Below are 57671 nucleotides of genomic sequence, written 5' to 3' on the forward strand. Positions count from 1 at the left end.
CTGTGGCCCCACCTGATCCCATGCCGAACTCAGAAGTGAAACGCAGTCGCGCCGATGGTAGTGTGGGGTCTCCCCATGTGAGAGTAGGTCATCGCCAGGCGCCCAATTTATAGAGTTCGTTACGGCGAATTTTAAAACAGATCAATGTGCTGGTATGGCTCAGTTGGTAGAGCGCACCCTTGGTAAGGGTGAGGTCCCCAGTTCGAATCTGGGTACTAGCACCATTTTTTGTTCAGCGACAATAGCGCAATGGAACCACCTGATCCCATGTTGAACTCAGAAGTGAAACGTTGTAGCGCCGATGGTAGTGTGGGGTCTCCCCATGTGAGAGTAGGACATTGCTGAGCGCCAATTTAAAACCCAGCCAATGGCTGGGTTTTCTCGTTTCTGGCGTTTATAAATCATATTCTACTCCTCGTCTTGTGTTGTTTTTCCCTTGCTCAATTTTCTTTTGTACTTCTTTTTGCATTCTTCTACTTGCGCATTGTCACAATTTTCTATACTTTTATTTAGATATCTGGACGTCTAAACATCTTAAGGGTTAAGGAGTAAACCAAGATGCCAATTAAAATTCCCGATCGTTTGCCCGCTACGGATATTTTGCGTAGTGAGAATATATTTGTAATGACTGAAGCAAGGGCTGCTAGCCAGGGAATTCGTCCGCTAAAAGTATTACTGTTAAATTTGATGCCAAAGAAGATTGAGACAGAAACACAGTTTTTACGTTTATTGTCTAATACTCCTTTGCAAGTGGATGTTGAGTTATTACGTATTGATAACCGCCCGACTAAGAACACACCTACTGAGCATTTGGATACTTTTTACCGGCAATTTGAAATGGTGAAAGATCGTAATTTTGATGGATTAATCGTGACTGGGGCACCTCTGGGATTAGTGCAGTTTGAAGATGTGCTGTACTGGGAAGAGATCCGGCTCATTATGAACTGGGCCAAAGATCACGTAACCTCAACAATGTTTGTCTGTTGGGCTGCTCAAGCCGGATTAAAACTGCTTTATGATTTGCCTAAGCGGACCAGGAAGGAAAAGTTATCAGGCATATATCAGCATTTCATCCATGACTGTCATCATCCTATTTTACGCGGTTTTGATGAGACCTTTAAAGCTCCACATTCTCGCTATGCTGATTTTTCTCCGAACTACTTAGCTGAGCATACAGATTTAGATATATTGGCAACCTCAAAAGAGGCTGGCGTATATTTGGCGGCAACCAAAGACAAACGGAATGTTTTTGTCACCGGCCATCCTGAGTACGATGTTGCGACACTTCATGGTGAGTATATTCGAGATCTTGCTCAAGGAATGGAACCTAATATTCCGGTGAATTATTATCCTGATGACAATCCGGATAATCCCCCTGTGGCAAGCTGGCGTAGCCACGGTCATTTACTGTTTCTGAATTGGTTAAATTACTGTGTTTATCAGCAAACCCCCTATGATCTGGAACATTTCTCTGAAGATAATTTTACTAAAGATGACTAGTGGCTGATCGGTACTATTAGATATAAAGAAGACCGGCTGGGCCAGTCTTCTTTATATCGCTGTTTTGTTATTTATTCTGTGCTTCCCACGCTCTCGCTTTATGGATTAGCGGCGTAATTGTAGACCCTTGTATCAAAATGGAAAAAACAACAACGGCATAAGTCATCACAAGCATGATTTCACGCACATCGATGTTTTTTTCTGGAATAACGAGAATGCCAGCCGGAATTGCCATTGCCATGGCTAATGCAAGACCACCGCGTAAACCGCCCCAAGTTAGGATTTTTACTGAGAGTGGATTGTAGTCACGGTAACGCTCGAAGCCGAAATAAGACAGTCTAATACTCAGAAAACGACTGAGTAACACCAAAGGAACTGCAATCGCCATCATCAGCCAATCTTCCTGGTGGAAGCTGAATTGTAGCATCGCCATGCCAATCAGCAGGAACAACACACCATTGAGGAATTCATCAACTAATTCCCAGAAATGATCAAGATGGTCTTCACTCTCTTTCGAAAAGCCAATATAGCGTGTCCAGTTGCCGATCATGATGCCCGATACCACCATGGCAAGTGGTCCGGAGACATGGATAATATCGGCAAAGACATAACCTGCGGTTGGAATACCTAGAGTAAGCAGTAACTCCATCGAGTGATCATTGGTTGAGCTTATTAGGTAATGGAACAGAAGGCCAAGTGCAAATCCGTATGCAACGCCACCGATGGCTTCTTGCAGGAATAGCTGACCGACACCTAAGACGGTCGGTGTTTCGTTACCAAAAGCAATCGTGAAGAGGGTAACGAAGATGACCAGACCAAAACCGTCATTAAATAATGATTCGCCCTCAATCTGAGTTGAAATACGCCGCGGGGCATCCAGTTTTTTGACAATAGCCAAGACGGCGATGGGATCGGTTGGAGAGATCAATGAGCCAAAGATCAGGCAGTAGATTAAGTCAAATTGAATACCAGCGAGCTGGCAAATTCCCCATAAGCTGATACCGATAAAAAAGGTGGAAAAGAGGGTTGCTCCCAGAGCTAAGACTGTAATTTCCCATTTTTGATCTTCCATGTGAGGAAGTTTGATACCGAGACCGCCGGCAAAGAGTAAAAAACCTAAAATTCCTTTAAGCAGAAAGCTCTCAAAATTAATATGCGCTAATTGCTCGGCGGCAATGTCTTCTAAGTGGAACCAGCCATTTTGACCAGCAATGATGATGCCCAGCGATAGTATCAACGCACCTGCTGTGATAGCGATTGTTGTTTGCATTTTACCGATCTTACTGTTTATAAAAGCAATGATCATTGCAGCAGCTGCAAGAAAGCATAAGGTACTGTAGACCGACATGCGTCAACCTCTGATTGATAAAAAATAATGGCTGAAATTGTTACGAAATATAAATCCATCACGCAGTGATAGCTACCGAAAACTTTCCTGAATTCAGATTTTGTTTTGTCACTGAAAACAACTTTAGACGTCTAGATTTCCATCAAGGCTGTGGTAGGATGTTATTCAGCTGTAAAATTGGAAAAAGGAAGTAGTGTGGTGTTGAAGGGAAAAGAATTATTACAGAGTCGATTAAAACAGCAGATCCTGATCATTGATGGTGGCATGGGCACCATGATCCAGGGCTATAAGCTGGAAGAAGAAGACTATCGAGGTACACGCTTTGCTGATTGGCATAGTGACCTGAAAGGGAACAATGATCTGTTGGTGCTGACACAGCCCCAACTGATCAAAGATATTCATAGTGCCTATTTGGAAGCCGGCGCAGATATTCTCGAAACGAACACCTTTAATGCCACGACTATCGCGATGGCCGACTATGACATGGAAAGCCTGAGTGCTGAAATTAACTTTGAGGCCGCGAGACTGGCGCGTCACGCCGCCGATGAATGGTCAGCAAAAACGCCTGAGAAGCCTCGTTTTGTCGCAGGCGTGCTTGGTCCAACTAACCGGACTTGCTCAATCTCACCAGATGTGAACGATCCCGGTTTTCGTAATGTTACTTTTGATCAATTAGTTGAAGCCTATTCTGAATCTACTCGCGCCTTGATTAAAGGCGGGGCCGATTTAATTCTGATTGAAACAATCTTTGATACCTTAAATGCCAAAGCCTGTTCTTTTGCAGTTGAAACCGTATTTGAAGAAGATGGTATTGTTTTACCTGTCATGATCTCAGGGACGATCACTGATGCTTCTGGCCGGACTCTTTCTGGTCAGACGACCGAAGCATTCTATAACTCGATGCGTCATGTAAAGCCTATCGCTTTTGGCCTGAACTGTGCGTTGGGGCCTGATGAACTGCGTCAGTATGTTGAAGAGCTTTCTCGTATTTCAGAGTGTGCTGTTTCGGCTCACCCGAATGCGGGATTACCCAATGCCTTTGGTGAGTATGATCTTAGCCCTGACGACATGGCTGAGCATATTGCTGAATGGGCGCAGAGTGGCTTCCTTAATTTAGTCGGGGGGTGTTGTGGCACAACCCCCGAACATATTCGCAAGATGGCTGAGGTGACCCGTCAGGTAAAACCTCGCCAGCTACCGGATATCCCCGTTTCCTGTCGCTTATCAGGGTTAGAACCTTTGACTATTTCGGCTGAAACGCTCTTTATCAACGTGGGTGAACGTACCAATGTAACCGGTTCGGCTCGGTTTAAGCGTCTTATCAAAGAAGAATTATATGACGAAGCGCTAGAAGTTGCCCGCCAGCAAGTGGAAGTCGGTGCTCAGATCATTGATATCAATATGGATGAAGGCATGTTGGATGCGGAAGCGGCAATGGTACGTTTCCTTAATCTGTGTGCGACTGAGCCTGAGATCTCTAAAGTCCCGATTATGGTCGATTCCTCTAAATGGGAAGTGTTGGAGGCGGGTCTGAAATGTGTTCAGGGTAAATCGGTCGTCAACTCAATCTCTATGAAAGAAGGGAAAGAGAAATTTGTCGCGCAAGCTAAACTGATCCGGCGATATGGTGCGGCAGTGATCGTGATGGCGTTTGATGAGGAGGGACAGGCGGATACCCGAGAACGTAAAATCGAAATTTGTACCAATGCCTACCATATTTTGGTTAATGAAGTCGGTTTTCCGCCGGAAGACATTATCTTTGACCCGAATATTTTTGCCATAGCGACCGGTATTGAAGAACATAACAATTACGCTGTCGATTTTATTGAGGCTGTCGGGGATATTAAACGAACGCTGCCATATGCGATGGTTTCCGGTGGTGTCTCGAACGTTTCCTTCTCGTTCCGCGGCAATAACCCGGTAAGGGAAGCGATCCATGCCGTATTTCTCTACCACTGCTTTAAGAGCGGTATGGATATGGGGATCGTCAATGCCGGCCAGCTGGCGATTTATGACGATCTGCCTGATGAACTGCGTAATGCGGTAGAAGATGTGGTGCTTAACCGTCGTGATGACGGTACCGAGCGGTTGCTTGATATTGCAGGCAAGTACCGCGATAGCGGTGCAGTAGAGGAAGATCGTAGTGCCCAAGAGTGGCGTGGCTGGCCCGTTGACAAACGTTTGGCGCATGCGCTGGTTAAGGGCATTACAGAATTTATTGTCGAAGATACCGAAGAGGCCCGTGCTAATGCATCGAAGCCACTGGAAGTGATCGAAGGTCCTCTCATGGCCGGTATGAATGTGGTGGGCGACCTGTTTGGTGAAGGAAAGATGTTCTTGCCACAGGTGGTGAAATCAGCCCGGGTAATGAAACAGGCGGTCGCTTATCTGGAGCCATATATTGATGCCGAAAAGCAAGTCGGGCAAACAAACGGTAAGATCCTGCTGGCCACCGTCAAAGGTGATGTACATGACATCGGTAAGAACATTGTTGGTGTCGTTTTACAGTGCAATAACTACGAGATCATCGACCTTGGTGTGATGGTCTCTTGTGACAAAATACTGAAAGTCGCCAAAGAAAAAAATGTCGATATTATCGGCTTGAGCGGACTGATCACGCCATCACTGGATGAGATGGTGCATGTAGCCAAAGAAATGGAGCGTCAGGGCTTTGATCTGCCTCTTATGATTGGCGGAGCAACCACCTCAAAGGCGCATACCGCCGTAAAAATTGAGCAGAACTACCACGGACCTGTTGTGTATGTTTCCAATGCATCCCGGGCGGTAGGGGTGAGTTCGACGTTACTGTCTGATGAGCGCCGGCCGGCATTTGTTGAGAGTTTAAATAAAGAATATGAAATAGTGCGAGAGCAGTATGCTCGCAAGAAACCACGTACAGCACCAGTGACCCTAGAAGAAGCCCGGGCGAATAAGGTGGTGATTGATTGGGACCGCTATACCCCGCCAGTGCCGGTTAAACCGGGTGTGCATGTCTTTACGGATTTTCCTGTCTCTACCTTGCGCAAATATATCGACTGGACGCCATTTTTTATGACCTGGTCACTAAGTGGCAAGTACCCGACCATTCTTAAACATGAAGTGGTCGGGGAAGAGGCCCGGCGTTTGTTTGACGATGCTAACCGGCTGCTTGATGAGATTGAACGTAATGGCATGATGACAGCAAACGGAGTGTGCGGTCTGTTTCCTGCGAATGCGATTGGTGATGATATCGAGGTCTATACTGATGAAAGTCGCACTGAAGTGTTGACGGTACTTCATGGTTTACGCCAGCAAACGAAAAAGCCGAAAGGGCCAAATTATTGTTTGTCTGATTATATTGCGCCAAAAGAAAGCGGGAAGCCTGACTGGATCGGTACCTTTGCAGTAACCGGGGGAATAGGCGAACACGAGCTTGCAGCGCAGTTTAAAGCGAAAGGTGATGATTACCACGCCATTATGATTCAAGCTTTGGCTGATCGCCTGGCAGAGGCATTTGCAGAGTGCTTGCATGAGAAGGTCAGGAAAGAAATTTGGGGCTATGCGCCAGATGAAGCGTTGGCCAATGACGATTTGATCCGGGAAAAATATCAGGGAATCCGGCCGGCTCCTGGGTATCCGGCCTGCCCGGAGCATACTGAAAAAGGTGAGATCTGGAAATTGCTGGATCCAGAAGCGACGACTGGAATGGTCTTAACGGAAAGTTATGCCATGTGGCCGGGCGCTGCGGTTTCTGGCTGGTATTTCTCGCACCCTGATTCCCGTTATTTTGCGGTTGCGCAGATCCAGGAAGATCAGCGTGATAGTTATGCTGAGCGTAAAGGATGGGATTTAATTGAAGCCGAGAAGTGGCTAGGTCCTAACCTCTAAATACGATGATGATAGAAGCTAAAGGCGCTCTGGTGAGCGCCTTTTTTTTGATTATTATTCAAAAATCTCGCGATGCAGCTCTTTGACTACCGGTTTAGCATCGTGCTCTTTAACTAAGAAGCACAGGTTGTGAGGGCTGGCACCGTAGCAAATCATTCTCAGATTAAAGTCTTCCAGCGTATCGAAAACCTTGGAGACGGAACCTTTCGTATTGCTCATCTGATTGCCAATCAAGGCGACTAAGCAAAGATCCTGCTCGACCTCCACCCGGCATAACTTGGTGAGTTCTTCCAGTGCTTCCGGAGGAAGTTGTGGAGTGCCGCCGCCAGTATCTGTTTGATCCAGGGTTAAGGAGACGCTGACCTCGGAAGTGGTGATCAAATCAACAGAGACTTTATGCTCAGCCAGAATCCTGAACACTTCAGCCAGAAAGCCATAAGCGTGGAACATATTGAGGCTGGTCAGGGTCACCATGGTCTGATTACAGCGCAATGCTAAGGCGCGAAACAGAGGAGCGTCGCTGACACTTTCCCGAATCCAGGTGCCGCCTTGTTCAGGTGCTTTGGATGAGCCGACAAAGACAGGGATCTGTTGACGGATCGCTGGTCGTAAAGTCGACGGATGCAAGATCTTTGCGCCGAAGTTGGCCATCTCATAGGCTTCACTGAAGCTGATCTCTTTGATTGGCTTTGCTTTCGGCGCAATACGAGGATCGGTGGTATACATTCCCGGGATATCAGTCCAGATCTCCAGAGTTGCAGCATCAATTGCCTCTGCCATCAGGGCAGCACTGTAGTCGCTGCCTCCGCGACCCAAAGTGGTGGTTTTACCTTCGGCATCAGAACCAATGAAACCTTGTGAAACGACCACGTGATGGGTAAATAGTGGATTGAGCGCTTGCTGCGATAACTGACGGATCATCTCAGGTTGTGGAATCGCTCTGCCGAAATGGCTGTCTGTGCGCATGACATCGCGAATATCAAAGCGAACAGCATCGATCCCTTGCTCGATCATGATCTGGGTAAAGAGGTGGGTGGAAAGCAGTTCACCATTCGCGACTAACTGATCGGTTAATTGTGCCGAAGTGTGCAGTGCGGCCTGCTCCGCCAGAGTGGCAACCTGATCGAGTAAGTTGTTGACTGCTTCTAAAATCGGGCCTGGCTGCTGCAATTGTCTGATAACAGATTGATGAATGTCAGCCAGACGCGTCAGTAAGGCTAAACGGTGCTCAGGATCTGACACGCCGTTAGCCAGTTCAACCAGGATATTGGTTACCCCAGAGCAGGCGCTGATCAATACTAAACGGGTTTTCGGGGTCGTTTTGATGATCGCGGCGCTACGGCTCATCGCGGTAAAATCGGCAACGCTGGTACCACCGAATTTGGCCACCGTGAACGGTGGTGAAGTGGCTGAATTATGATTTACATGGCTCAAGGTAAGTCTCCCGGTAACAATAAAAATATAATGAGGAAAAGGGAATTTACACGGATAAATATTCCCAATATCTAATTGTCAGGAGAGCAGGCAGGCGAGACGTATGAATAGCGCTACAACCAGAAGCTCTCCACCTTTTACTGATCAAAAATAAAAGGTGACAGCCAGAAGGATTCAACCTTCGAAGCCGATATTACTGGTCCCCTGTCCAGCAATATCTCGGCGTTACTCCCCCTCTCTAAACCGCTTTGGGGTGGGGCCCCGCAGCCTAGATACCTGGATAACGCTCCTCTTCTGTCTTTACCTGATGGCATACTAGCCATCAGGACGAACAAAACTTGTCCTTCATTGAATAGGATCTGCTGTCAGGTTGTCAATCTTTCTCTGGTTATTTATGCAAAATAAATGCAATGAATTGATATTAGTGACCAACGAGACTTGCGACTTAGGCGAATTCCTTTAATACTCTGTAGCTGCATTAGCGTAATTATTCCCCCAACATATAATAAAACAGGGAATTGCTGACCTCTTACCTCAAGGAGAAACAATCATGACAATTGGGAGTTTTTATCCGCCGCAACGTACCCTTATGGGACCCGGTCCATCAGATATTTATCCTCAAGTTTTACAAGCATTGAGCCGTCCGACAGTGGGTCATCTTGATCCCCTGTTCATTGGCATGATGGATGAGTTGAAACAACTGCTGCAATATGCGTTTCAAACCGAGAACACCTTTACTATCGCCGTTTCCGCACCAGGTAGTGCCGGGATGGAAGCGTGCTTCGTCAATCTGGTTGAGCCGGGTGATAAAGTCATTGTTTGCCGTAACGGTGTTTTTGGCGATCGCATGCGTGAAAATGTCGAGCGCTGTGGTGGCCAGGCTGTGTTGGTGGATAATAACTGGGGTGAGCCCGTCGATCCGGTACTGGTCGAGCAGGCACTTGTTGCACATCCGGACGCAAAAATTGTCGCTTTTGTTCATGCAGAAACGTCAACCGGTGCGTTAAGTGATGCTGAGACGCTAGCGAAACTGGCACGTCAGCACGATTGTCTGACGATTGTTGATGCGGTCACTTCCTTGGGCGGGGTGCCTCTTCGGGTGGACGAATGGCAATTGGATGCGGTGTACTCGGGAAGCCAGAAGTGCCTGTCTTGTGTACCGGGCTTATCGCCACTGACATTTTCTCAGCGGGCCATAGAAAGAATACAGCGCCGCACCACCCCCGTACAGAGTTGGTTTCTGGATCAAAGCTTAGTGCTGGCTTACTGGAGCGGGGAAGGGAAGCGCAGCTATCACCATACTGCGCCGGTCAATAGTTTGTATGCCCTGCATGAAGCTTTGGTGCTGCTGAAAAATGAAGGGCTGGAAAATGCGTGGCAGCGGCATAAAGATCAGCATCTTGAATTACGTGAAGGGTTAGAAAAACTCGGGATTGAGTTTGTTGTCGATGAAGCCTCTCGTTTGCCACAACTTAACGCAGTCTATATTCCTGAAGGAGTGGATGATGCGCTAGTGCGTCAGACCTTGCTGGAACGCTATAACCTGGAAATCGGAGCGGGTTTAGGCGTGTTAGCGGGTAAAACCTGGCGGATAGGCCTGATGGGGTATGCGGCCAGAAACGAGAATGTAGCCCTATGCTTAAAAGCTCTGGAAACGACGCTGAAATAATACATACCCGCAGAGATATACGGTATTAAGAGAAACGGCTACCCTGGTAGCCGTTTTTGTTCTGATTGATTAACGAGCTTTACGGGGTCTGTGGCACAGGCTTATTTGGTATCGCCGGTAATACTGACGAAAGGGTAAAGTCATTGCCGGGGAACAAAAATTCAGCCTCTTGCTGGATCTGTCTGGCCTGCGCCTGTTGGTCCAGCAGTTGATACGCCGCGATCAAATTATGATACAGCGCCGGACGTGGCCAGTTGACCGCTTTCTGAGTTGCCCAGTGGATATATTCTTCAATTAAGGTTTCATTGTGATTCGCGGCACCTAACTGCAACTGAGTGAGATGCAAATCCCAGTCAAAACGATTCTGCCACGCCCATGGGTTGTTTACCTGTATCAGATAATCAACATTTACCGGCCGCGTAGTTTCGAATTTGGTCAGTAACCAACCAGAATATAACGTCGTCAGCATAAAACTGGTGACAAGAACAGGCATTAGCAGGGCACAGAATTTTACCGTCAGTACATAGCGCGCGTGGTACTTATGGTATTTCGCCGTCAGGTTATCGACCCAGTAAATCAATATGATAAAGGTTACCCAGTGCACCAGAGAATGGTAAAAGGGGTATTCCAACTGAGTATGTAAAGTAATGGGCAGAAACAGGGCGATTAACCCCAGTTGTGTTCCATTTCTGGCTTTGCGGATCGTGAAGGCGACGGCGGTGGCGGCGGCGAGTAAGGCCAGTAACGGCAATATCCCTCCTTCAGCAGCCCAGTAAAGCAGTTCATTATGCGGATGATCCAGCCCTGAAATACCGTAGTTCTTCTCAGGATCGGCCTGATGCCATTTTGCGGTCTGGATGATATAGGCCGGTTCAAACTTACCATACCCGTAACCCGCCAGTGGCTCTTTACTAAACATCTTATAAGCTTGAGGGATATGAATAGCCCGTGCGCTTTCCAGGCTTACTCGCTCTTCTGCGGGGGACCAGCCGATGGTGTTATTAATACTCCATGAAAAACTTAAGCCGAGCGCAACCATTAACAGCCACATTCGCCATTGTGCTTTGGCGGCAAACTTTCGCAAGTAGGGCAACATGAGTACTACGCCAACAACGGCACCAAGCCATCCGGTACGAGAGCTGAGTACCACGATAATCGGGATTGTAGTAACAGGGGTTAGCAATACAATAAGCTGCTGCCATGACCACTTACCGCGATACATCGGAATACGGGCCAGCAAATAAGCTGACAGCACCAGACCCGTCGCCAGAAAGCTGGCCATCACATTGGGCTGTTGAAATATCCCATAGGGACGATTTTGTTCCGTGTCATAGCCAATGGCATTACCGGGTTCCATCCAGAAAAACTGGTACCAGGCAAAGATCGCCTGGATCCATACCGCGGCTAAGATCAGCCATAACATGCGCTGGCGCTGTTTGTGGGTAAAGGCAAACTGCTGCAATCCGACAAAGAAGAGAAAGCCGGCCCATAATCCAATCAGCCGGTTAGCCACACCGAACCCGTCAGCATCAGGATAAAAAGCCGGGAGTGTCAGTAAGAGGCAACAGACAAACAGAACGACGGTCAGACGCGAATAACGCCAGGTTTTCTGGCGACTGATTTCCAGTAACCCTAAGGCTATGACAAAGCTGAAGGGGATCCAGCTGGCGGCATTAAATGGCAACTCAAGACCGGAGCCTCCGGGGTTGTGCTGGAAGTAATGCATCGCGAGCAAAAAGAGGATCCCCAGAGAGACGATAAAGTATCTCGTGAGGGGTTTGCTGATGCGCTGCTCTGCCAGTTTAGTTCCTTGTAAATGTAACACCGTCATTGTTTATCCGTGCTTGTAGACAGGCCGATGACACTCAGCCTGTCTGTGGCTTATTACCAATTTTATTAACGTGCGTTTGGCAGTAGCGGTTTCAGAAAGTGTGCAGTATGCGACCCAGCCACTTGCGCCACTTGTTCTGGCGTGCCGGTAGCAATAATTTCACCGCCACCACTGCCGCCCTCAGGCCCTAAATCAATGATCCAGTCTGCGGTTTTAATCACATCCAGGTTATGCTCAATCACGACAATAGTATTGCCATGATCGCGCAGGCGGTGCAGTACTGTGAGTAGCTGCTGAATATCATGAAAATGGAGCCCGGTTGTTGGTTCGTCCAGAATATACAGGGTTTTACCGGTATCACGCTTTGATAACTCTCGCGCCAGTTTTACTCGCTGTGCTTCACCGCCGGACAAGGTCGTCGCCGCCTGACCTAAGCGGATATAAGATAAGCCAACATCCATTAATGTTTGTAGTTTTCTCGCGATCGCTGGAACCGGATCAAAAAATTCGCGTGCATCTTCGACCGTTAAGTCCAAGACTTCGTGAATGGTTTTGCCTTTGTAGCGAACTTCCAGGGTCTCCCGATTATAGCGCTGGCTTTTGCACGAGTCGCAAGGAACATACACATCCGGTAAAAAGTGCATTTCCACTTTGATCATGCCATCTCCCTGACAGGCTTCACAGCGGCCACCTTTGACGTTAAAGCTGAATCGTCCGGGTTTATACCCCCGGGAGCGGGCTTCTTGGGTGCCTGAAAACAGCTCTCGAATCGGGGTAAAAATACCGGTATAGGTGGCAGGATTTGAGCGCGGAGTTCGGCCGATAGGGCTTTGGTCGATATCAATGACCTTATCGAAATGTTCAAGATTTCGAATTTCTCGATAAGGTGCCGCCTCACCCGTTGTCGCGCCGTTGAGCTGGTGGTGGGCGATACGGAAGAAAGTGTCGTTGATTAAGGTTGATTTACCCGAACCGGAAACACCGGTCACACAAGTAAACAGCCCGACAGGAATATCAATATCGACATTTTTCAGGTTATTGCCGCTGGCACCCAAGAGCTTCACGGTTTTATCCGGATCGATTGCCACCCGTTGTTCCGGAATCGCAATGGATTTACGGCCGCTGAGGTATTGTCCGGTCAGTGAGTCCGGAGCCTGGAGAATATCTTCGATGGTGCCTTCGGCAATGATATGGCCGCCATGGATACCAGCGCCGGGACCGATATCGATCACATGATCGGCCGCACGGATAGCATCTTCATCATGCTCGACCACAATCACGGTATTCCCCAGATCGCGCAGATGATTCAGTGTCTTGAGCAGGCGTTCGTTGTCTCGCTGGTGCAGCCCGATAGAAGGTTCGTCAAGAACATACATAACGCCAACCAGACCGGCACCGATTTGGCTGGCCAGACGGATACGCTGTGCTTCACCACCGGACAAGGTATCGGCACTGCGAGACAGGTTGAGGTAGTTGAGCCCGACATTGACGAGAAAGTTTAAGCGATCGCGGATCTCTTTCAGGATCTTGTCGGCAATTTGTGCCCGTTGGCCGACCAAGGCCAGATTGTTAAAAAAGTTGAGGGCCTCACTGATACTCATTTCACAGATCTGCGGCAGGTTGGTCTCAGTAATAAAGACATGACGCGCTTCCTGACGCAGCCGCGAACCGTGGCAGCTTGAGCAAGGCTTGGTGGAGACAAATTTGGCGAGTTCTTCGCGCACCGAATTGGATTCAGTTTCACGGTAGCGGCGCTCCATATTATTGAGGATCCCCTCAAACGGGTGGCGCCGGACGGTGATATCGCCGCGATCATTAATGTATTTAAACTCAATGTCGGTTTTGCCTGAACCACTGAGAATAACGGTCCGGATCTTTTTTGGCAGTTCATCGTACGGGGCTTCAACATCAAACCCATAATGCTCAGCCATCGATTTAAGCATCTGGAAGTAATAGAAGTTGCGCTTATCCCAGCCGCGAATGGCACCGCCGGATAAACTTAACTCACCATTTTGCACTACGCGATCAGGATCAAAGTACTGTTGTGCACCAAGTCCGTCACAGGTACCGCAAGCCCCTGCCGGGTTATTGAATGAGAACAGACGCGGCTCGAGTTCCTGCATGCTGTAGCCACAGTGGGGGCAGGCAAAGTTTGCGGAGAAAATGAGCTCATCGGGCTGGCTATCATCCATCGGACAGATCACAACATTGCCGCCGGAAAGTGCTAGTGCCGTTTCAAATGATTCGGCCAGCCGCAATTGAAGATCCTGACGGACTTTAAAGCGATCGACAACCACTTCAATAGTGTGTTTTTTATGTAGCTCTAAGGTCGGAGGATCAGAAAGGTCGCACACCTCATCGTCGATGCGGGCACGGATATAGCCCTGCGCAGCAAGGTTGGCGAGGGTTTTAACATGCTCCCCCTTACGCTCTTTGACGATCGGCGCCAGCAGCATCATTTTGCTGCCCTCAGGCAGTTCAAGTACCTTATCCACCATTTGGCTGACGGTTTGAGCGGCCAATGTCACATCGTGGGTTGGACAGCGGGGTTCGCCGACCCGGGCATAAAGCAAGCGCAGGTAATCGTAAACTTCAGTAATGGTTCCCACGGTAGAACGCGGATTATGTGAGGTTGATTTCTGCTCAATCGAAATAGCCGGTGACAGCCCTTCAATATGGTCGACATCCGGCTTTTCCATCAATGACAGGAACTGGCGAGCATAAGCAGATAACGACTCAACATAGCGGCGCTGACCTTCGGCGTATAAGGTATCGAAGGCGAGGGAAGATTTCCCTGAACCAGATAAGCCGGTGATAACAATCAATTTATCGCGAGGAATTGAGATATTGATATTTTTAAGGTTATGGGTGCGAGCGCCCCTGACGTCTATCTTATCCATGGTATGCGAGCTTTATGGCTGACTAATTGATTCGTCATTATTGCATAGCAAGGAAAAGCTTGAAAGGATGAGCTGTATAAAGATACAGTGTAAAGAGTGAAAATTAGCCAGGTAATTGTCGTTCATGTTTGGTTTTGATTTGCTCTGCCAACCCGGAGTTTCGAGATTGTTATGCAATAACAATGTGTTTTTTGATGATGGATTTAATCCTGATCGGTAATGAATAAAAATTGCGCAGATAACACCGTGTCGGCTCTATGCCTTACCGGTGTCTGCGTGATAAACTGCGCGATTAAGTATAAACTTTGACTAAGCGGCTATTGATAATCAGATAGTACGCGAACAGATTTGGAGTTAAGTATGGCCAGTCGTGGCGTAAATAAGGTTATCTTAGTCGGTAACTTAGGTAATGACCCAGAAATCCGTTATATGCCAAGTGGTGGTGCAGTAGCAAATATTACGATTGCTACCTCCGAATCATGGCGTGATAAGGCAACGGGCGAGCAGCGTGAAAAAACGGAATGGCACCGTGTCGCGCTATTCGGCAAGCTTGCTGAAGTTGCTGGTGAATACCTGCGTAAAGGTTCACAGGTCTATATCGAAGGCCAACTACAGACCCGTAAGTGGCAAGATCAAAGTGGCCAGGATCGCTTCACGACAGAAGTCGTGGTTCAGGGTTTTAACGGTGTCATGCAAATGCTGGGTGGCCGTCAGGGCGGCGGTCAAGGTGCCCCGATGGGCGGCCAACAACAGCAGCAAGGTAACTGGGGTCAACCTCAACAGCCAGCAGCAGCGCCTAAGCAGAACTTTGCGCCGCAACAGCAGCAACAATCTGCACCACAGCAGCAGGCACCTCAACAGCCTCAGCAGCAGTACAATGAGCCACCAATGGACTTCGATGACGATATTCCTTTCTGAGGGTGAGAACCGTGACGTCATAAAAAAAGCAGCGCTCGCGCTGCTTTTTGATATCTGTACTATCGCCCGTTTATGAAGGGTTAGCTTTGGATTTAATAAAATCGATAAAAAGCTTGGTCTTCACATGATTATAGTCAAGCTTCGGATAATAGGCATAGGCTGAACCGACAGGTTGCTTAAGCGCCGGTAATACCGGGACGAGCAGGCCCTTACTGAGCTCGCGCTTGACCATATTTTCACCGGTAAGAATAATCCCCATTCCGGCGACGGCAGCAGCCACTAAAGCTTCCGGGTTTTGAGTGGTAAAGTTACCGCGCAGGCGCAGGCGTAAATTATTTTCAAAAAGGTGCTCTTGCTCATGGCCGTGAGTACCAAACAGTAAGCAGTTATGCTGAGTGAGCTGCTCCGGGCTTTCGATAGGCGGCTTATTTTCCAGGTAATTGGGAGAGGCATAAAAGCCAGGCTGAAAATTTAACAGCCGGGTGGCGATATAGCTCGAAGAGTTAAAGTCGGTTAGTTCACGGCTGATGAATACATCAAGATTTAAATCCGGCAATTGGCCAGGGGTAATGGTATGTAATTCCACCTGAATGTTCGGGTAAATTTCTATAAACTCCGCCAGATAGTGGACTAATAAGCGACTGCCTGTCGCCAGCGGGGCCCCAATACGCAAGACGCCACTGACCTCACCATAGGTGGATGTTGTTTCAGCCAGCATCTGGTGCCAGTCATCAAGTAATCGGGCACTGCGCTGATAGAACAGCTTGCCGGCATCCGTCACGGTCAGGCTGCGGGTGGTGCGCTTAAGTAGCTGTACCCCCAACTGCTTCTCTAACCAAGACAGGCGTTTTGACAATGCTGAGCTTGACGTATTGAGCTTGGTGGCAGCCTGGGCTAAAGAGCCTTGATCGACAACAGTGACAAAGCTTTTGGTACAAGTAATCCAATCCATATCTTTCCAACGTTATCTTGCGATTGATCCCAACGTCATTAATGGCCTGGCGATCAGCCGATAATTAAGCGAATTGATATCACTATGTTTACAGACAGTGATTCACATTGATAGATGAACAAGTGATAATTATTAACAAATTCATTAAGTGTCGGGTTGAACACTGAAATTATTTATTAACTGTTTATATTTTATAAATATTCTGTGTGAATTTGGAGCGTTATGAGAAAAGCATCAGGGATGAAGTTAACCAATCGCTTAGTTGCTTTCGTCACGCTCATTGTGATTTGTGCCATTTTCGTCATTTTTATCGGTGGAGCTGTCAGTTTTCGAAAGTTAGGACAGGATTACCTGACCCATTATATTGATGGCGTGGTAACGGTAATTGACCAGGAACTGGCGGATCCGCAAGGCTCGCAGTCATTATCACGCTGGCTTCCCCAGTTGCTTAAAGCCAGCAATGTTGTCGAGCTGGAAGTCGCTAGCTCGGCAGGCATGGTGTATTCCTTTAAAGGGATCCAACCGATTGCCGATCCTAATATTTTACATATAAGTCGCTATGAGCTAGAACATAACCCGGGCTTTTATATTGATATTAAATCTCTGCCGCCTTATACCGAGTTTACTTATTCGCTAGGGGCGATGTCATCGATCACCCTGGCAATCATCATTATCATCATGGGCCTGGTCTGGGGGCTGAACTGGCTGCGTCAGCAGCTTCATGGCTCTGAATTACTCGAAGTCCGCGGTCGGATGATCCTTGCTGGGCGGGTTGATGAATATGCCGTCGGCGGTGAAGATGAGTGGCCGGCAACGGCAAGCATGGCACTTGATCAGCTGATAGCTGAGTTAAAAGATGCGCGCCAGGAGCGTAGCCGGTTTGATACCTTCATTCGTACCCATACTTTCCTTGATCAGTTAACTGGCGCGGCCAACCGGGTGTTGTTTGATAGTCGTCTGCAGTCGTTAGTTCAAGAGCAGGAGACCCAAGGCGCGGTCATTCTGATCCGCATATCCGACTGGGATGAACTGCTGGCGGAGAAGGGGAAAGAGGCTGCGGATGATCTGATCCAAGATGTTGGTATGATCTTATCTAATTTAATTCAGCGCTATCCCGACACTGTGCTGTCACGCTATTTTGATGCGGAATTTGCCATTATGCTGCCTCAGCAGTCGGCCAAAGAGGTCAAGCTGTTTACCCATCAATTGCTCAATGCGCTGGAAAGACTGATCCCCGCCGCTCCCTTGCAACAAGACAACTGGTGCCATATTGGCGTGACATTCTTCTCCAGCGGTGAACGCCGCGGGCGTATTATGGATGAAGCTGATATGGCCTTGCGCAGCGCGCAATTACAGGGCACAAACAGCTGGTACGCCTTTAAGAAAGATCAGCAGTTGGAAGAAGCGCGCGGTAGTGTGCGCTGGCGTACGTTACTCGACGCCATTTTTAATAGTGGCGGACCGATTTTATTCCAGCAGCCAGTAGTCAGCGCATCAGATGAAACGATTTTACATCGTGAACTGCTCGCGCGAATTAAAGATGAAAACGGGGTGCTGATTAAAGCTTCGCGCTTCTTGCCGGCGGTTGAGCAAGTCGGGTTCAGTGTCCGGATGGATAAACTGGTAATTTCTCAGGCATTACAGCTTTTAAAAACAATGCCCGGCAACGATGTGCTATCCATTAATGTCAGTGTTCAGTCCTTATTGGACAAAACGTTTGTGCGCTGGTTGCGTGATGAATTGCTGCAAACCCCGCGAACGGTGCTTAATCGCCTCTCTTTTGAATTAGTCGAAGGCAGTCTGGTCAAACACCTAGATGCGATGCGTCCGGTCGCCCGTATGCTGGTGGGGCTGGGCTGTAAGCTCGTTGTCGATCAGGCCGGAAGAACGATTGTGAGTACCCACTATATAAAAGATGTCCGGGCTGACTACATCAAACTGCATCGCAGCCTGGTACGTGAAATCAATCAGCGTCAGGAAAACCAGCTTTTTGTTCGCAGTATGCTGGGGGCTTGTGCCGATTCACAAGCGCAAGTGATTGCTGTGGGGGTGGAAAATGAACAAGAATGGCAAGTATTAAAACAACTTGGCGTAAAAGGTGGTCAGGGGCGCTATTTTGCGTCAGAGATACCTGTGGGGGATGCATTTAAATAGCGGTATAAGCACGGTGAATTTTACGTTCCAAGACAAAATTTAATTAATTGAATAATGTTTATTGGTCCAATACTCAGGTAACATGGTCAAATAATTGACATCGGTTAATTATTTGACGTTGTCACCCTAATGTTAATACATATTCAGTCAGCTGCGTTGGATATTCATGAAGCCTATCACACTGTTAAATAAATATTTAAAAAAGAAAAGTCACAATAAAGTCGTCAGTATTGCAGTTTTTACTGATTCCATCACGCTTGTGTATGAATCAGAGCAGAAATGGATGACGGACAGTGTTGATATTTCTAGCGTTGCTCAATGGGCCGAAAGTATTAAGACCCTGATTGAACAGCACCATTTATCCGGTAGCCAAATAAAGTTGGTGCTGGGGCATGGTTTATATCAAAGTCTGCTAATCGAAAAGCCCGAAGTCACACGGGAAGAATTACCGACGGCACTGCCTTTTTTGGTGAAAGATTTAGTCAACGAGTCGCCAATGGAATTGGTTGCCGATGGTTTTCCTGCACCATTAAAAGATCGCTTGCAGGTGTTTGTGACTAATCGCAAGCAAGTGGAGCAATTGATTCGGTGCTGTGCCGATGTGGGTTGCGAACTGGTATCGGTATCTGCCGAAGAAGTCGTGTGGGGACAATTTACCTCCTCCTCATTGAGCCAGTTGATTTTACACCGCCGTCATCATGCCGGGTTACAGCTGACAGCCTTTAAACAGCAATCCATGTGTTTTCAGCGTCAGCTACGTGGCTTTAGCGTGCCGTTAATTGAAGGGGAAGGTAATCCACTTCAGCTTGATAGTCTGGCCCTTGAATTACAACGTTCTTTAGACTTCCTCAGTGCCCAGCTTCGTGATAACCCGATCACTCAGCTTGTTGTTTCTTGTGATGGTGAACAAGATGCCGTGCTGGCCCAGGAACTGAGCCTGCGTTTGAGTGTGTCCGTCAGTGCTGTTACCCCCGCTCATCCGGTACTGGAGAGTAACGGGGCTCGTATTGCCTGGGCTGCATTAGGTGAGTTTGGTGATAGCGGGATTAATTTTTATTCTGACAGCCTGAAGCCGCAAAGACAGTACTTAAGCTTGCAAAATGTGGTCATGGGTTGGGGAGTTGCCATTGTACTGATGGCAACAGTGGCGGGATGGTATAGCTGGCAGAACTATGTAGAGCAAGAAAAGCTATCGGCAGAGCAAGCGCGGCTATCAGACAAGCGTGCCGAGTTGGATCGCGCTAAAGCGGTTTTGGCCAAGCATGTTCCAAGTCCGTTGAAAGTTGAATTAGCGGGCACCTTAGAGCAGGATCTGGCCGCCAAACAGGCAACATTGAAAGCCATCGATAGGCATGATGACAGCCTGAAAGTTGGTTATGCCAGTATGTTGCAGCAGCTTTCTGATGCGGCAAGTAGTGATATTTCAGTGAACCGGATCCACGCTGCAGGCAAGGCGCTTGACTTGGAGGGGCTGGCAAGGAACCCTGATGCGGTACCAAGCTGGCTTCGCGCTTTCAAAGATTATCCGTCTTTGGTTGAACGTCGTTTTCAGCTGATGTCACTCGGCCGGAATAAGCAAAACATTGTCACGTTTCGATTAATTGCCGATCGGACGGCACAAAAGGAGACGAAATAATGCATGGTTGGCAACCGTTGAGCGACCGTTTTGATCTTCTGACACACCGTGAAAAAATGCTGATACTGCTCTCGGGCTGGGTCGCCTTGCTGTTTGTTGGTTTTGTGCTGTTTGTTGAACCGCAAATGAAGGATGTGCTCTCGGCAAAACGGCAGATTGTCTCAGTTGCCAGCGAATTAACCGCCAGTAACAATCAGATTACGTTGATCGAGCGAAAATTAAAAAGCGATCCCAATAATGAGGTTGAGAGCAAAATTGCCGCTCTGAAGCAGCAAAATCAGACACTGGATGAGCAATTGCGGGATCGGGTTGCCAGCCTGGTCACACCGGTGCAGATGTCTGGGTTGATGGAAGAAGTCTTACGCCGCTCAGAGCGTTTACAACTGATGGCCTTGGCGTCACAACCACCGGTACAGCTGATCAGCGGGGATGACGAAGGGTATTTTATTCACCCAGTACGTTTAACTCTGCGAGGACGTTATTTTGATGTGGTGAATTACCTCCGGCAACTGGAAGCACTACCGGTGAAGTATTACTGGCAAAGTTTTAATTATCAGGTGGATAAGTACCCCTTTGCCAGTATCCAATTAGAGGTTTATACCTTAGGCGAAAGTAAGGATTTCATCGGTGGGTAAGTCAGGTATTTTTGCAGCGGCGTTAATGGCGATGTTGGTGAGTACTGCTCACGCCAGCCAGGATCCAACGGCGCCACTAGGTTGGCAGGCTCCGGCTAAAAAGCAGGCATCACATCGTACTCGTTTACCGGATCTGCAAAGCATTATTTGTGCAGAAGAAACTGACTGCACGGTGATTATGAATGATGTCGCTATCGGGCTGGGCGGGCGAGTAAGTGGTTATATCCTTAGTGATATCGAAAATGATCATGTCACCGTGACACGCGGAGGCAAGCAGTGGCGCATAGAGTTGTTTGCCGAAAATATAAAAACGAATTAAAGGTCAGTGGTTAGCATGCGTGGATTAGTGTTAGGAATTATTTTGGCCTCGTTAACAGGCTGCTCAACCAACATGGGCCATCGGGATCCGGTTGAGGTGAAAGAGGCGTTGAACGTTGCCGCCAACGAAGCCAATAGTCGCCCGTTGGCTGACTTACCACCGGCGGTAAATGCTGATTTGATGCCGAGCCTGGCTGGTAATGACTTCATGTCGTCGACGGCGCTTGAAAAACGTTTCCGGGTCAGTGCGCGCAATGTTGATGCGCGGGCTTTCTTTGGCAGCCTGGTTAAAGGCTCCCCCTTTAATATGGTGATCCACCCTGACGTGAAGGGGCGTATATCTTTGACTCTGCGCGATGTCACTCTCGATGAGGTGCTGGACGTGGTGTCTGATATGTATGGCTATAACACCAGCCGTAAGGGCAACATTATTCAGATCTTCCCGGCAACGTTACGGACAGAAGTGATCCCGGTTGATTACCTGCAGCTTCAGCGACGTGGTGTGTCATTAACATCAATTACGACAGGTTCGATCACCAGCAACGACTCCGGTTCATCGAATTCGACCAGCAGCAGTGCCGACAGCAATTCAAATTCAAACTCGAATTCAGAGAAGAGCAGTACGGCAACTGGCGGAACCTCGATTGAGACCATTTCAAACAGTGACTTCTGGCAGCAACTTGAGAAAGCGGTTCAGGCAATGATTGGTTCTGGTCAGGGGCGAAGTATTGTCGTATCGCCACAGGCCAGCCTGATCTCGGTGCGTGCTTTTCCCAATGAGTTACGGGAAGTGAAGGCGTTCATCGGAGTATCGGAAAAGCGTCTGAAGCGTCAGGTAGTGCTGGAAGCCAAAATTATGGAAGTCACCTTGAGTGACAGTTACCAGCAAGGGATCAACTGGAGCAATATCACCAAGAGCATCGGCGGTACCGATATTATATTCGGTCGCCCAACGACCAGCCCGATCCAATCATTACCGGGTGGCGGTGCGATTTCCAGTCTCCTTGGCGGCCAGACAAATGTCACTATCAGTGATGGCAACTTTGCCGCCGTCCTGAGCTTCCTGGAAACCCAGGGCGATTTGAATGTCTTGTCCAGCCCGCGGGTGACGGCGGCAAATAACCAGAAAGCGGTGATTAAAGTCGGTGGCGATGAATATTTTGTAACCTCGATTGATTCAGGTGAAGTGAACAGTGACGGTGGCACGGCAGCCCCGGAAGTTGAACTGACCCCGTTTTTCTCCGGGATCTCTCTGGATGTTACCCCGCAGATTGATGATGAGGGCGGAGTGCTGTTACATGTCCATCCTACGGTGGTGGATGTGGTCAATGAAACCAAGGAAATCGATCTGGGTACCGCATTTGGTGTCTACAAGTTACCTTTAGCGAAAAGCGCGATCCGCGAGTCTGATTCTGTGATCCATGCCCGCAGCGGTGATGTGGTGGTGATTGGCGGTTTGATGAAGTCTGCAGTCAATGATCAGGTATCAAAAGTCCCTCTGCTGGGCGATATTCCGGGGTTGGGCCATCTGTTCCGTAACGTTAACAAGATCCATTCTAAAACTGAGCTGGTGATCTTGATTAAGCCTACGGTGGTGAGCGATCAGACCTGGCAGAAAGAGATCGAACGTTCACGGGCATTGGTCACGGAATGGTTCCCTGAAGAAGGCTAAACCATGTATCAGTCTCACTTTGGCTTTTGTCAGGCACCTTTTACCCTGACCCCGAATACGGCCCTTTTCCATGCATTGCCTCCGCACTTAGAGGCGATTCAGACGGTGCTGGCGGCCCTGGAAATGGGAGAGGGGATTATTCAGATTTCCGGTGAAGTTGGCACCGGCAAAACACTGGTTTGCCGGATGTTGATAAATCGATTGCCGGAACGGTTTGATCTGGCTTATTTGCCGACCCCGGCAATGGATGGTCATGAGCTGCGTACGGCGCTGGCCAAAGAGCTTAATTTAAGCCGGGAAGGAGAGCTGGATTTAACGGATAGCACCGCCCTGACAGAACGCATTCATCATGAATTGATCCGGCGAAAGGCACAGGGTCAATCGGTTGTGGTATTACTGGATGAGGCGCAGGCGCTGCCGGATGATGCGCTGGAGGTGATCCGCTTGCTCGGCAACCTCGAAACCGAGCAGGAGAAGTTATTGCATATTGTCCTGTTCGGTCAGCCCGAGCTGGATAACCGGTTATCTCAGCATCACTTAAGGCAGTTTCGCCAGCGTATTACGTTCAGGGCCGATTTGCGCTCTCTGGATCTCGCAGAAACCATTTCATACATCGAACATAGATTGGGTCGGGTGGGTTGTGACACACGACTGTTCACTCTGACGCAATATCGCGCCTTATGGAAATCCAGTCAGGGTATTCCAAGAGTGATAAATCAGCTTTGTCATAAGGCATTAATCGCAACATATAGCAGCAACAATCGAATGGTTGGTCGGACAGAATTACTGATGGCGATTAAAGACACACTAGGGGCACGTCAGCCGACATGCACTTATCCCGTATTATGGGGATGGCATTAGGCATGAGCGAAATTAATAAGAGGCTCAATGAGCTGGCCCAGCACAAAGCAACTGCAACCCATGCCAAAGAGCCGTTAGTGGCGGCAAAAATAAATCCGGTTCCGAAAACAACCTGGCCGTTATGGGCGCTGGCAGGCCTGTGCGTTACCGCTTTGGCCGGCGGTATTGGCTGGTGGCTGGGACAGCAAAATCATTCAGAGCCGATGCCGGATGTTCAAGCTACCAAATCTGCAGTCATGCCTGTTGTGAAAGCGGATATTGTGAAAGCGGATAGCCCGACAGACCGAATCCCTGAGCAGAGTGCAGCAACCTCTTTTGTATCGGCAGAACAAGAAGCGGTTGCACTTGATGTTAAACCGCTCAGCGTCGTCAAAACCGAAGCTAAAGATATGGTTAAACCGGTTTCTGCCCCGGTAATTGTGGACATGAAGCCAGAAACAAAGCCTAAGTCCGAACCGAGAAAAGAGATCAAACCTCAGGCATCTCAGCCGCAAGAAACCACTAGCGTCGAGCCTCGACCTAAGCGAGTGAAAGTTGCAAGCACCTCACAAGCTGACGTTGTTGCGCCAGTGCAGACACAGACACAACCAGAAGCTGAGCCGGAATTGCAGAAAGTCAATGATGGGCTGAGTATTGAAACCGTAGAGCTGAATGGCAAACAGCTGGCTGATATTGAATACCGTAAAGCCATGAAAGTATTCAGAGAAGGTGACAGTAAAAAAGCCATCAATTATCTCGAATCGGCACTGAAATACCAGCCGGACTGGATTACTGTCCGGCAGAAGTTATCGGCGCTTTATTATGGCAGGGGGGATACCCGCGAGGCGATTGCGGTATTGCAGCAGGGGCTGTCACGGGAGGGCGATCAGCCAGATCTTCGGCTGACTTTAGCCAAATTGCTGGTGAATGAATCTCAGCAGCAGGCGGCATTGAATGTGTTAACTCGCGAGCCAGAGCAAGATCACAAGGGTTATCTGGCCATCCGCGGTGCTTTAGCGCAGCAATTAAACAACCATGCTCTGGCTCTCGACAGCTACCAAAAACTGGTCAAAACCGAGCCTTATGACGGGCGTTGGTGGATGGGGTTAGGTATCGCATTAGAGCGCAGCAGCCGTCCCGATAAAGCAAAAAATGCGTACCAGCAGGCATTGTTAATGGGACGAGTTTCACAACAATCACAACAGTTTATCCAGCAGCGCCTGTCGGTGCTGGCGGCTCAGGGGGGCTGAGACCATGCAAATAAAATTAAGAAAGCGTCTTGGTGATCTGCTGGTTGAAGAAGGGATTGTTGCTCAGGAACAATTAGATCAGGCGCTGGCCCAGCAGCGGACTGTCGGGCGCAAGCTTGGTGATACCCTGATCAGCATGGGGTTCTTAACCGAACAGCAGATGCTGTCATTCTTATCCCGCCAGTTAGATATTCCGCTGGTTGATCTGACCCGCGCCTCGGTCGATACCGACGCGGTCGCTTTGCTGTCTGAAGTGCATGCGCGGCGCTTACGGGCCTTAGTGATCAGCCGGCATGGTGATACGGTGCGTGTCGCGATGAGTGATCCTGCCGATCTGGCGGCTCAGGAAGCACTGTTCAATCAACTGGGCGGGTACCGGGTTGAGCTGGTAGTAGCCCCTGAACGTCAGTTAATTGCGTCATTTGACCGTTATTACCGCCGTACCAAAGAGATCGCCTCTTTTGCCGAGCAGCTGCACGCGGAGCACCGAACCGATTCCGCGTTTTCTTTTGGTATGGATGACAGCGATAACGACGAAGTCACCGTTGTAAAACTGATCAACTCACTGTTTGAAGATGCGATTCAGGTGGGAGCGTCAGATATCCACATCGAGCCGGATGAAGATGTATTGCGGATCCGCCAGCGTATCGATGGCGTATTGCATGAAACCCTGTTGAATGAATCAAGTGTTGCATCAGCGTTGGTATTGCGTCTTAAGCTGATGAGCGGGTTGGATATTTCTGAAAAACGCTTGCCGCAAGACGGTCGCTTCAACGTCAAAGTCCGCGGTCATTCGGTTGATGTGCGTGTCTCGACGATGCCGGTGCAGCACGGTGAATCCGTTGTTATGCGTTTGCTCGATCAGTCTGCAGGGATCCTCAGTCTTGACGAGGTCGGCATGCCGTCAGAGATCGTGCAGCGTTTCCGTCGCCAGTTAAAACGCCCGCATGGGATGATCCTGGTTACCGGCCCGACGGGGTCAGGTAAAACCACCACCTTGTACGGAGCACTGAGTGAGCTCAATAAGCCGGGGAAAAAACTGATTACGGCGGAAGATCCGGTGGAATACCGATTGCCCCGGGTAAATCAGGTTCAGGTGAACAGCAAAATCGGCCTGACGTTTTCTTCAATATTACGCACTTTCCTGCGTCAGGATCCTGACATTATTCTGGTGGGGGAGATGCGCGATCAGGAAACCGTGGAAATCGGTTTGCGTTCGGCATTAACCGGTCATCTGGTGCTGTCAACGCTGCACACCAACAATGCCATTGACAGTGCCTTGCGGATGATGGACATGGAAGCGCCGGGCTACCTGGTCGCCAGTGCCGTACGTGCCGTGCTGGCACAGCGTCTGGTCAGGCGTGTCTGCCCTGATTGCGGTGAAAACTATGAATTGGATGAGCAGACCATGCAGTGGCTGAAAGCGCGTTTTCCACAACATCAGCATCGGAAATTCCGTCGCGGCCGGGGCTGTCAAACCTGTAATTTTACCGGTTACAAAGGCCGGATCGGGGTATTTGAGCTGCTGGAAATGGATCAGCCGATGATGGATGCCCTGCGTGGCAATAATGCGGTGTTATTCAGTCAGATCGCCCGCGAAGCCAAAGGTTACAAACCGCTGGTGATGTCAGCCATGGAGCTGGCACTGGCTGGCCGAACCAGCTTAGATGAAGTGGTACTGCTGAGTGAGGGCGACCTTAATGACGGCATACTGGGCTAGGACGTGAATGATGCCAGTTTTTAATTACCGCGGCCGCGGCAATCAGGGCCAGATGCAAAAAGGGCAGGTAGAGGCAGCCAGTCAAGAGGCCGCCGCCGATCTGCTGATGCGTCAGGGGGTGATCCCGCTTGAGATCCGCCAGGGCTCAGCGAAAGGTAATGGCTTTGATTTTAAATCGTTATTTCAAAGCCATATTCCGCTGGAAGTACTGGTGATTTTTTGCCGTCAGCTCTACAGCCTGACCAAAGCCGGTGTACCGCTGTTGCGGGCAATCAATGGCCTGGGGCAAAGTGCCGGCCACCCGCTGTTGCAGAGAACAATAGAAACCGTCACCGCCGAGCTGACCAATGGCCGCTCGCTATCTGCGGCGATGAAGCAGCATCCGAGGGTATTCTCTGATCTGTTCGTGTCGATGATCCATGTCGGTGAGAATACCGGTCGACTCGATGAGTCACTGTTACAGCTCGCCAATTATTTTGAGCAGGAGATGGAAACCCGGCGCCGGATCAAATCAGCGATGCGTTATCCGGTTTTTGTTCTGTCGGCCATTATGCTGGCAATGGTGGTCTTAAACATCAAGGTGATCCCGCAGTTTGCCTCGATGTTTGCCCGTTTCGGGGTGGACTTACCGTTGCCGACCCGGATCTTAATTGGTACATCGAACTTATTCGTCGGCTACTGGCCGCTCATGCTAGGGGCTGGCATTGCATCCTGGTTAGGCGTGAAGATCTGGCGTGGTACACCTGCCGGGCAAGAAAAGTGGGACAGCTGGCGGCTGAAGGTGCCTGTTATCGGGAATATTGTTAACCGGGCCCAGATGTCACGTTTTTCCCGTACCTTCTCGTTGATGCTTCGTGCCGGCGTGCCGCTCAACCAGGCGATTCAGATGGCCGCGGAAGCACTGGGTAATCGCTTTTTAGAAAACCGCCTGATTGAAATGAAAAATGGTATTGAAAGCGGTAACAGCATTGCCAGTACGGCCACTCAGTCAGGGGTCTTTACCCCGCTGGTTTTACAGATGATCGCGGTCGGTGAAGAAACCGGCCAGGTGGACGAGTTGCTGCTTGAAGTCTCGGATTTTTACGATCGGGAAGTGGATTACGATCTGAAAACCCTGACGGCGAGAATCGAACCGCTCTTGCTGCTGGTGGTAGCGGTGATGGTACTGATTTTGGCCCTGGGTATTTTCTTGCCGATGTGGGGCATGCTCGATGTTGCAAGAGGCGTTTGATCGGCTGCAAAGAGCAAGATTTAACGGATTTATCTGGTTTGCGGTCATTCTGGTACTGATCACCACCCTGCTGACGCAATGGTCTCGGGTGAGTGATAAAGCGGAGCAAACGATGTTAAAGGTGACGGTCAGAAGCTTTTATGAAAGGGCTTCTAGTCTGCGCCAGTTATGGGAACTCAATGATAAACCGCAAGTGGCTGAGAATAATGGGGTGATGTTTGGTTTTACGGCTCTTGGCTGGCCGATAGTGAACCATGGCGGCCACATTAATTGTGAACAAATGTGGGTACTGTTATCAAACGATGATCAAGCTACGTCATATATTCAATTGGTTGATAAAAAAAGTTTGAAGTCAGGGTCTTATAATTCCTGTTTTTATCAAATAAGTGATGGTAAGTGGCTGGAATTATTATATGAAAATGAGACAATACGCATTAACGGGTTTTTGACGAACCAAGTGTCGTCATTTTGACTAAATGAGCAGTTTGTCAATGAAAAAGCAAAGCGGTTTTTCCCTGGTAGAGCTGGTTATCGTGATTATTGTTGTCGGCCTTTTAGCGGCGGCGGCATTACCGCGTTTTCTCCAGATCACCGATGAAGCGAAAAAAGCCTCGATTGAAGGGGTTGCCGGTGGTTATGCCACGGCGGCTTTATCAGCCCGTGCCCAGTGGGAAGCGTACGGTCGCCCGGTCGATACCAATGGTGATTATAAAGTTAATTACGATGGTACCGACTTTGCGTTAACCAGAGCGACGGATGACAACACGGTGCGTGACGGTTATCCGTTTGCATTAGAAACAAGCAGCACCAGTGATGTTAGCAGTGTGACGGCGAGTGATTGCCTGGCATTGATTGACAACTTGTTGCAAAACCCGCCGCAGGCAACTGTCTCACCGGCGGATGCTGCCAAGGGGAATTTCCTTTTTTACGTTAAAGCAGAAGGTGGTGACACCAGCAAGCTTTGCCGTTACTACCAACTGGCTTCGGCCGGTACCAACGGCGCGGGGTCAACGGATGTTGAAGCCGGCCATTCATTTACCTATACACCGGCCCTTGGTCGAGTTGAAGTGAATTTAAAATAATCTGGAGAGAGTTATGAAACGTCAAGGCGGTTTTACGCTGATAGAGTTAGTGGTTGTGATTGTGATTCTGGGTATTCTGGCGGTAACCGCGGCACCGAAGTTTTTGAACCTGCAGGATGATGCGCGTAGTGCGTCGCTGCAAGGTCTGAAAGGCGCGATTGATGGTGGTGCAGGTATTGTTTACGGTAAAGCAGCTATTGAAGGTAAAGAATCAAAAGACGGTAGTGGTACAGCTGTAGATGTTGATGGGGTTGATACTAGCTTTGGTTATCCGACTGCAACAGAAAGTGGTATTGGGGCTGCTGTTATTGGTCTGAGTACTGATTGGGATGTGGTTGCTTCAGCGGCCAACTCATCAATTACTTACAGCTTTAAAGGAACAACGACTGGAGCAACAACTTGTATTGTGAAATACGAGCAGGCAACAGGAACGGCTGCGACATCTGCGGCTAAAACAACCGTTACCTTCGGTACAGGTTGCGATAAAAGCTAAAAATACTGAATAGTGCCTTTTTTAGGCACTATTTTCTGAATGCTCTGAGCGAGAGCATTCAGAAAATAGTTCTAGTTTTACCAGTGGAGTAGGCAATGCAAAACCGCCAGCAAGGCTTTACATTGGTTGAGCTTATTGTTGTTATTATTCTTCTCGGGATCCTTGGTGTCACCGCTACCAGCCGGCTGATGGGTAAAAGTAGTTTTACCGCCCATATCGCCCGCGATCAGGCGATATCCATTGCCCGCCAAATTCAGATCATCGCGATGCAAACTGATGGCACCCTCAATGCCTGCCAGCGTCTGGTGGTTACCAATGTCTCTGATGAGGAAAACAGCCGATTTGGCCGCCCGGCAGCCTGCAGCAGTAACGATGACCTGTTCAGCGACGTGCTGCGGGGTAAGCAGGCGGAAGTCACCTTTGCCACCCCGGTGATTGATATCTATTTCAACTTGCTCGGCCGTCCGGTTGATGCGGACGGCAAGCGGATTTGCACCACCAGTTCAGGGTGCAAGGTAACGGTTCGCTCCCGCAATGGGGAAACCGCCAGCCTGTGTATCAACAGCGAAGGCTTTATCCACGAAGGTGATTGTGCATGAAGCCCGTAACTATTAAGCCGATAATAAAGAGTAAAGGCTTCACCCTGATTGAAGGCATTATTGCCATCGTGATCATGGGTATAGCGATGGTTACCCTGACCAGCTTTTTATTTCCCCAGGTTGAACGCTCTGCCATTCCGCATTATCAGGCCCGCTCAGCTGCAATTGGCCATGCCATGCTCAATGAAATCCTATCCCGCAAGTTTGATGAAGAATCAGATCCTAATGGTGATAGCGTGATTCGTTGTGGCGAGACAGGTGCGAACGATTGTACAACTAGTAATAAATTAGGCCCTGAAGAGAGCGAGTTGACAGGGACATTGCTTAATGTTGCCTTGGCAAATGACATTGATGATTTTAAAGGCTGCTGGGGAACAGTAGCGCAGTGTAATAATAGTAAGTTTGATCGAATTGGTGAGTTATCGGATTTTATTCCCGGCGATGATTATTCGAATATCTGGGCAGAAATTAATGCCTTCTATGATGAGGGGTTTACCGGAACAGATGCTGAGACGGTGACCGATCATAAGCGTATTTCTGTCCATGTCCGCACCACTCGCTATGGCGACTATGAGTTTATTGCTTACAGGAGTAACTACTGATGCATAGTAGCCGTAGAAGCAGTCGAGGTTTTACCCTGATTGAAATGATCATGGCGTTGGTCATTTTAGGGATCATCTCTGTGGGCGTCGGCAGTTTCTTGCAATTTGGCGTGGATGGTTATGTCAGTACTGTCGACCGGGAAAGACTGCAATCTGAAGCGCGTTTTGTGATGGAAAGGATCAGCCGTGAAATTCGCCATGCTGCACCCAATAGTGTGTTTGAAGAGGTGATTGATGGTCATCAATGCCTTTCTTTTTACCCTGTTTACCTGTCGGCGTTTTATTTAGATAAGCCATTTGGTAAGGATTCTTCATTCACTTTTGTGCCATTTCCAGATGAGGATGAACTGGACTTATGGACATCAGATAAGAATAAAGTTGATGGTTTTGGAATAGCCATGGGTTATGCATCACAAAAACAATACAGTGGTAAGTATAAGACGCTCCCTTTAGTTTCTGTTAAGGGATATGCCACACAATCAACAGTAGTTGGCGATAAAGGGATATATAGAGTCAACTATAAAGGGGAGCTTAAAACGCAGTCTCCTGCCAAACGTTTATACCTGTATAAAAATAAAGTCTCTTTTTGTTTTGAAGTTAAGGCAGATATAAAACAACTATATCGTCGGGTTAATGATGAAAATCCAGTCATGCTCTCGGATAAAATAGATAGCGTTAATTTCGATGTAAATGGTGTCGGATTAAATAGTAATAGCGTAGTGCATTTGACATTGCGCTTTGAAGATCCGATCAGCGGTAAAGCTTCCAGTTATAACCACAGTGTGCAGGTGATTAATGTATTATAAACGGTCTTATAATCCACCATATAAAAAGCAACAAGGCAGTGCATTAATGGTTTCTATTTTTGTGATTGTAGTGATGTCAGTGATGGCGGCTGCAATGACCCGTATAGGCTGGTCAAGCCAGGATATCACCACCAAAGAAGTATTGGGCACCCGAGCGTGGTTTACCGCTCATTCGGGTAATGAAGTGATGCTTAGTCGGTTATTTCCTATCGGACAAAGCTCAGCTAAACCAACAGCTTGTGTCGATGAGTATAAGTTTAAACCTGCAAATAGTTATGGCTGCACCGCGATTGTGAACTGTACTGATATTTCTGTCTCGCACGCAGGGTCAACAATAAGACAATTTTATTTGGAAAGCAGCGCAACATGTGCGGCTAAAAGCCAAGTTGAAGTAACCCGAGTGCAGGAATCGTGGGCGAAGGAGTTGTTGTGATGTTCTTTATTTTGATAAATAAAATCAAAAAATATTCTTTAGCCTTTATTTTTTGTCTGGCTTTATTTCTGAGTAATAGTGTTCAAGCGAATCAATGCTTAAGTAATGGCTCATGGGTGAATGCGAAAAATGGATTTTGCATTACGCTGAATGTTAAGTCAGATGGAGGTAATCGAGTAAGAATTGAACATAATGGATATTTACATCCATTATGGACAGATGATTATCGAATTTCAGGTTATATTCCAAGTATATATGAGACTAAATATCTTAATGATGGACATGAACATCAATTTAAAATTAAATTTGTTAACAATGATTCCTATAAATCAAATAATATTCGAGGATGGTTGCAATATAGTGTTGATGGTGTTTATGTTAAATCAGAATATATCGATATTAGAAAGACAGTCGGTGCAAATAAAAAGAACCCTTATATAAGAGTGAGAGTCATCGGCGATAATATTTCTGAAACCTGTTTGGCTGAGGGTAACTGTGGTAGTTTGCCATTACCTGAACCTAAACTTAAACCTGAACTCGATTATTGCGAATTGTTCCCGTCACCAGCCCAAGGGTGGGTCGGAAATCCAAATAATAAAATAACGATGTCGAATTCCAGCCAAATTAATAATGCTTATTTGATAGATGGAAAAAGACAGGTTGGTTTTGAAAATTTTGAGTCTAATAATTCAAGTAATTGTGATGGGCAGAGTTGCGTTAATAATCCTGATTTGCAAGTTAATCGCATGAATCTTAGTGAGTATACGGTGACAGGTACAGAGACAATATGGAAAGAAACGAAGACATTAGATCCTGTCCAGTATGATCATATGTACCTAGATAACTCTACTGTTACCTTTAACCCAGGCCACTATTACTTTAACTATCTAGAGGTTAACAAGTCTACGATTAATATTAACGGACCGGTCGTGATTCATGTGAAAAAGCTAGAGCTATCTCAAAATTCGACTTTTAATAATAATGGCACCCCAGATGATTTAGTGATTCTAGGTTACGACCCGTATGCGCTTGACAGTAGTGATGGTCCATTTCCGGATTGTCCATTGTCATTACCTGGATACTCGGGCTGTCAAATTAACTTCGCTAATAAAGATGAATTCAAAGGGTTGATTTACTCTGAAGGTAAAGTGAATTTATCTAATTCCGTTCATGTTACCGGAGCCGTGACCGCGAGTTATTTGAATATGTCAAATAGCGCTAAAATTACAGGCGATAGTCAATGTTTTAATCCACAACCGAAGAACACTCTGAAGATCACCCCGAAAAGTGCATTTGGCCTGACCTGCGAGCGGATGCCGGTGACGTTCTCCGTACGCAAAGAAAACGGGGATCTCGATACCGATTATTCCGGAACACTGAACGCGTCAGTGACATCGGCCAATCCGATGAACAGTTGCTGGGCGCTGACAGAATATGCAGCAGAGTGCAGCAAGGAAAACATAACGACCTCCTTGCCCGGTGGGCAGCGGAAGTTATGGCTGCAGAGCAAGACTGCTGGCGAAATTTCGGTCGAAGGTACGACCGGTGATTTGAGTGATAATGCCGGGCCCTATCGGTTTGCGCCGTATGGTTTTCGGGTTAATGGTGGCGATCCCGCTAAAACAGTTGCCGGAAAAACTGAAACGCTGTTGATAGAAGCGGTGGCAGATACGGGTGCAAAATGTGAAGTGATTGAAGATTACGGTAAGGCTGAGGGTGAAGAGAAGAAATTAAAGATCACCTCTCTGGACTATGTTCAGCCGACAACCGGTAGTAAGAGCCTAGATATTGAGGGTTCAACGCTTGCCGATGGTGCTTCAATAGTAAAAAGTCTTCGGTTTACGCAGGGAAAAACGCTTCTTCCCGTTACTTACAAAGATGCAGGAGAAATTTCTTTCGAGCTGGCTGATGATAAGTGGCAGCCGAAAGACTGCGAGACTGACAGCACGGACTGTGACGATCGTGAAAGGGATTGGAAAGGGCTGAAAGGCAAGGCGGTTATTTATTCGCGTCCATATACTTTTGCGCTGTGCGATATTCAATCGGCTGGCGGTAAAACAGACTTCTCCGGTACATCTTCGTCAGGAAATGGCTTTGCGGCGGCGGGCGAAACATTCAGTGTTACCTTTAAACCTATTATTTGGACGCAAGACTTACCTAACCTAGTGTCAGATAGTATGACTGGAAATACCTGGTGTAAGGTGCCGACGACACCTAATTACTATTCTGTCGATAAGGTAATCTCTGCGCCGCTGAATCTCACCTATCTGTTGGATACGCCAGTTGGTGGAGATAAAGGAGTGCTTCAGGGCAATGGCACGCATAGTTTTAAGACTCAACAAGACGCCATGCACGGTTTGACCCTTAGCAATTTAAGCTGGAGTGAAGTCGGTAGTTTGCGGCTGCAAGCGGGTAGCCATTATTTGGGAATGAAGATCGATCAAGGTGTCGGGAGTATAGGGCGTTTCTATCCTGATTATTTTGAGTTAGAGGACATGGATAGCGATGACTTTAGCTACCCCAGCGGCCAAGATGAATTTGCGTATTTAGGCCAAGATTTTGAAGCTAGCTTTGAGGTGGAAGCGAAAGCAAATAATGGCGAAGAGACTGAAAACTATGGTAAATTTACTTCATATTATCAAGCGTCACTGGCTTTAGATGCGGTGCAGTTGATCGGCGGAACATATCAAAGTTTTGCGAGCCGTGTATATCCGCAAACTAAGTGGAATAACTGGGATGAAGCAGATTTGAAACAAGAGAGCAGTATCTGGCGGCTTGAACGGAAAAATTTTTCGAATACCACAACCATAGAGGATGGTCCTTTTGATGAGCTAAATAGCAGCTGGGGGCTCTATGCGCTTGAAGGCAAAGGGGGCGATCCGGTTCGCATTGTCAATGAAAATCAACAAACAATAACCTTTTCGGGTAATGATCTCGTAACGGAGATGGCGCCATTTAGCAAGACACCAGTGCTCCGCTATGGTCGGATGCGGATGGAAGATACCGCGGGAGCGGTGGGACAATCGCTTGCAATCCCACTCAGGGTTGAATTTTGGGATGGTTCTGGTTGGAAAATTAATGCTGATGATTCGTTATCTGCGTTTCGTGGTACAAATTATTGCAAGCAACAGATAGGCTCTTCTGATGACAAAGTGACAAGTAATGCTGATACCAGAGGTAACGGAAATGTAGCTGCCGGTGATACTGATTCTGGTGACTTCTTAGCAAGACCTCACCATCAGAATGGTAAACCGCTAGCAACCTTCCGCGAGCAGATCCGTTTCTGGCAACGATTAACATCCACCCACCCAGTAAAGATTAAGAGTGATGATAATGATATCAAATGTGTGGGTAACCATTCCAACCAACCTTGGCTGAGGTTTAACTGGCGCGATAAAGGCGATGAAGATCCCTCCGCGATCGTTACCTTCGGCGTCTACCGCGGCAACGATCGGATCATCTATCGGGGTGAAAAAGGCATGAATAAGCTGCTTAATTAAATAAAATGTGGTTCTGTGGCAGGTTTGACAAAGCTTATCTTGTCTCGATCCCTGCCCCTTGGTACATTTAGCGCAATTTAAAGAATTTTGAGTTTGCAGGATTAGCCGAAGATTATGTTTAAAAAACTTCGTGGCATGTTTTCTAATGACCTGTCTATTGACTTGGGTACCGCCAATACCCTTATTTATGTCAAAGGTCAGGGCATCGTTCTCGATGAACCTTCCGTCGTTGCTATTCGCCAGGATCGCGCAGGTACCACAAAAAGTGTCGCCGCCGTCGGTCACGAGGCTAAGCAAATGCTGGGTCGTACCCCGGGCAATATCGCCGCTATCCGCCCGATGAAAGACGGGGTGATTGCCGATTTCTATGTGACAGAAAAAATGCTTCAGCACTTTATTAAGCAAGTGCACGACAACAGCATTTTACGCCCTAGCCCGCGGGTACTGGTGGCGGTTCCATGTGGTTCTACTCAGGTAGAGCGCCGTGCAATCCGTGAATCGGCACAAGGTGCCGGTGCGCGTGAAGTGTATTTGATTGATGAGCCAATGGCTGCCGCTATCGGTGCCGGTATGCCGGTATCTGAAGCGACGGGTTCAATGGTGATCGATATCGGTGGTGGTACCACTGAAGTTGCCGTTATCTCACTCAATGGTGTGGTGTACTCATCTTCTGTTCGGATCGGCGGTGACCGTTTTGATGAAGCCATTATCAATTATGTGCGCCGTAACTACGGTAGCTTAATTGGTGAGGCAACCGCTGAGCGCATTAAGCACGAAATCGGTTCGGCTTATCCTGGCGACGAAGTCCGTGAAATTGAAGTGCGCGGTCGTAACCTGGCTGAAGGTGTTCCACGCAGCTTTACCCTGAACTCAAACGAAATTTTAGAGGCATTGCAAGAGCCGCTGACCGGTATCGTATCGGCGGTGATGGTTGCCCTTGAACAGTGTCCGCCGGAACTTGCCTCAGACATCTCTGAGCGGGGTATGGTACTAACCGGCGGTGGTGCGCTATTGCGTGATCTTGACCGTCTGTTAACCGAAGAAACCGGTATTCCGGTTGTGGTAGCTGAAGACCCGCTAACATGCGTTGCGCGTGGTGGCGGTAAAGCTCTGGAAATGATTGATATGCATGGTGGCGACCTCTTCAGCGAGGAATAATGCCCGCCATGGCAATTGACAAAACAGGTTATAGTGTTAGATGAAACCTATATTTGGCAGAGGGCCTTCTCTGCAATTACGCCTGTTTCTTGCCATTTTACTGTCGGCCAGCCTCATGCTGGCCGACAGCCGTCTTGATGCCTTTGCCAATGTACGCTACTTGCTGAACTCTGCGATCGCCCCTCTTCAATATGCTGCTAACTTACCTCGTGACATATTAGATGGTGTATCTGGTCAGTTGAGCTCACATCAGCGTTTATTGACAGAGAATAAAGCACTCAAGCGTGATGTATTGATCATGCAAAACGATGTGTTATTGCTTGATCAGTTGAAGCAGGAAAATCAGCGTCTAAGAGAACTGCTGGGATCGCCCTTTGTGCGTGACGAGCGGAAGATGATCGCCCAGGTGATGGCCGTCGACTCTGATCCTTATAGTCATCAGGTAATGATTGATAAAGGGCGGACTGACGGCGTTTATGAAGGCCAGCCGGTGATCAATGAAAAAGGCATTGTCGGTCAGATCTCCTATGTCGGGGCGCATAACAGCCGTGTATTGCTGTTAATTGATCCCACCCATGCCATTCCGGTACAGGTGGTCCGCAATGATATCCGTGTTATCGCTTCCGGCAGTGGCGAAAGTGATCTGGTGCAACTGGAGCACGTGCCGAGCAGTACCGACATTGAAGTGGGTGACTTGTTGGTTAGCTCCGGCTTGGGCGGTCGTTATCCGGAAGGATATCCGGTGGCGAATGTGACCGAATTTTCGTTTGATAACAAGCGTCCTTTTGCTCAAATCAAAGCCCGCCCAACGGTTCAGTTTGACCGTTTACGTTATTTGTTACTGGTGTGGCCGACACCCAGTGAGTACCAATTGGAAGGAGAGCTAACGCGTGGCGAGTAGTCGACCAAGAGGCCGCTTACTAATCTGGCTCTCTTTCACTGTTGCCCTGATTTTACAGGCAGCCCCCTGGCCTGGTGAGCTGGAACCTTTTCGCCCGTCGTGGGTGTTATTGGTGACATGCTACTGGGTGTTAGCCCTGCCGCATCGGGTGAATGTCGGTACGGCGTTGATCGTCGGCCTGTTATGGGACCTGATGCTGGGCTCGACGTTAGGTATTCGCGGTTTGATGATGTCGGTATTGTGCTACATCATTGCACTGAACTTCCAGGTACTGCGTAATTTGTCGTTATGGCAGCAGGCAATGCTGATTGCTTTGTTAAGCCTGGGCGGTAAATTAGTGGAGTTCTGGGCCGAATATCTGGTGTCGGTGATCACTTTTGATCCGCAACAGCTATGGGCGATATTCCTTAACTTCCTGTTGTGGCCTTGGCTATTTTTATTTTTACGGCGGATGCGCCGTAAGTTCTCCATTCGTTAAATTATAATTAGATAGGAACGTCATGCCTGCTATACAACTCTACCTTGCCTCGGGATCGCCTCGCCGCAAGGAGCTGCTGACTCAGCTTGGCTACCGCTTTGAACGTGTCGTTGTGGATGTTGAAGAATGTCACCAGCCCGGTGAGACACCGGCAGGATACGTGCAGCGGCTGTCCCGAGAGAAAGCGGCCGCGGGGGTGAAAGTAACGGATGGCCAGACCCCGGTTCTGGGCGCCGATACCATTGTGGTTGTCGATGATACTATTTTAGAGAAGCCGAAAGATTTCACTGATGCACGGCGGATGCTGAAGTTGCTCTCCGGTCGTCAGCACCAGGTGATGACGTCTGTTACCCTTGCGAATGCAGAACGTGAAGAAACTCAGTTAGTGATTACTGACGTCTGGTTTAAAACATTGTCAGATAACGAAATTAAAAACTATTGGCAAAGTGGTGAACCGCAAGACAAAGCCGGCAGTTACGGTATTCAGGGGCTGGGTGGCAAGTTTATCGAACGCATTAATGGCAGTTATTATGCTGTGGTGGGGTTACCGCTAATGGAAACCGACATCATGGTTCAAGATTTTTTAGATTTATAAGTTGAGGCAACCATGAGCACAGAGCTGCTGATTAATGTGACGCCAAGTGAAACTCGCGTGGCAATGATTGAAGGGGGCAACCTTCAGGAAGTGCATATTGAACGCGAAGCGAAGCGCGGCATCGTCGGAAATATCTATAAGGGGCGGGTGAGCCGCGTATTGCCCGGCATGCAAGCCGCTTTTGTCGATATCGGACTTGATAAGGCCGCTTTCTTACATGCCTCTGATATTGTTCCGCATACCGAGTGTGTGGCAGAAAATGAGAAGCAGCAGTTCCCGGTGCGGGATATTTCTGAGCTGGTGCGTCAGGGCCAGGACATTGTTGTGCAGGTGGTCAAAGATCCTCTGGGTACCAAAGGGGCTCGTCTGACGACCGACATTACCTTACCTTCGCGTTATTTGGTCTTTATGCCGGGGGCCGGCCATGTGGGTGTGTCTCAGCGGATTGAGAGTGAACAGGAACGCGATCGCCTGAAAGGCATTGTGAAGAAACATTGCGACGATCTGGGTGGATTTATTATCCGCACCGCGGCTGAAGGTGCGACCGCAGACGAACTGGCACAAGATGTCGCATTCCTGAAGCATCTATGGCGTAAGGTACTGGAGCGCCGTGCAAAACATAAACCTAAATCCATGCTGTATGGTGAGTTGGGGCTGGCACAGCGTATTTTACGTGATTTTGTCGGCACAGAGCTCGATGGTATTCAGGTTGATTCTCGTCTTGGGTTTGAAAAACTCAAAGAGTTTACCGATGAGTTTGTTCCGGAAGTCAGTGAAAAAATTGACTATTATTCAGGTGAGCAGCCGATTTTTGATCTCTATGATACTGAAAACGAAATTCAGCGTTCATTGGATCGTAAAGTCGAATTGAAATCAGGCGGATATCTGATCATCGATCAGACTGAGGCGATGACCACTGTCGATATCAATACCGGTGCGTTCGTTGGTCGTCGTAATTTAGAAGAAACGATCTTCAATACTAACATTGAAGCCACCAAGGCGATTGCCCGTCAGCTCCGTTTACGTAACCTGGGCGGCATTATCATTATCGACTTTATCGATATGGCGTCGGAAGATCATCAGCGCAGGGTGCTTGCGACCCTAGAGCAGGCACTTTCTTTCGACCGGGTTAAAACCAATATTAATGGCTTTACTCAGCTCGGCTTAGTGGAAATGACCCGTAAGCGTACCCGAGAAAGTATTGAACATGTGCTGTGCGGTACTTGTCCTACTTGTGAAGGGCGTGGCTCAGTGAAAACGGTTGAGAGTGTCTGTTACGAGATATTGCGTGAAATTACGCGTGTAAACCGTGCGTATGATGCTGATCGCTTTGTGGTGTATGTGGCACCTGCCGTGGCTGATGCCTTAGCTGGCGATGAGTATCACGCGCTTGCTGAACTTGAAGTCTTCATTGGCAAGCAGGTTAAAATCAAAGGTGAGCCGCTATACATTCAAGAACAGTTTGACGTCGTTATGATGTAAGCGAGGCTATTGAGTGACAACAGTTCCAGTTCGTCTGGTACGTGGATTAATGTGGCTGGTACTGATTCTGTTAGTACTGGCCGCTATTGCAATTAGTGGTCTGCGCCTTTTTCTACCTCAGTTAAATGAATTTCGTGAGCCGATCCGTCAATGGGCTTCCGAACAAGCCGGTATGAGCCTGAAAATTGACAATGTCGAAGGTCATTGGCGCAGCTTTGGCCCGTCGATACTGCTGCAGGGGATCGGACTTTCACCGACCGACAATGCCGAACCATTAGCGACGATCAACGAGGTCGATTTCCAGTTTGATTTATGGCGATCGGCATTACAGCTGCGTCCGATTTTCAAAGATATTGGTATTCGCCAGCTGGATATCGATTTAACTCAGTTGCCGGGTTTTGACCCCAACATTTCTTCTCTTGCCGCAAAGAAACCTTCAGATGCCGATATCTCTATTGCCCGGCGGCTGGAGCAGATTTTTTTCATTCGCCTTGGCAATTTTTCACTAACCGATTCACAAGTGACGCTGTGGACGCCTGCTGGTGATAAAAAACGAATTGATATCAGTGAACTGAAGTGGAAAAACACTCGAGGTAAGCATCTTGCCGAAGGCGTTATCAGCATTGCAGGTACCCATTTCAATCAACTGAAAGTGATTGCTAACTTATCAGAGAAGGGCGATTTGCCGAGCTTGTCTGGCAGCATTTATGCCCAGGCCCAGAATCTATCCATGACTCCCTGGCTGAATAAAAGGTTGTCTGGTGTGACAGATATTACCGCCAGTGATCTTGATTTTGAGATGTGGCTGGATCTGTCAGACGGTCAGATCACCAATAGTCGGGTCAGTCTGAAAGACAGCTATGTACGGTGGCAAGCGGGCGAGAAAACACATGAGTTCAGGGTACAGCAAGGCCTGTTTGCACTGACTCCGCACTTTCTGCCACAAGGCCAAACAGCCTGGCGCATCGACAGTGATCAGCTGAGAATACAAACCGATAAGACACTGTGGCCTAAATTCGATATTGCCGCCCAGTGGCAGCCCGAGGAGTGGCAGGTTGCCGTTAGTACGGTTGAGCTGGAACGTCTGACGCCATTTTTAAGTTTTCTTCCGGCAGACAATAGCGCGTCATCGATATTGAAGGCGCTGCAGCCGACGGGGACATTGTCAGATCTTCGCATCGCAAGCAAGCAGGGGCGATCGCCGCAATTTTCTGCCCAGTTGCAACAGTTTGGGATGCGGCAATGGAAACTGTTGCCAGAAGTGCATAAGCTGGATGCCACTATTGCCGGAGACATGAACTCTGGCAAAGCCGTGCTGAGTTTACACGATGACCACCTGCCCTATGGCAATGTATTCCAGGCCCCCCTGAATATTGATAGTGGTGAAGTCACGGCCTACTGGCAGGTGAATGAGCAAGGCTGGCGCTTATGGAGCGACAAATTACAGGTGGCGACTCCGCATCTCAAAGCCAATGGCGAATTCCGTCTTGATTTTCCGGCCCAGCAACCGGCCTGGTTATCGTTTTATGGCGAGGCCTCTATTAGTAATGCCGGTGAAACCTGGCGCTATTTACCCACCCTGGCCTTGGGCCGAGATCTGACGGATTACCTGTCGGCGGCAATTCGTGGCGGTCAGGCACAAGACGCACAATTGTTGTGGTATGGCGAGCTGGCTGATTTTCCCTATGGTAATCATGCGGGGATATTCCAAGCCAATGTACCGCTGGAAAACGCAAAATTCAGTTTTGATACCCACTGGCCGTTACTGACTGATTTGCAACTTGATCTGTTATTTGAAAATGACCTAATGTATCTCGATTCTCGCCATGCTCAAACCATGGGAGCAACCGCATCGCGGGTGACGGGGGCGGCAGAGCTGAGTGCTGGCGGTCACCTGACGTTAGAGGTTGATGTTGCAGCCGAAGGCGGAGATGTCCGCGACTATATGATGTCGACCCCGCTGGTCGATTCCGTTGGGGCGGCGTTGACTACCGTACAGGTGAGCGGACCGGTCAGTTCACGTTTTCAGTTGGATATCCCCTTCGACGGCAGTGAGGTCCGCGCCTGGGGCCAGGCCAGTCTCGCTGATAACCAAATCGCGATAGATACCCCGCCGATACAGCTGGATCAGGTTAGCGGTCAGTTGAGTTTTGATAACGATATTATTAATGCGAAGACGATTAATGGGGTGGTGCTGGCTCAGCCGGTGACATTCGGCTTCAACGGTAACAGCGTTGACACAGGGTATCAGGTGGATATTGATTTGGCGGGTGACTGGCAGGTCGCGCCACTTCAGCAGCAACTCAATGATCCCTTATTAAAACATGTAACTGGTCGCAGCGAGTGGCAGGCAACGGTGGGTGTCAGCCTCCATGATACCGGCTTTAACTATGACGTTGCGCTGAACGCGGCGCTCGGGCAGATTAATAGCCAGCTGCCTTATCCGTTGCGACACCCGTCATCTTCATCATCGACGCCGTTTGCGACGGTTAATGCCTCGGGTAATGCTGAGTTACTGGCGGGAAGCATTATTTTACCGGATGCCAATTACCAGGCTCAGATTAACTTACAACCAGAGCGGTTGGTTATTGAGAGCAGTTTGCTGAATATCGGTAAAGGTAAGATCCGTAAGCAGCCAGTAAAAGGGCATGGAATCCGCATTGACAGCGATCAGTTTGATGGCGATAAGTGGATCGATGTTGTGAATGAGGTGAGAGGCAGCGAACAAGAAGCGGCGAAAAAAGGCGAAGTCAGTAGCTTCCCGGAACTGCCGATACCGACCCGAATTAATGCGCAGATCAAAAAACTCTCACTGGCCTCCTTAGATTGGAATGATGTTTCGCTGGCGGTAAGAAACAAGCAGCAGCAATGGCACTTTATTCTTGGCAGCCGTGAACTGACTGGCGAGGCGTTCTGGCCACAAGGTGGACCGATCAATGTCGCGTTGGAGAAAATGCACCTGAATATCGATGCTTTGCAGCCGGTGGATCCCCAGCAGACCCGGCAGAAATATGTGCCGCAGCTGGATGTGCCGCCTGCGACGGATTTTGATCGTAGCATGATGGCTCATATGCCGGACATTGAGCTGAAAATCCAGGACGCCTGGTTGCAAGGGTACCGGCTAGGAAAAGTGTCAGGAAAGCTGTATCGGGACGTGAATACTTTAGTGTTACAGAACCTGGAAGTGAATTCAGGAACAACGGCACTCAATCTTGATGGCCACTGGACATTAGACGGCGTTCAGAATGAAACCCAAATAGCCTTTGATATTGAAGGTGAAAATAGCTCTGATCTGATGGGGCGGTTCGGTATATCCGGAGGGATCCAGGATGCCTCATTCAGCAGTTATGCCTCTATCCAGTGGCAGGGTGCTCCCTGGGCAATACATCGGGAAACCTTAACCGGTGAGTTGAAGAGCGAAACCGGGAAAGGGATCATCAGCGAGGTGGGAGGTGCCGGTCGCTTACTGGGCTTATTCAGTATTGATTCGATTTTGCGTAAGATGCAGTTAGATTTCAGCGGAATATTTGATGGCGGATTAGCTTTTAACTACATCAAAGGTTCCGGCAAAATCACCAAGGGTATTTTTAAAAGTGATAACATCGAGATGGAGACCTTGGCAGGGGATATGTTTATCCAGGGAACTGCTAATCTTGTCAATGAGACCGTCGATGCACGGGTGAAATTCACCCCTGATTTCACATCGGGTATTCCGGTGTTAACGGCTTTTGCGGTAGCCCCGCAAACCGCGGTTCTTGTGTTTGCCATTTCAACGGCACTGTCACCGGTGGTGGACGTCTTTACCCAGATCAACTATATCGTGAAAGGACCGATTGAATCGCCAACGGTTACTGAGCGTTCACGATTTAAAGGTGAGTACACGCTGTCTGATTCTGTTGAGGCAAAGTAACCCCAGTGCGGAATAACAGAAGGCATTAATACCTTCAAAAAATAAGAACTAACGAAAATCGAAGAGATTGGCTCAGGGAGTAGGTCATGGCAAAAGTCGGTGTAGTACAGATGAATTCAGGTTCTGATCCTGAGGTTAACCTTCATAAGCTTAAGAAAAAGCTTAAAGGGCTGCAATTGCAAGGAGCACGGTTAGTCTTAACGCCGGAAAATACCCTGGTGTTTGGCTCGCAACAGGATTATCAGCGCCATGCAGAACGGCTGGGTGAGGGGCCGTTACAAACTGAACTGGCAGCAATGGCGAAGCAGCTGGGGATCTGGTTGCTAATCGGATCGATGCCGATCCGCCAACCGGATGGCGCCATGACGGCCACCACGTTGCTGTTTGATGATCAGGGACAGTGTCAGGCGCATTACAACAAACTCCATATGTTTGATGTAGAAGTGGCAGATCAGCACCACAGCTATCGCGAATCCGATACCTTCAAGGCCGGCGATGAAGTAAAAGTTGTCTCCACTCCCTTTGGCAATATTGGCTTGTCGATCTGTTATGATGTGCGTTTCCCTCAGTTATATACCGCTTTGAGAGAGCAAGGAGCCGATATCATTGTGATACCAGCGGCATTTACGAAAGTGACCGGGAAAGCCCACTGGGACGTGCTATTGCGCGCGCGGGCGGTGGAAACCCAGTGCTGGGTTATTGCGGCAGCACAGTGGGGCGAACACAATGAAGGCCGGGAAACCTGGGGGCATTCGATGATAATCGATCCCTGGGGGCAAATTGTGGCCTGTCAGCAGCAAGGTACAGGGGTGCTGACTGCTGATATCGATTTAGGTCTGAATCAGACAATCCGAACCAATATGCCGTTGGATCAGCATGCACGTTTTAGTGTGCACCAGCGATAAATTAAAAGAGCAGAATAAATGACCCTGAATACTGTAGAAAAGACCATGCTAGCCCAATCAGGGTTAGGGCGCGAAGAGCTTCATAATATCTTAGCAATGATAGCGGCCCGAGACGTTGACTATGCCGATATCTATTTTCAGTCCTGCTGGCATGAATCGTTAGTACTGGAAGACAGTATTATCAAGGACGGCTCATTCAATATCGATCGGGGTGTTGGGGTGCGGGCGGTTGCCGGAGAAAAAACCGGCTTCGCTTATTCAGATCAGATCAACCAGCTAGCACTAACCCAAAGTGCCAAAGCCGCGCGGGGCATTGTGCGCCAGGGCGGTAATGCCAGTGTTAAGGCTTTTAGCCCTATCACTCCATCAGGCATTTATGCGCCGGTTGATCCACTTGGCAGCCTTGATAAGTTCCAGAAAATCGGGTTGCTTGAAGAGATCGACCGCTATATTCGCGCCAAAGAGCCATTGATAAAGGAAGTGTCAGTCAGTATCAACGGTGTTTACGAGGAAGTGCTGGTGGCGGCTCTTGACGGCACCTATGCCGCCGATATCCGGCCCTTAGTGCGGTTGTCTGTCAGTGTGCTGGTGGAAAAAGGCGATAGGCGCGAACGAGGCAGCGCAGGCGGCGGTGGCCGTTATGGTTATGAGCACTTCCTGAGTGAAGAAAATGGCCAGAAAGTGGCATTGGGTTATGCGGATGAAGCTATTCGTCAGGCGCTGGTAAATGTGGATGCCGACGCCGCCCCTGCCGGTACGATGCCCGTAGTATTGGGTTCGGGCTGGCCGGGGGTGTTATTGCACGAAGCCGTTGGCCATGGTCTGGAGGGTGACTTTAACCGCAAGGGCTCTTCCATGTTCTCTGGACAGATGGGACAGCAGGTGACATCACCGCTGTGTACAATTGTTGATGACGGTACGTTAGTGAACCGCCGTGGCTCGATCAATATTGATGATGAGGGGACCCCGGGCCAATACAACGTACTGGTTGAAGGCGGTAAGCTCAAAGGCTATATGCAGGATAAGCTGAATGCCCGCCTGATGGGGGTGGCACCAACAGGCAACGGCCGTCGTGAGTCTTATGCCCACCTGCCGATGCCTCGTATGACGAATACTTATATGCTGCCGGGAGAGCACACGCCGGAAGAAATCATTGCCAGTGTTAAGCGGGGTATTTACGCGCCTAACTTTGGTGGTGGCCAAGTTGATATCACCTCTGGTAAATTTGTGTTCTCTGCCTCTGAAGCTTACCTGATTGAAAACGGTAAGGTGACCCGGCCAATTAAAGGGGCAACCTTGATTGGGAACGGCATTGACGCGATGCAGCAGGTGTCGATGGTGGGTAACGATCTCAATATTGACTTGGGCGTTGGGGTTTGTGGCAAAGCGGGTCAGAGCATCCCGGTGGGTGTGGGCCAGCCGACCTTAAAGATTGATGCGATGACGGTTGGCGGTACGGAGTAGATAACGCTCCAGCCGGATAGCTGCACTGTTGATAAGATTAGGTTTATCAATTGAAGCTGAGACAAAAACGCCGGCAGTTTGCTGGCGTTTTTGTTGTTGCTTTATAGCGATGACCGTCAGCGTGCATTGCAGCCTTTAGTTTTCCAGGTACAGCTCTTTCAGGTACTGGAAGATTTCACGGTAGGCCTTTGGTGGCTTACTCTGAGCTTTCTCTTTGTTTGCCTGGCGAATGAGCTGGCGTAAGTGCTGACGGTCTGCTTCCGGATGATCAACCATAATGGCATTGATCATGCTGTCGCCATTTTCAATTAGCCGATCGCGTTTTTGCTCAAGCTTCTTAAGTGCTACAGTTTGCTGCGAATGCTTGTTATTGAGCTTATCAAGTGCCGCCTGAATCGGTTCAATATCAATAGAACGCATTACTTTGCCGATGTATTGAAGTTGACGACGACGAGCTTCATTTTTAAAGCGTTGCGCGTCTTTGATCGAAGCCAGCAATTCTTCATCAAGCGGTATTTTTGCTAATCCATTTGGTGTCAAAGCAACAAGCTCTTCCCCCAGTTTTTGTAACGCATCCATGTCACGTTTCATCTCAGATTTACTTACCCAGATGATCTCTTCTTCCGCTTCCCATGGGGCTTTTTTGTTTTTACGGCTCATAACAGGCTCACTAAAAATGCTAATCAATCTATTTTATCAGTTTAATAACGATTTTGGGCGTAAATTCCTCACTTGCGATGTTATCCTATAACTATCAAACCCAGATAAAGTGATTGTATGGACGTAAGAGAACAGGTCGCACAGCAGCGCGTAGAGCTGGAAGCTGCGGTCGCGAGAGCGTTAGAACTCGCAGGCAAACAAGCGGATGCTGCTGAAGTTGCTATTAATAAAACCACGGGGATCAGTGTTTCTACCTTAATGTGTGAGGTAGAAAACGTGGAATTTAATAGCGATGGCGCACTGGGTATTACCGTCTATCGCGGCCAGCGCAAAGGCAGTGCCTCGACATCTGATCTCAGTGAGCAGGCCATTGCGCAAACCGTCGCAGCGGCATTGGATATTGCCCACTATACGTCTGAAGATCCTTTTGCGGGCCCTGCACCTGCAGAGCTGATGGCGAAAGATATTCCGGATTTAGATCTGTTCCATCCCGATGAGCCCGAGCCGGATCATGCTGCTTCAATTGCCATTGCCGCAGAGCAAGCGGCGCTGGATTTTGACCCTCGGATTAAACAGAGCGATGGTGCAAGCTATGATAGCCATTATGGCGTGCGTGTTTATGGTAACAGCCATGGCATGTTAGCCAGCTATGCATCCAGTCGCCACAGTACCAGCTGCTGTGTGATTGCGGAAGGCAAAAACGGTGAGATGGAGCGTGACTACAGCTACACCACCTCACGCGTTGCCTCTGATCTCTGGACGCCGGAACGTGTCGGCCGGCATGCTGCCGAGCGTACCGTTGGCCGTGTGGATGCGCAGAAACTGTCAACCCGTGAAGCTCCCATCATGTTTGCCGCAGATATTGCGACAGGCCTGTTTGGCCATCTGGTCATGGGGATCAGCGGTGCAAACTTGTACCGCAAGTCGTCTTTCCTGGTAGATACGCTGGGTGAGCAGATTTTCCCTGACTGGCTGAATATCAGTGAGCGACCACATATTTTGCGTGGAATGGCCAGTACGCCATTTGACAGCGAAGGGTTGGCGACACGCGATCTGGAAATTATCAAAGACGGCGTGTTGCAAACCTACCTGATGACCAGCTATGCGGCACGTAAAATGGGCCGTCAGCCAACCGGTCATGCCGGTGGTATCCATAACTGGCTGGTGAAATCGACGGGTGAAAGTTTTGCCCAGATGCTGAAGCAAATGGATCGCGGGCTGCTGGTGACAGAGCTGATGGGGCAGGGGGTCAATATCGTTAATGGCGATTATTCCCGTGGTGCCGCTGGTTTCTGGGTTGAAAATGGCGAAATTCAATATCCGGTCAGTGAAATTACGATTGCCGGTAACCTTAAAGATATGATGAAAAATATCGTCTCGATTGGTACTGATACCGAAACACGGAGTCAGATCCTGACCGGATCAATCCTGCTCGACACGATGAAAATCGCTGGCGAGTAAAAGCTGCGCGGGTCGTCGTGTCCCGGTTCTACAATAAAAAAGCGAGAGCCAAGGCTCTCGCTTTTTTATTTCTCGCTACTCGAAACGAATAACTCACACCTTTAGATCAAAAATATCGTCGCTAATCCGAGGAAGACCGATAAGCCGACGATATCGGTAATGGTTGTCAGGGCCATACCGCCAGCCAGTGCCGGATCGATATTAAACTTCTTGAGCATAACCGGGATCGTAACACCGGCAATACCTGCCACTAACAGGTTGGTCAGCATGGCGCCGGCAATGATAACGCCGAGAATCAGGTTTCCCTTCCAGACGACAACAACCCCACCAATAATAAATGCCCATAACAGGCCGTTAATCAGACCCACCCGCGCTTCTTTACTGAGCAGCCAGCGGGTATTCGACTCGCCGATGTGACCGACGGCTAAGCCGCGAATAACCAGAGCGACGGTTTGGTTTCCGGCCACTCCGCCCATTGATGGCACAATGGTCATTAAAATCGCAATGGCTGCCATTTGATCTAACGTCTCTTCAAACAGGTTTGAGACAGAGGCGGCAGCCAGCGCGGCCAGAACATTCACCCCGAGCCAGATACTCCGGCGCCGGGCTGACTTCATGACCGGGGCAAAGGTATCTTCATCATCATCCAGGCCCGCCATACTCATCATTGAGTGCTCGGCATCTTCACGAATAATATCGACGACGTCATCAATGGTGATACGACCAACCAGGTGGTTATTGGTATCCACAACCGGGGCTGATAGCCAATTGCGTCGTTCAAACAGGCTGGCGATTTCACCGTCATCCATATCGACCGGGATCGCCTCATCGGCATCCTCCATCACGTCATGGATTTTGATATCCGGTTGGGCGGTAATGAGAGCCGCCAGTGAAAGGTGGCCAATTAACAGTTCATTCTGATCGACCACGTAAAGGGCATCGGTGGCTTCAGGCAATTCACCTCTCATACGCAGGTAACGCAATACCACGTCGGCGGTGACATCAGCACGGATTGTGATGAAGTCGGTACTCATTATCCCACCGGCTGTTTCTTCCGGGTAGGCGAGGGCTTTTTCAATCCGATGGCGATCGGTGGCATCCATCTGCGCCAATACTTCCTGATACCGTTCATCAGGCAGGCTACGCAGAACGTAGGCGACATCATCACTTTCCATCCCCTCGGTAACGGCCGCCAGTTTCTCTGGATCCATTCGCGAGACGATGCCGTCTTTTACATCTTCAGAAAGCTCATCAAGGATCTCACCTTGCTCTTCCGGATCGGTGAGCTGCCATAATACCTGGCGCTCTTTTGGTGGAGAGGCTTCCAGCAGGTGTGCAATGTCCTCCGGCTCCATTTCCTGAAGCATACGGCGTACATGGACAAACATCCCATTTTCCAGGGCCTTGTTGACTTCTTGTAGCGTTTGATGGGTCTGATCTTGTTCTAAGACATCCGCCATAGGCATGGGACCTTGTGGTTTGATGGCGCAAATTTAACGCAGAAACTTTAACTGAGGAATTTTAACGTAATAGTAAGGTGGTTGTCCCGCCAGATCTGACAGGAAAGGCATATTTAATACCAATCGGGATAATTGTCTCAATTGGAATAACAGAGAGCGGAAGGGGAACGGTGAGGAGGACGTCGGGTTATGGCCGAAGATCGACAGCATTTCTGCCATAATCACCGCATGTTATTGGTGTTTTTGTAAATTAATCAATTATACCAGCGCCATGAGCGTGCGCTTAATTGGTCATATAAGTAATGGGTTTTCTATGAACCAATTAGTTTTCTTCATCAAATCCCGCTTCAATCAATGCGGTCACGGCATCCAATGCCTTTTGGGCGTCATTACCTTTGGCACTGACTCTCACCTGATGTCCCTGCGCAGACTCCAGCATTAATAGCCCCATGACACTATCAGCTGTTGCATTTTTCTCGTCGTTACTGATAGTCACGGTGGATTCAAAACTCTGTGCGAGTTCTACCAGTTTGATTGCCGCTCTGGCATGTAGTCCTAACCGGTTTTTGATAAACAGCTCACGGCTCAGGAATGTCATGACTTCTCTTCTAACGTACGATGGCGGATTTGTACTTGCTGGCCGCTATGCTGGAAATGATCGGCCAGTTGCTGGGCGACATAGACAGAGCGATGCTGGCCGCCGGTACACCCGATAGCGACCGTGACATAGCTGCGGTTGTTCTTTTCCAGCAGCGGTAGCCAGGTTTCAATAAAATTACGGATTTGATAGATCAGCTGGGTCACTTCGGTATGGCCGGCCAGATAGTCTTTGACGCTTTGATCCAGCCCCGTCTGTGGTTTGAGTTCGGGAACCCAATGCGGATTAGGCAGGAAGCGGACGTCAAACACATAATCAGCATCTGTGGGTAACCCATGCTTAAATCCGAAAGATTCAAATACCAGGATCAGCTCCCGAGAATCACGGCCAAGTACTCTTGATCGTACCGTTTCACTCAGATCATGAATGGATTTGTTGGTGGTATCAATCACCAGGTCCGCATGTTCTTTAAGCTCGGCCATAATCGTGCTTTCTGATTGAATAGCTTGTTCTAAGCTCATGTTTTGCTTCGAAAGCGGGTGCAGGCGACGAGTTTCGCTATAGCGTTTGACCAGTTCTTTGTCATCGGCATCGAGGAAAATTACGTTGACGTCGATCTGATCACTGAGCGAATCCAGGGTTTTCTGGATCTCCCCCGGCGCTGTTGGCATGTTACGGACGTCAATGCTGACCGCAATATCCTGCTGGTAATTTTCGACGGTGCGAATAAATTGCGGTAACAGGTTAACCGGCAGATTATCTACGCAGTAGTAGCCGAGATCTTCCAGTACGCGCAGAGCGACTGATTTGCCGGAGCCGGAACGACCACTTACGACCATTAACATCATGGCAGACATACCTCAAAGACTGGGGGGCGACTTACAATATTATGACTCATGGGTCATTATTTGATAAAGCTCTTCGTCACTTTTGGCCGTTCGTAATTGCTTACAAACCTGCTTATTGCTGAGCTTTTCAGCCATACAGGACAAGGTTTTCAAGTGCTCCTGGCATTGTGAATCAGGGACAAGGAGGGCAAAAAGCAGATCAACAGGCTGGTTATCGATCGCATCGAACTGGATCGGATCCTGGCACTGGATCAGTATCGCGACGGCCTGGTCACTGTTATTGATCCGCCCATGGGGGATCGCAATACCATTGCCAATTCCAGTACTGCCCATTTTCTCGCGATTCAGCATGCATTCAAATAGGGGGTGCGGATTTTGATCCAAGTGTTCAGCCGCAATCTCGCTGATAATTTCAAGGGCGCGTTTTTTGCTGGAGCAGTGGACTGCACTTTTCGTGCAGTCCAGGCTTAATACGGTACTCAGGTGCATGGTTAATGACTATTGAGTTTATTTTTGTGTTTGTTTAATTGACGTACGAGTTTATCCGTCAATGCGTCGATAGCGGCATACATATTTTCAGAATCCGCTCTGGCGTGAATTTCACCATTATTAATGTGCAAGGTCGCTTCTGCCCCTTGTTGTAATTTATCTACGTTCAAAATCACATGAACATTATTAATTTTATCGAAAAAGCGTTCTAGTTTGTCGAACTTAGTGGTGACGTAATCACGAAGTGATTGGGTAATTTCAACATGGTGCCCAGTGAGATTGATTTGCATAGACATCTTCCTTCTGTTGGCATCTGACTAAATCAGACGTTTTCGCTGATTAGATGGCGGAATGGCTAGAGACTCACGATACTTGGCAATTGTTCGCCTTGCAACCATGATCCCCTGTTCCGCCAATAACGTAGCAATCTTGCTATCACTTAGTGGCTTAGCTTGATTTTCAGTAGCAACCAGTTTCTTCACTAGTGCGCGGATTGCGGTTGATGAGCATTCACCACCGTTATCCGTACTAACGTGACTTGAGAAGAAGTATTTCAATTCAAATATACCGCGCGGAGTATGCATGTATTTCTGGGTTGTGACACGCGAAATCGTGGATTCATGCATCTCGACGGCAAGCGCAATATCATTAAGCACCATCGGTTTCATCGATTCTTCGCCGTAGTCAAAGAAGTCTTGCTGGTGTTCAACAATACAGCGGGCAACTTTTAGCAGGGTTTCGTTACGGCTTTCTAAGCTTTTGATCAGCCATTTAGCGTCTTGTAAATGGGTACGAATAAACAGGCTGTCAGCACTGTTCCGCGTGCTCTTGCTCAGGGCGGCGTATTGCTGGTTAACACGAATGCGTGGCACGCTATCGGGGTTGATGGTAACGATCCATTTTCCATGATCTTTAAACACCGACACATCGGGGATCACGTATTCGGTTTCTGATGGTACGATCCGATTGCCCGGACGCGGGTCTAAGCCATGGATCAGCTGCATGACTGACTTGAGATCGGGCTCTTTTAATTTGGTATCGCGCATTAATTGCCGATAATCCCGGTTTGCGAGCAAGTTAATATGATCTTTTAACAGCATCTTGGCTTCAGCGAGCCACGGCGTATCACCGGGGTAAGTCGCGAGCTGGAGCAACAGGCATTCTTGTAAATTGCGAGATGCCACCCCGAGCGGGTCAAACTGTTGTATGCGTTTTAGTACGGCTTCGACTTCGTCGAGTTCAATCTCGTCGTCGCCCATACTTTCTTGAATATCTTCCGCAGAACAAGTCAGGTAGCCCTTGTCATCAACCGCATCGATAATGGCGGTTGCAATGGCGACATCCGTTTCACTAAACGGTGTCAGCCCAACTTGCCACATCAGGTAATCCTGCAGCGATTCGGTCGTTTCTCCCTGATAGATCGGCATATCATCATCCATCGCGATGCCGGTACTGCCAGTGCCTGCGCTATAGACGTCGTCCCAGGTGGTATCTACCGGGAGCTCATCGGGCATTTCATGTTGTTCGATGGCTTCTGAGGTGTCGAACGGTTCAGGTTCGCTTTGCTCATTGTCTGAGGCGGTATTACTGTCTGATGATAGCTGTTCTGACGCGGTAAGCTCGACATTGGTCGACTCATTGGCTTTGTCATCGGTTGATGACTCGATGTCATTGGGGCTTTCCTCGAGTTCCAGCAATGGATTTCCGTCTAAGGCTTCCTGGATCTCTTGCTGAAGATCCAAGCTAGATAACTGCAGCAAACGGATGGCTTGCTGCAATTGTGGCGTCATTGCCAATTGTTGGCCTAGCTTAAGCTGGAGCGAGGTTTTCATTCGTGTTTATGCACCTTGTCATTATTATTTTGTGCGTGTAACTGAGTATCGAGCTTCTCGTACCAAGTACAAAGCTTCTAGCTTTTAGTTCGTCCTTATTTATAACTATAGACGGAACTGGTCACCCAGATAGACGCGTTTTACATGTTCATCATTTAATACATCAGCTGGTGTGCCATGAGCAATCAATTGCCCCTGACTGACAATGTAGGCATGTTCACACACATCCAGTGTCTCTCGAACATTATGATCGGTAATTAGGACGCCAAGCCCACGATCGCGTAAATGTTCAATGATCTTTTTGATGTCGATCACAGATATTGGGTCAACCCCGGCGAAAGGTTCATCAAGAAGAATGAATTTTGGGTTAGCCGCTAACGCCCGTGCGATTTCTACCCGCCGGCGCTCACCACCCGATAATGCCATACCTAAGCTGTTACGAATGTGCTGAATGTTGAATTCATCCAATAAGTCTTCCAGCTTATCCTGGCGCTGTTCTTTGGTCAGCTCCTTACGGGTTTGCAGGACCGCCATCAGGTTGTCGTGAACGCTCAGGCGACGGAAGATTGAGGCTTCTTGTGGTAAGTAGCCAATGCCCATTCGAGAACGGTTGTGCATTGGCTGTAAGCTGATATCGACACCATCAATCGTGATTTGACCTTCATCGCGTGCGACTAAGCCTACAATCATGTAAAAAGAGGTGGTTTTACCCGCACCGTTTGGCCCGAGCAACCCGACAATCTTGCCGGATTCTACTTCAAGGCTTACATCCGAGACGACTTTTCGGCCGTTATAACTTTTGGCCAGGTGTTCTGCTTTTAGCTTTGCCATGCGCGTCGCTTATTTCTTGTTACTATTCAATTGTTTTGGTTGCAAAATGGTCGTGACACGTTTCTTCTTGCCACTTTCTGCAACCAGTTTTTGTTCATCAATTTTATAACTGATGATGTTGCCCTGAATTTCACTGCCGTCCTGGATCAGGATCGCTTCATCGGTCATTTTTAAGAATTCTGTGGCGGTCTCATAGCGCATTTTAAGGGCTGCACCGTCAATGGGCTTGCCGTTATCCATGATTTGATGAAAGGTAGCCGGCTTGCCGTAGGCGTCGATGGTCTCTTTTCCTTCCTGGCCATCCGGGCGGGTGACGACAACGCGGTCGGCACGAATATCAATACTGCCCTGGCGGAGAATGACGTTGCCAGTGAATACGACAATATTTTTTTGAATATCAAGCTGTTGGCTGTTTGAGTCTATATAAATAGGCTGTTCTGTGTCATTACTTAACGCCCAGCTTGATGTGCTGATACACAGGCACAGCAGACTACTGATCTTATAAAGCTTCATATCTACCTTTTACATTCTTCAATAAGGTCGCCACACTGCGGTCCATATTACCTTTCATCCCAGTCCCTTCATTTTGGAAGGCGGAGCCGGTAATTACAACATGATCTTGTGTATCAAAATCTTTGCTGATCAAGTCAAGTCGTAAATTGTCAGTCTGCATAACCTTGATGGCCGATTCTGGCAGTAAGTTAAAAATACGCACATTACCCGTCATTTGAAGCACCTGGTTTTTATCCAGTCTGGCGGTAGCTGAACTGATGCGCCATTCGGTATTTTCGCCATTGCGATATACCCAGAGTACGGGTTTAATAAAGTCGGTATCGCCACTTTTACTAAAGTGTTCTAAATAGTCTGAATCAATTTGATAGCTGCGTATACCAGACTCAGTAAATGCCGTGTTGGAGACCACGCTACCAGTAAACAGCGGCTTTTCAGCATTGGGTTCTACTTGTATATCTGCCTGCCAGTTTTTTTCTAGCAAGTAGTAGCCAGTCCATGCACAAATGATCAGCAGCAGTGCATAGAGCAGCCTTTTTAAGGTCATATACTTAACCCTTTATGTTTATCTAGTTCGCCTTTGGCTTCGAGGATTAAATCGCACACTTCACGTACGGCACCATAGCCACCTTGGATCCGGGTTACAAAATCAGCCCGTTGCGCCAGTAGCGGGTGGCCATCTGCCACGCAAACGGCTAATCCTACTTTTTCCATCACAGGCCAGTCAATCAGATCATCGCCAATGTAAGCGGTCTGTTCTGCCGGGATCGCCAGATTCGCAACAATATCCTGGTAAGCGGCGACTTTATTATCTTGTCCCTGGTACACATGTTTAATGCCCAGTGCTGCCATCCGGCTTTCGACAATGGCCGATTTGCGACCGGTAATGATAGCGATGTCGACGCCAGCCCCCATCAGCGATTTGATACCGTAGCCATCACGGGTATGGAAGGTTTTGAGTTCTTCGCCGTCATTTCCCATGTAAATACGGCCGTCAGAGAAAACACCGTCAACATCACAAATCAGTAAGCGGATATTCTTCGCTCGCTGATAAATGGTTTGACAGACCGGACCGTAAATAGTTTCTACTTGTGCTGTCATTACATTACCCCAGCTTTAAGCAGGTCATGCATATTTAATGCGCCGATCAGGCGACCATTCTCTGTCACGAGTAAGCCGTTGATCTTTTTATCTTCCATTAGCTTTAAGCCTTCTGCTGCAAGCAGGTTGGCGGCAATAGTCGACGGATTACGGGTCATGACGTCGCCGATCGGGGTATTGTGTATATCAATACGGTTATCAAGCAAGCGGCGTAAGTCGCCATCGGTGAAAATCCCCGTCAGCTGCTGCTGGCTGTCGACAACGGCTGTCATGCCTAACCCTTTGCGCGAGACTTCCAGCAGCGCATCCTTAATAGTGGCATGTTCATCGATAAGAGGTAGCAAGTCACCGGAGTGCATGACATCAGAGATACGTAGCAGCAGCTTACGACCCAATGCGCCGCCTGGGTGAGAAAGGGCAAAATCATTGGCAGTAAAACCGCGGGCTTCCATTAGCGCGATTGCCAGCGCATCACCCATTACCAGCGTTGCTGTTGTACTGGAAGTCGGTGCCAAGTTCAGCGGGCATGCCTCTGTCGCTACGGTGATCTGGAGGTGAATTTGCGACAGCTTTGCCATGCTCGATTCTGGTTTACCGGTCATGCTGATCAGAGGCATGCCCAGGCGTTTAATAACCGGTAACAGGGCGAGGATCTCTGAGGCTTCCCCGGAGTTTGAAATCGCCAGGACGACATCCTCTTTTCCTATCATGCCTAAGTCGCCATGGCTGGCTTCACCAGGGTGGACAAAGAAGGAAGGGGTCCCGGTACTGGCGAGTGTCGCCGCAATTTTATTGCCGATATGACCGGATTTACCCATCCCCATGACAATTACTTTACCGCGGCAGTTCAAGATAAGCTCACACGCCAGGGTAAAGCTGCCGTTCATGTATTGTGTGATTTGCTGCAGTGCTTCTATTTCAATTTCAAGGACTTTGCGACCATGAGCGCAAAAATCAAACTTCTCTGACATGATATAGGTCTCCGTTAGGCCGCTAGATTATAAAACAGATAGAACTGATAGGCGATAAAACAAGAAACCAACGTGCCACCTTCTATGCGATTGATACGACGATGTTTTCCAAGAGCCATAAAGATCAATAAGATTGAAACCCCGAGCATAACGTAGAAGTCTCGACTCATGGCCAGCGGGCTGATCACTGACGGGTTCAGTAAGCCCGGGATCCCCATAACAGCCAAAATATTGAATACATTTGAGCCGATAATATTGCCGACCGCCATGTCATCCTCACCTTTGAAGATGCTGGCAATCGAAGCGGCCAGTTCCGGCAAGCTGGTACCGATCGCAATAATTGTCAGGCCGATAATTAAATCACTCATACCAAAGAACTTGGCAATGGTTACTGCCGAGTCGACCAGCATGCTCGCAGCATAAGGGAGCAGTACCAGTCCGACGATGATCCAGATCGTAGCCGCTTTGTTACTGACGCCTTCCGGGATTTCTGATTCTTGCTCGCTTGTTAACGGATCGCCGGCCAGTTGGGCTTGGCGGCTGATTTTTAACATCGCCATCAGGAAGAATACGAATAAGACGACCAGTAATATCCCTTCCTTGAAGCCCAGGTAGTTATCCCATAGC

The 57671-nt window shown here is 48.6% G+C and carries 48 protein-coding genes, 1 tRNA gene, 2 rRNA genes and 1 riboswitch (1 of these 52 running past the window's edge); of the genes, 33 read left to right on the top strand and 18 right to left on the bottom strand.

Translation table 11 applies throughout. The features are described 5' to 3' along the window. The 4 genes from rrf (R3289_RS15745) to metA form a co-directional block, all read left to right on the top strand. Positions 1–100 (top strand): 5S ribosomal RNA (rrf, locus tag R3289_RS15745); the annotation flags it as partial. Positions 101–148: 48 nt separating this feature from the next. After that, a tRNA-Thr gene (locus R3289_RS15750) sits at positions 149–224 on the top strand. Between the two features lie 7 nt (positions 225–231). Continuing rightward, positions 232–347 (top strand): 5S ribosomal RNA (rrf, locus tag R3289_RS15755). 211 nt (positions 348–558) lie between these two features. Further along, complete coding sequence (gene metA / locus R3289_RS15760; RefSeq protein WP_318926647.1) at positions 559–1500, top strand: homoserine O-acetyltransferase MetA; 942 nt, start codon at positions 559–561, stop codon at positions 1498–1500. Positions 1501–1567: 67 nt separating this feature from the next. Here the strand turns inward: metA and R3289_RS15765 are convergent, their stop codons facing one another. Then, positions 1568–2848 carry a sodium:proton antiporter gene (locus tag R3289_RS15765; protein ID WP_318926648.1) on the bottom strand — a complete coding sequence of 427 codons (1281 nt, stop codon included), beginning with the start codon at positions 2846–2848 and terminating at the stop codon, positions 1568–1570. 195 nt (positions 2849–3043) lie between these two features. Between R3289_RS15765 and metH the strand changes: the two genes are divergently transcribed. After that, positions 3044–6715, top strand: coding sequence for a methionine synthase (metH, locus tag R3289_RS15770; protein WP_318926649.1), 3672 nt, complete (start codon positions 3044–3046; stop codon positions 6713–6715). Positions 6716–6769: 54 nt separating this feature from the next. Here metH and lysC read toward each other — a convergent pair whose 3' ends face one another. Next, on the bottom strand, positions 6770–8149 hold the full coding sequence (lysC, locus tag R3289_RS15775; RefSeq protein WP_318926650.1) for a lysine-sensitive aspartokinase 3: 1380 nt from the start codon (positions 8147–8149) through the stop codon (positions 6770–6772). A 115-nt stretch (positions 8150–8264) separates the two neighbouring features. Further along, a riboswitch (Lysine riboswitch) is annotated at positions 8265–8451 on the bottom strand. A 248-nt stretch (positions 8452–8699) separates the two neighbouring features. Between lysC and R3289_RS15780 the strand changes: the two genes are divergently transcribed. After that, positions 8700–9818: an alanine--glyoxylate aminotransferase family protein gene (locus R3289_RS15780; RefSeq protein ID WP_318926651.1), complete on the top strand. Its 1119-nt coding sequence runs from the start codon at positions 8700–8702 to the stop codon at positions 9816–9818. Between the two features lie 79 nt (positions 9819–9897). Here R3289_RS15780 and R3289_RS15785 read toward each other — a convergent pair whose 3' ends face one another. Further along, positions 9898–11649, bottom strand: coding sequence for a PglL family O-oligosaccharyltransferase (locus R3289_RS15785; protein WP_318926652.1), 1752 nt, complete (start codon positions 11647–11649; stop codon positions 9898–9900). 65 nt (positions 11650–11714) lie between these two features. Next, a complete protein-coding gene (gene uvrA, locus R3289_RS15790) occupies positions 11715–14549 on the bottom strand; it encodes an excinuclease ABC subunit UvrA (RefSeq protein WP_318926653.1) in 2835 nt (944 codons plus the stop codon). A 360-nt stretch (positions 14550–14909) separates the two neighbouring features. On the opposite strand from uvrA, the gene R3289_RS15795 reads away from it, so the two are divergent. Further along, a complete protein-coding gene (locus R3289_RS15795) occupies positions 14910–15467 on the top strand; it encodes a single-stranded DNA-binding protein (RefSeq protein ID WP_318926654.1) in 558 nt (185 codons plus the stop codon). Between the two features lie 70 nt (positions 15468–15537). On the opposite strand, the gene R3289_RS15800 is transcribed toward R3289_RS15795, so the two are convergent. Next, the gene (locus tag R3289_RS15800) at positions 15538–16419 is read right to left on the bottom strand and encodes a LysR family transcriptional regulator (RefSeq protein ID WP_318926655.1); all 882 of its coding nucleotides are present in this window, start codon (positions 16417–16419) and stop codon (positions 15538–15540) included. A gap of 222 nt (positions 16420–16641) precedes the next feature. Here R3289_RS15800 and csrD point away from each other — a divergent pair, with 222 nt between their 5' ends. From csrD to tldD, 25 genes are all read left to right on the top strand, one after another. Next, positions 16642–18573: an RNase E specificity factor CsrD gene (csrD, locus tag R3289_RS15805; protein WP_318926656.1), complete on the top strand. Its 1932-nt coding sequence runs from the start codon at positions 16642–16644 to the stop codon at positions 18571–18573. Positions 18574–18739: 166 nt separating this feature from the next. Next, on the top strand, positions 18740–20209 hold the full coding sequence (locus R3289_RS15810) for a PilN domain-containing protein (RefSeq protein WP_318926657.1): 1470 nt from the start codon (positions 18740–18742) through the stop codon (positions 20207–20209). Next, positions 20209–20844 carry an MSHA biogenesis protein MshJ gene (locus tag R3289_RS15815; protein WP_318926658.1) on the top strand — a complete coding sequence of 212 codons (636 nt, stop codon included), beginning with the start codon at positions 20209–20211 and terminating at the stop codon, positions 20842–20844. The genes R3289_RS15810 and R3289_RS15815 overlap by 1 nt, the downstream gene beginning before the upstream one ends. After that, a complete protein-coding gene (locus R3289_RS15820; protein WP_318926659.1) occupies positions 20837–21163 on the top strand; it encodes an MSHA biogenesis protein MshK in 327 nt (108 codons plus the stop codon). Before R3289_RS15815 ends, R3289_RS15820 begins: the two co-directional genes overlap by 8 nt. A gap of 15 nt (positions 21164–21178) precedes the next feature. Next, entirely contained in the window at positions 21179–22834 is a 1656-nt protein-coding gene (gene mshL, locus R3289_RS15825) for a pilus (MSHA type) biogenesis protein MshL (protein ID WP_318926660.1), read from the top strand. 3 nt (positions 22835–22837) lie between these two features. Next, the gene (locus R3289_RS15830; protein ID WP_318926661.1) at positions 22838–23695 is read left to right on the top strand and encodes an ExeA family protein; all 858 of its coding nucleotides are present in this window, start codon (positions 22838–22840) and stop codon (positions 23693–23695) included. 2 nt (positions 23696–23697) lie between these two features. Then, positions 23698–24924, top strand: coding sequence for a tetratricopeptide repeat protein (locus R3289_RS15835; RefSeq protein WP_318926662.1), 1227 nt, complete (start codon positions 23698–23700; stop codon positions 24922–24924). Between the two features lie 4 nt (positions 24925–24928). Further along, positions 24929–26644: a GspE/PulE family protein gene (locus R3289_RS15840; RefSeq protein WP_318926663.1), complete on the top strand. Its 1716-nt coding sequence runs from the start codon at positions 24929–24931 to the stop codon at positions 26642–26644. A 10-nt stretch (positions 26645–26654) separates the two neighbouring features. Further along, positions 26655–27875, top strand: a complete 1221-nt coding sequence (locus R3289_RS15845; protein WP_318926764.1) for a type II secretion system F family protein — start codon at positions 26655–26657, stop codon at positions 27873–27875. Continuing rightward, the gene (locus R3289_RS15850) at positions 27856–28347 is read left to right on the top strand and encodes a hypothetical protein (protein ID WP_318926664.1); all 492 of its coding nucleotides are present in this window, start codon (positions 27856–27858) and stop codon (positions 28345–28347) included. Before R3289_RS15845 ends, R3289_RS15850 begins: the two co-directional genes overlap by 20 nt. A 19-nt stretch (positions 28348–28366) precedes the next feature. Then, complete coding sequence (locus R3289_RS15855) at positions 28367–28957, top strand: prepilin-type N-terminal cleavage/methylation domain-containing protein (RefSeq protein ID WP_318926665.1); 591 nt, start codon at positions 28367–28369, stop codon at positions 28955–28957. A gap of 13 nt (positions 28958–28970) precedes the next feature. Further along, positions 28971–29450, top strand: a complete 480-nt coding sequence (locus R3289_RS15860; protein WP_318926666.1) for a prepilin-type N-terminal cleavage/methylation domain-containing protein — start codon at positions 28971–28973, stop codon at positions 29448–29450. Between the two features lie 95 nt (positions 29451–29545). Then, complete coding sequence (locus tag R3289_RS15865; RefSeq protein WP_318926667.1) at positions 29546–30049, top strand: prepilin-type N-terminal cleavage/methylation domain-containing protein; 504 nt, start codon at positions 29546–29548, stop codon at positions 30047–30049. Next, entirely contained in the window at positions 30046–30651 is a 606-nt protein-coding gene (locus R3289_RS15870) for a prepilin-type N-terminal cleavage/methylation domain-containing protein (RefSeq protein ID WP_318926668.1), read from the top strand. The genes R3289_RS15865 and R3289_RS15870 overlap by 4 nt, the downstream gene beginning before the upstream one ends. Next, entirely contained in the window at positions 30651–31457 is an 807-nt protein-coding gene (locus tag R3289_RS15875) for a PilW family protein (protein ID WP_318926669.1), read from the top strand. Before R3289_RS15870 ends, R3289_RS15875 begins: the two co-directional genes overlap by 1 nt. Further along, the gene (locus tag R3289_RS15880; RefSeq protein WP_318926670.1) at positions 31447–31890 is read left to right on the top strand and encodes an MshP protein; all 444 of its coding nucleotides are present in this window, start codon (positions 31447–31449) and stop codon (positions 31888–31890) included. Before R3289_RS15875 ends, R3289_RS15880 begins: the two co-directional genes overlap by 11 nt. Beyond that, positions 31890–35390 (top strand): DUF6701 domain-containing protein, encoded by a 3501-nt coding sequence (locus R3289_RS15885; protein WP_318926765.1) that lies wholly within the window; start codon positions 31890–31892, stop codon positions 35388–35390. The genes R3289_RS15880 and R3289_RS15885 overlap by 1 nt, the downstream gene beginning before the upstream one ends. Before the next feature lie 114 nt (positions 35391–35504). Further along, a complete protein-coding gene (gene mreB / locus R3289_RS15890) occupies positions 35505–36548 on the top strand; it encodes a rod shape-determining protein MreB (RefSeq protein WP_318926671.1) in 1044 nt (347 codons plus the stop codon). A 40-nt stretch (positions 36549–36588) separates the two neighbouring features. Then, complete coding sequence (mreC, locus tag R3289_RS15895) at positions 36589–37449, top strand: rod shape-determining protein MreC (protein ID WP_318926672.1); 861 nt, start codon at positions 36589–36591, stop codon at positions 37447–37449. Further along, complete coding sequence (mreD, locus tag R3289_RS15900) at positions 37439–37927, top strand: rod shape-determining protein MreD (protein WP_318926673.1); 489 nt, start codon at positions 37439–37441, stop codon at positions 37925–37927. The genes mreC and mreD overlap by 11 nt, the downstream gene beginning before the upstream one ends. Positions 37928–37949: 22 nt before the next feature. Continuing rightward, entirely contained in the window at positions 37950–38522 is a 573-nt protein-coding gene (locus tag R3289_RS15905) for a Maf family protein (RefSeq protein WP_318926674.1), read from the top strand. A 12-nt stretch (positions 38523–38534) separates the two neighbouring features. Further along, the gene (gene rng / locus R3289_RS15910; protein ID WP_318926675.1) at positions 38535–40004 is read left to right on the top strand and encodes a ribonuclease G; all 1470 of its coding nucleotides are present in this window, start codon (positions 38535–38537) and stop codon (positions 40002–40004) included. 13 nt (positions 40005–40017) lie between these two features. Next, positions 40018–43914 (top strand): YhdP family protein, encoded by a 3897-nt coding sequence (locus R3289_RS15915; protein ID WP_318926676.1) that lies wholly within the window; start codon positions 40018–40020, stop codon positions 43912–43914. 86 nt (positions 43915–44000) lie between these two features. Further along, a complete protein-coding gene (locus tag R3289_RS15920; RefSeq protein WP_318926677.1) occupies positions 44001–44819 on the top strand; it encodes a carbon-nitrogen hydrolase family protein in 819 nt (272 codons plus the stop codon). 18 nt (positions 44820–44837) lie between these two features. Continuing rightward, a complete protein-coding gene (gene tldD, locus R3289_RS15925) occupies positions 44838–46283 on the top strand; it encodes a metalloprotease TldD (RefSeq protein WP_318926678.1) in 1446 nt (481 codons plus the stop codon). A gap of 135 nt (positions 46284–46418) precedes the next feature. On the opposite strand, the gene yjgA is transcribed toward tldD, so the two are convergent. Then, positions 46419–46943, bottom strand: a complete 525-nt coding sequence (gene yjgA / locus R3289_RS15930) for a ribosome biogenesis factor YjgA (protein WP_318926679.1) — start codon at positions 46941–46943, stop codon at positions 46419–46421. Between the two features lie 117 nt (positions 46944–47060). On the opposite strand from yjgA, the gene pmbA reads away from it, so the two are divergent. Continuing rightward, a complete protein-coding gene (gene pmbA / locus R3289_RS15935) occupies positions 47061–48404 on the top strand; it encodes a metalloprotease PmbA (protein WP_318926680.1) in 1344 nt (447 codons plus the stop codon). A gap of 101 nt (positions 48405–48505) precedes the next feature. Here pmbA and mgtE read toward each other — a convergent pair whose 3' ends face one another. The 12 genes from mgtE to R3289_RS15995 form a co-directional block, all read right to left on the bottom strand. Then, the gene (mgtE, locus tag R3289_RS15940; protein WP_318926681.1) at positions 48506–49864 is read right to left on the bottom strand and encodes a magnesium transporter; all 1359 of its coding nucleotides are present in this window, start codon (positions 49862–49864) and stop codon (positions 48506–48508) included. Between the two features lie 322 nt (positions 49865–50186). Next, entirely contained in the window at positions 50187–50462 is a 276-nt protein-coding gene (locus R3289_RS15945) for an HPr family phosphocarrier protein (protein ID WP_318926682.1), read from the bottom strand. Beyond that, positions 50459–51310 (bottom strand): RNase adapter RapZ, encoded by an 852-nt coding sequence (gene rapZ / locus R3289_RS15950; protein ID WP_318926683.1) that lies wholly within the window; start codon positions 51308–51310, stop codon positions 50459–50461. The genes R3289_RS15945 and rapZ overlap by 4 nt, the downstream gene beginning before the upstream one ends. Before the next feature lie 39 nt (positions 51311–51349). Further along, a complete protein-coding gene (ptsN, locus tag R3289_RS15955; RefSeq protein ID WP_318926684.1) occupies positions 51350–51799 on the bottom strand; it encodes a PTS IIA-like nitrogen regulatory protein PtsN in 450 nt (149 codons plus the stop codon). 2 nt (positions 51800–51801) lie between these two features. Beyond that, entirely contained in the window at positions 51802–52089 is a 288-nt protein-coding gene (gene hpf / locus R3289_RS15960; RefSeq protein WP_107283649.1) for a ribosome hibernation promoting factor, read from the bottom strand. A 27-nt stretch (positions 52090–52116) separates the two neighbouring features. After that, entirely contained in the window at positions 52117–53631 is a 1515-nt protein-coding gene (locus R3289_RS15965; RefSeq protein WP_318926685.1) for an RNA polymerase factor sigma-54, read from the bottom strand. 105 nt (positions 53632–53736) lie between these two features. Beyond that, entirely contained in the window at positions 53737–54462 is a 726-nt protein-coding gene (gene lptB, locus R3289_RS15970) for an LPS export ABC transporter ATP-binding protein (protein WP_318926686.1), read from the bottom strand. Between the two features lie 9 nt (positions 54463–54471). Continuing rightward, on the bottom strand, positions 54472–54975 hold the full coding sequence (lptA, locus tag R3289_RS15975) for a lipopolysaccharide transport periplasmic protein LptA (protein ID WP_318926687.1): 504 nt from the start codon (positions 54973–54975) through the stop codon (positions 54472–54474). Next, positions 54962–55519: an LPS export ABC transporter periplasmic protein LptC gene (gene lptC, locus R3289_RS15980; RefSeq protein ID WP_318926688.1), complete on the bottom strand. Its 558-nt coding sequence runs from the start codon at positions 55517–55519 to the stop codon at positions 54962–54964. The genes lptA and lptC overlap by 14 nt, the downstream gene beginning before the upstream one ends. Then, the gene (gene kdsC / locus R3289_RS15985; RefSeq protein ID WP_318926689.1) at positions 55516–56073 is read right to left on the bottom strand and encodes a 3-deoxy-manno-octulosonate-8-phosphatase KdsC; all 558 of its coding nucleotides are present in this window, start codon (positions 56071–56073) and stop codon (positions 55516–55518) included. Before kdsC ends, lptC begins: the two co-directional genes overlap by 4 nt. Next, the gene (locus tag R3289_RS15990; RefSeq protein WP_318926690.1) at positions 56073–57044 is read right to left on the bottom strand and encodes a KpsF/GutQ family sugar-phosphate isomerase; all 972 of its coding nucleotides are present in this window, start codon (positions 57042–57044) and stop codon (positions 56073–56075) included. The genes kdsC and R3289_RS15990 overlap by 1 nt, the downstream gene beginning before the upstream one ends. 14 nt (positions 57045–57058) lie before the next feature. Further along, on the bottom strand, positions 57059–57671 hold the 3' portion of the coding sequence (locus R3289_RS15995; RefSeq protein WP_318926691.1) for a calcium/sodium antiporter. It continues 353 nt past the right edge of the window; only the last 613 of its 966 coding nucleotides appear in the window; the start codon falls outside the window, past its right edge; the stop codon is at positions 57059–57061.

Origin of the sequence: Photobacterium sp., from assembly GCF_033720175.1 — a bacterium.
GTDB lineage: Bacteria > Pseudomonadota > Gammaproteobacteria > Enterobacterales > Vibrionaceae > Photobacterium.

Coding starts and splice junctions, on each gene's coding strand:
- mreB (WP_318926671.1), top strand. CDS start 35,505: ATGTTTAAAAAACTTCGTGGCATGTTTTCTAATGACCTGTCTATTGAC.
- csrD (WP_318926656.1), top strand. CDS start 16,642: ATGAGAAAAGCATCAGGGATGAAGTTAACCAATCGCTTAGTTGCTTTC.
- ptsN (WP_318926684.1), bottom strand. CDS start 51,799: ATGCACCTGAGTACCGTATTAAGCCTGGACTGCACGAAAAGTGCAGTC.
- metA (WP_318926647.1), top strand. CDS start 559: ATGCCAATTAAAATTCCCGATCGTTTGCCCGCTACGGATATTTTGCGT.
- R3289_RS15965 (WP_318926685.1), bottom strand. CDS start 53,631: ATGAAAACCTCGCTCCAGCTTAAGCTAGGCCAACAATTGGCAATGACG.
- R3289_RS15870 (WP_318926668.1), top strand. CDS start 30,046: ATGAAGCCCGTAACTATTAAGCCGATAATAAAGAGTAAAGGCTTCACC.
- R3289_RS15835 (WP_318926662.1), top strand. CDS start 23,698: ATGAGCGAAATTAATAAGAGGCTCAATGAGCTGGCCCAGCACAAAGCA.
- R3289_RS15855 (WP_318926665.1), top strand. CDS start 28,367: ATGAAAAAGCAAAGCGGTTTTTCCCTGGTAGAGCTGGTTATCGTGATT.
- hpf (WP_107283649.1), bottom strand. CDS start 52,089: ATGCAAATCAATCTCACTGGGCACCATGTTGAAATTACCCAATCACTT.
- R3289_RS15765 (WP_318926648.1), bottom strand. CDS start 2,848: ATGTCGGTCTACAGTACCTTATGCTTTCTTGCAGCTGCTGCAATGATC.
- R3289_RS15785 (WP_318926652.1), bottom strand. CDS start 11,649: ATGACGGTGTTACATTTACAAGGAACTAAACTGGCAGAGCAGCGCATC.
- mgtE (WP_318926681.1), bottom strand. CDS start 49,864: ATGGCGGATGTCTTAGAACAAGATCAGACCCATCAAACGCTACAAGAA.
- kdsC (WP_318926689.1), bottom strand. CDS start 56,073: ATGACAGCACAAGTAGAAACTATTTACGGTCCGGTCTGTCAAACCATT.
- mreC (WP_318926672.1), top strand. CDS start 36,589: ATGAAACCTATATTTGGCAGAGGGCCTTCTCTGCAATTACGCCTGTTT.
- R3289_RS15795 (WP_318926654.1), top strand. CDS start 14,910: ATGGCCAGTCGTGGCGTAAATAAGGTTATCTTAGTCGGTAACTTAGGT.
- R3289_RS15905 (WP_318926674.1), top strand. CDS start 37,950: ATGCCTGCTATACAACTCTACCTTGCCTCGGGATCGCCTCGCCGCAAG.
- R3289_RS15990 (WP_318926690.1), bottom strand. CDS start 57,044: ATGTCAGAGAAGTTTGATTTTTGCGCTCATGGTCGCAAAGTCCTTGAA.
- R3289_RS15880 (WP_318926670.1), top strand. CDS start 31,447: ATGTATTATAAACGGTCTTATAATCCACCATATAAAAAGCAACAAGGC.
- R3289_RS15830 (WP_318926661.1), top strand. CDS start 22,838: ATGTATCAGTCTCACTTTGGCTTTTGTCAGGCACCTTTTACCCTGACC.
- R3289_RS15845 (WP_318926764.1), top strand. CDS start 26,655: ATGCCAGTTTTTAATTACCGCGGCCGCGGCAATCAGGGCCAGATGCAA.
- lptB (WP_318926686.1), bottom strand. CDS start 54,462: ATGGCAAAGCTAAAAGCAGAACACCTGGCCAAAAGTTATAACGGCCGA.
- R3289_RS15865 (WP_318926667.1), top strand. CDS start 29,546: ATGCAAAACCGCCAGCAAGGCTTTACATTGGTTGAGCTTATTGTTGTT.
- R3289_RS15815 (WP_318926658.1), top strand. CDS start 20,209: ATGCATGGTTGGCAACCGTTGAGCGACCGTTTTGATCTTCTGACACAC.
- rapZ (WP_318926683.1), bottom strand. CDS start 51,310: ATGATGTTAATGGTCGTAAGTGGTCGTTCCGGCTCCGGCAAATCAGTC.
- lptA (WP_318926687.1), bottom strand. CDS start 54,975: ATGAAGCTTTATAAGATCAGTAGTCTGCTGTGCCTGTGTATCAGCACA.
- R3289_RS15875 (WP_318926669.1), top strand. CDS start 30,651: ATGCATAGTAGCCGTAGAAGCAGTCGAGGTTTTACCCTGATTGAAATG.
- yjgA (WP_318926679.1), bottom strand. CDS start 46,943: ATGAGCCGTAAAAACAAAAAAGCCCCATGGGAAGCGGAAGAAGAGATC.
- uvrA (WP_318926653.1), bottom strand. CDS start 14,549: ATGGATAAGATAGACGTCAGGGGCGCTCGCACCCATAACCTTAAAAAT.
- R3289_RS15920 (WP_318926677.1), top strand. CDS start 44,001: ATGGCAAAAGTCGGTGTAGTACAGATGAATTCAGGTTCTGATCCTGAG.
- R3289_RS15840 (WP_318926663.1), top strand. CDS start 24,929: ATGCAAATAAAATTAAGAAAGCGTCTTGGTGATCTGCTGGTTGAAGAA.
- R3289_RS15810 (WP_318926657.1), top strand. CDS start 18,740: ATGAAGCCTATCACACTGTTAAATAAATATTTAAAAAAGAAAAGTCAC.
- tldD (WP_318926678.1), top strand. CDS start 44,838: ATGACCCTGAATACTGTAGAAAAGACCATGCTAGCCCAATCAGGGTTA.
- rng (WP_318926675.1), top strand. CDS start 38,535: ATGAGCACAGAGCTGCTGATTAATGTGACGCCAAGTGAAACTCGCGTG.
- pmbA (WP_318926680.1), top strand. CDS start 47,061: ATGGACGTAAGAGAACAGGTCGCACAGCAGCGCGTAGAGCTGGAAGCT.
- R3289_RS15850 (WP_318926664.1), top strand. CDS start 27,856: ATGTTGCAAGAGGCGTTTGATCGGCTGCAAAGAGCAAGATTTAACGGA.
- R3289_RS15780 (WP_318926651.1), top strand. CDS start 8,700: ATGACAATTGGGAGTTTTTATCCGCCGCAACGTACCCTTATGGGACCC.
- lptC (WP_318926688.1), bottom strand. CDS start 55,519: ATGACCTTAAAAAGGCTGCTCTATGCACTGCTGCTGATCATTTGTGCA.
- mshL (WP_318926660.1), top strand. CDS start 21,179: ATGCGTGGATTAGTGTTAGGAATTATTTTGGCCTCGTTAACAGGCTGC.
- R3289_RS15885 (WP_318926765.1), top strand. CDS start 31,890: ATGTTCTTTATTTTGATAAATAAAATCAAAAAATATTCTTTAGCCTTT.
- R3289_RS15860 (WP_318926666.1), top strand. CDS start 28,971: ATGAAACGTCAAGGCGGTTTTACGCTGATAGAGTTAGTGGTTGTGATT.
- R3289_RS15800 (WP_318926655.1), bottom strand. CDS start 16,419: ATGGATTGGATTACTTGTACCAAAAGCTTTGTCACTGTTGTCGATCAA.
- R3289_RS15945 (WP_318926682.1), bottom strand. CDS start 50,462: ATGACATTCCTGAGCCGTGAGCTGTTTATCAAAAACCGGTTAGGACTA.